This window comes from uncultured Roseovarius sp., from assembly GCF_947489715.1.
Classification (GTDB): domain Bacteria; phylum Pseudomonadota; class Alphaproteobacteria; order Rhodobacterales; family Rhodobacteraceae; genus Roseovarius.
The window spans coordinates 1-57671 of sequence record NZ_CANLER010000016.1 but is presented as its reverse complement, the minus strand read 5'-3'; the positions used below and the strand labels follow the sequence as shown (position 1 = coordinate 57671).

Here is a 57671-nt window from a genome sequence, read left to right as displayed (position 1 = left end):
TCTTTGCGAAGCTTGCCGGGATTGCACATGAGGCGGTTCCCGTCGATCTGGCCGCTGGCGCGCATAAATCACCTGAATTTCTGGCCATGAATCCCAACGGGCAAGTGCCAGTCCTTGAGGACGGAGAGGTTGTTGTGTCCGACTCGAACGCGATCCTTGTCTATCTTGCGCGGACCTATGCGCCTGACTGGTTTCCAAGCGACGCGGTTGGGGAAGCCAATGTGCAGCGTTGGCTCACTTTGGCGGCAGGTGAGATTGCTTTTGGGTCTTGTGCGGCGCGGTTGATCACGGTTTTTGGCGCGTCGCTGGATCCAAAGTTCGCCGCCGCGACTGCTGAAAAAGCGATGCAAAAACTTGAGCATGGGCTAATCGGCAACGACTGGCTTGTCGGCGGGCGGCCCACGATCGCTGACGTGGCCAGCTACTCCTATACGGCCCACGCGCCGGAGGGGAATGTCTCTCTCGAGCCATACCCGAATGTTCGTGCATGGCTCGCTCGGTTTGAGGCCTTGCCGGGTTTTGAAGCCATGCCGACAACGGCTGTTGGCCTTGTTGCTGAGTGAAAGGACAAACCCATGACAACCGAAGCGCAACGGCATCCTTTGCCCCCGTTTACCAAAGAAACCGCCATTCAAAAGGTACGTCTTGCAGAAGACGGCTGGAACGGCCGAGATCCGGCAAAGGTCGCACTGGCCTACACGCCCGATAGCAAGTGGCGCAACCGGGCCGAGTTTCCTGAAGGGCGCGATCAGATTGAGGCGTTCCTGACCCGTAAATGGGTCAAGGAGTTGAACTACCGCCTGATCAAAGAACTGTGGGCCTATGACGGCAACCGTATCGCCGTCCGTTACGCTTATGAGTATCACGACGACAGCGGAAACTGGTTCCGGGCCTATGGCAACGAGAATTGGGAGTTTGACAAGGATGGCTACATGGAACGCCGATTTGCCAGCATCAATGAACACCCCATCAAAGAGGCGGATAGAAAGTTCCGCTGGCCGTTGGGACGCCGCCCGTATGATCATCCCGGTTTGAGTGATTTAGGGCTCTGATGTAGCGAACGTGAAAGGATCAAACGATGGCACCGATACACAAATCGCACAGAGGTGAGTTGATGCTGCAAGAGCGGCGTCACACACCGAAGGAGCTGAGCGACGCGATTCCGCACTACATAGACAGTGATATGCCGCGGCAGTATGCGGATTTTTTTGCGGGGCTGTCCTATTTGCCGCTCGCAACGCTTGACCATCAGGGCCGCCCCTGGGTCAGCCTTCTTGTTACACAGTCAGATAACGACCCATCCGTCGGTATTCAGGTTGCAGACCGGAACACCACAAATGTGGTGGCAGAAACCAATCCGCATGACCCCTTTTTGCGTGCTGTGAGCCAGGATCCCGCATCGGACCTTGAGGCGCGACTCTTTGCCGGGGTTGGAGTTGATTTCAGTAACCGCCGGCGCAACAAAATTGCGGGTTCCATACGTTCCGCAGATGTCGAGGGCGCGGAAAAGATCAGGTTACAGCTCTTGTCTGATCAGCACCTGGGGAACTGTCCCAAGTACATTACGGTTCGCTCGTTGGAGCACACGCGACGCAGCTCTGAACTTATCCATGAAGGCTTCGACGTACATTCATCTGCGCTGCCGGATGAGGCAAAATCCGTCGTGGCCCGTGCAAGCACTGTGTTTCTGGCGACAAAACATACAAGCGATGGCACCACTGCAGGCGCTCGGACCGATATGGGCGTCAACCATCGCGGCGGCGCGCCCGGCTTTACCCGGCTCTACGAAGAAAACGAGGGCAGTCACGTCACGACCTATCTGGTCCTGCCTGATCATTCAGGCAATCGTTTCTACCAGTCGCTGGGCAATATAGAGACGGACCCGCAGGTTGGGCTGGTCTTTCCAGACTTTGCAACGGGCGAGATTCTCTACATCACGGGGGATGCTGAAAATCTGCTCGGGGATGACGCTGATGCGTTGATGCCGCGCGCGAGCCTGCTGACACGTATCAAAGTGACGGGCGCGGTATTCGTGCGCGGAGGCCTGAACCTCAAGCTGGCATCACAAGAGCAGCTCTCCCCCTACAATCCGCCGATCAAATATTTGCGCGCGGAGCTGGAACAGATGGGGCATGCGATCGAGACGCATGAAGCTGCAACCCCACTGGCAGCCACGCTCGTCGCAACAAAGCCCCTGTCCAGCACGATCAGCACTTTCGAATTCGCGCTGTCTGCGCCAATCAAAGCCCCGTTGCCCGGTGGGTTTGGCGTCTTTGACTTCTCCGACCTCGTGGATGCCGGATATAGCCACATGAACGAGACAAACCCTCAGCTTGTGAACGAGGACTACGTCCGCACATGGACGCTTTCCGGCGGGGCGAAGTATGACGAAGAAAACAACGCCTTTCGCACGACAAACCGGGTCAGTGTTACGGTCAAACGCAAGCCAGGCGGTCTGATGTCCAACGTCCTGCACACCAACGCGGAAAAGCTGATCACGCACAAACTTCCTGCTCAATTCAAGGGCACCGGAGCGGGTTTCTCCTGTTTTTCCGAAATGGCTGAGAGCAGCCGCCCAAAGCTCCAAGAAAAGATGCTTTGGATCGCGGGCGGCGTTGGCATCACCCCGTTCATGGCGATGTGGGACGGCATCAAACAAGTGGCAAAGGCTTACCCGCAGGACCTGTCCACCGATATCGTGCTTCTGTATTCCGGTCGGGACGATGACATCGCAGTTCTGCAGCATTTTGCGGAGCAAAACAGCTCTGTTTCGGATCAGGTGACACTACATATCGTCACGTTTCAAAGCGCAGGCGAAAACCCATTGGCTGCGAAATCCGCACGCGATGATTTGTACGCAACGTTCACCGATCAGCCGTTGAAGTTTGAGGAACGACGCATGCAGAGCGACGACATTCAATCGGTAGCGCATATTGAAATGCGAGATGTGTACATGTGCGGTCCTGAAGCTATGATGATCAGTACGGAAGCGGCGCTCAACAATTTGGGCATTGAGGAAGCAAGACGTCACCGCGAGACGTTTGTGTTTTGATAGGGGGACAAAAACGTGTTCATGACGTCTCACCGAACAATTGGCCTATTTGGTCCAATTTGGTTCGGACAAGATCAAAGCGATGGTCAAGATCGACACCGGCCCGGACGTATCAGGAGCCACGCGGGATGAATGGGTCTGGTATCTTGATGACGATTGTGATGGTTTTGCCCGTAGGTTTACGGAAGGGGTCATTGAAGGTCGACAAAACTTAATTACCGAATTCGCAACACTACAACGCCAAGAGACTACACAGTGCATTGGGCTATCGCCCACTGGCGCCCGAGACCATCATTCCGATAGAAACCAGGCCAATCATGCACTAACAATAAGACTGGAGCCGTTAAATAGGGCTGCTCAAGCCACAATAAATGCCTAAAGTTGTCTTCTCTGTAAACGCACCCGCGACAACGCTATTTAACCATTATGAGGCTTGGAACTGAAACTCTCGGACCGGTGCGTATTTTCCAACAACCAGGACTGAAGTGTAAACGCGGCCGAGTTTTTGGGCGTGTCTTTCGAGATTGTCATGGAATACCAAACGCAGCGGACACGGCGTTCATCCAACACCACCAATGTGCCTTCAGCCAAATGCCGTTCGCACAGAACCTCATCCGCAAGTATCAATCCTTCGCCATCTTTGGCTGCGTCGATTGCAAGCGAAAGATTTGAATATACATGGCCGCCCTGCCATGCGGTGCTGTCAGGTACATGTTTTGCAAACCACTTGCACCATATCCCGCGGCCATTGTCATGTACCAAGGGGACTTTATTCCAATCAAGACACCCATTCTGGTCAAACAAACGGCCTTTAAGCTGCGGAGCGCAGGCGGGAAAACCGTCAATTGGAAACAGTTCACGGCGAAGTACACCCGTTTTTGGCTGTCTTGTGTCAAAATGGATGATGATATCGGAATGTTCACTGGCCAGAGAGGGCGGAGACCAGGACGGTCTGAGGTCCACTTTGATTTTAGGATATTCGTTGCAAAAATACGTGAGCCTTGATCGCAACCAAAGTGAGGCAAGTGCAGGTTCTGCAACAACTGTCAGAGTGTCGTGCAGTCTTGACTCAAGCAATTCGATACAACCATCGCGCAGCGACTGAAACCCGGTCGAAATCTGCGGGATCAGACGATGACCATCTTCGCTCAGGACAACGCGATTTCCGGTGCGCACAAACAACTTCGTTCCGAACCAGTCTTCAAGGTTTTTGACATGCGTGCTGACAACGCTGGAACTGATATTCAATTCACGCCCGGCGCTTGCAAAACTGCCAAGCCTTGCAGCCGCCTCAAAGGCACGCAGTGCGTTTAGGTGACGAAGAGAAAACATGATCAATTCAGCATACGAAAAATAGATGCTGACGTCCAACTATTTGCACTCATAGGTTCTCAAGATTTCCGTTTAGCATCGGTTCGGGAAAACACTCTTGGCAACCAAGGCGCTGAGACCAATCGCACCCTCGGAGAAAGACCATGTCCCATGCAAAATCTTTAAACCGCCGCCGTTTTCTGAAGACCACAGCAATGGGCATTGCCGCAGGGTCGGGATTGCTGGCTACACCGGCTTTGGCCAAGGCAAGATCGGTAAAAATCGGGTCTTACGGTGGGTTTTTTGAAGACAGCTTTAAGGCCAGTATCTTTCCGGAGTTTGAAGCCGCCGCCGGTATCAAGGTTCAAAGCGTGACACAGCCTGATTCTTCGGGCTGGCTGTTGACGATGCATCAAGCAATTCAGGCGGGTTCCATCCCGACCGATCTTTCTCTGCACGTCCCAATGAGCGTAATCAAAGGGGACCGGATGGGAACTGTCTTTGAAAATCTCGATCCCCAAAAAATCCCTAACCTCGGAAATGTTTATTCTGGTTTCATTCAGGAAACCGATGAGGGTCTGAAAGGTGCTGGTGCATTTAGCTACTATTCCTCTTTGGTGATTAACACTGACGAAGTCGATGCCCCCCAGAGCTGGGCGGAGCTATGGAACGTAGACCTGTTCGAAGCCAGCCTAGGTTTCCCGAGTGAACTGGCTTCGCCTTTACTTGATATCACGGCAGTGGTGTTCTTCGAGGGGCCGGAAATCTTAAAAACGCGTGAAGGTATCCAGACAGTTGTCGACAAGATCGGTGAGATGAATCCGAATATTGCATTGTGGTACAGTTCGACCAGCCAGATGGAACAATCCTTGAAAAACAACGACGTCATTGGCGGGATGCTATACCACGATGTTGCTGGGTTGCTTGCCGCGGACGGACTGCCGCTCGCGTCGATATTCCCCAAGGAAGGGAACCCTGTCGATTTCAATTCCTGGACGTTGTCGCGGGGAAGTGAGAATGTTGATGAAGCTCACGAGTTTATTAGTTTCTGCTGCCAATCCGAAGTTCAGGCATTGCTTTCTCGCTCAATCGGTGTCGCGCCGGTGGTCGATGTGGCCAGTACGGATTTGACCGAAGACGAAATCAGCGCTGTCGCCGGTACACCTTCTTTTCCGATGAGCTATGACATCTTGCTTAGCGAAGAGACATTTATCGACGAAGCCTTCAAACGGATGCGCGCGAACATCTGATAGCGACCAATGAACCAGTTGCGCGCTGCCTCGTTTGGTACTTGTCAGAATGTATTACAACAAAAAAGCTGGAAAACAGTGTGGTTGAATATTCCTACGGCCAAGTCCGAACTAGCGATGGCGAAACCCTAGTCTTCAAAACGGCCGGTGACGGACCGTTGAACGTTATCTTTATGGGGGGGTGGGGCTGCACCAAGGACTACTACGATGAGACGCTTGCGCTGCTGTCATTGAACGGTATTCGTATCGTAGTTTTTGATCTGCGTGGCCAAGGAGATTCGAGCGAGGTTACCTCCAACTACACATCAGAACGACAGGCCCAAGATGTTTTGAACGTTGCAGATGCTGCGGGCATGTCCACGTTCGTTGTTATCGGTCAGTCGATGGGTGCAAAATATGTGCAGCATGTTCCTTTGCTGGCACCAGAGCGCGTTTTGGGGCTTGTTTTGATTGCAGGGTGCCCTGCTGGCGCAATCAATATTTCGGATGAGGAACTGGATGAGATCGCCGGCTATGCCGGCAGCCGCGACGCGATGCGCGAGACCCACCACGCGATGATCACACGACCCATCCCGCACAATACGTCAGAGCTGTGGATTAAACAGGCTGCAGAAATTAGCCACAATGTCTTGCTTAAGACTTTGTGGCACTGTTTCCGAGATGATTTCGAGAAGGCTGTGCAATCCTCCCCGATGCCCGCCACGCTCATTGTCGGTGCCATTCATGACAAGTTCTTCCCGGTCCCCATGATGCAAGCGCGGGTCACTGCCCTTATCCCGGGTGCGCGCGAGATCTACCTTGATTGCGGTCACGAAATTCCAAGCGAATGCCCACAAGAGCTCGCTTTCGTGATCGAAAGTTTTTTGGCCGGTCTTGCCATTCCGCGGAAAGGCCAACTTCTATCTCAGTAACGACCCAGCCCGTTCAATGATAAAGGACACATATGAAACTTTTCAAAACCTATAAACCCGTGGGCACAGCAGAGCCCTATGGAACCTATGTTCATGCTTTGGAAGTACCGGCGGGTGCGCGGACGATCTATATTGCGGGCCAAACCCCGGAAGCCCAGAATGGGACTGTTCCGGAAACAATGACGGAACAGGCCCGTATCTGCTGGGGGAATATTGAAAGCATTCTGCACGAAGCAGGTTTGACAACCGCAAATTTGGTGCGCGTGTCGATGTATCTCAAAGACCGCGCGCTATATCAGGAGGCCGATGCTGTAAGCGCGGAATTCCTTGGAAACCATCGCACCGCGGCCGTCTGCTTTGAGGTCTCCTCGCTGATCGAAGACAGTTGGTTGATCGAAGTTGAAGCGATCGCAGCTGTAGTGGACTAAAAATGGTGAAAAAAGGCGCGCTCACTACCGGTCCTAGAAAGTTTTGGACTTGCTTTTTTTCCTGGCCTCTTTGCGACCCAAACCGACCCGCTGTCTATCTGAGTGGTGGCAACTTCATCACATAACGTGGAACTATGCTGTCGCCAAAGTGTAAGTCAAGGAAGAGCCAATGCCTGATTTGATCATGAGCCAAATTTGCAAGAAATACGGCTCAGTCACCGCCGTCGAAAATGCCAACCTCACCTTTGAAACAGGTAAGCTTACCGCTTTGCTTGGCCCCTCTGGATGTGGCAAGACTACTCTGCTGCGGATGATTGCGGGGTTGGAGGTGCCCACATTTGGTGACATCATCCTTGCGGGAGAGAGCATCGTTTCGAAAAGCGCAGAACAGAGAAAATTTGGGATGGTTTTCCAGAGCTTTGCTTTGTTCCCGCATCTGAACGTTCAGCGCAACGTCTCGTACTCTTTGCGTATTTCCGGGGTTGATGCCGCGATGCGGCGCGCTAAGGCGCAAGAACTGTTGGATTTGGTTCAACTTGGTGACAAAGGTGAGCGAAAAATTGGACAATTGTCCGGTGGCCAACGTCAACGGGTTGCCATTGCACGTGCCCTGGCGCAAGAGCCAGAAGTATTTCTGCTAGATGAGCCGATGTCTGCACTTGACGCGCAGTTACGGGGTGATTTGCAGATGCAATTGCGCCTTTTGCAGCAAAAACTAGGGATCACCACGATCGTGGTCACCCATGACCAACGCGAAGCCATGACCATGGCTGATCAGATCGTGGTCATGTCTCACGGACGGATCGAGCAGATCGGTTCTCCGCAAGAAATCTACCACAAACCCGCAAATTCATTTGTGGCCAACTTTATTGGCAATGCTAACTTGCTTGACGGTGTTGCTACCGCGACCGGTATCCGAGTGGGGGAAACAGATATTGCGGTCAGCGATCGAGATGAATTTGGCGCGGGCCAACGGGTCACGTTGTTCTGTCGGCCTGAAGCCGTCACACTGCATGACACGCCAGCCAAAAATGCCTTGCCGGGTACCGTAACCTTTGTGCGCGACGAAGGCCCGATCCGGGAAATCCACTTGACAACACCGGCTGGCGACATCACGGCCGAAATCCCGGGTTCGTTCGAAGAAACGGTCAAGATCGATGATAAGTTACATGCCATCCTACCCGAAAATCTGCTGCATCTGCTGCCCGAACGCGCCCACGATCAGAACGAGGCTGCGCGATAATGGGCCGCGCCGAACCTGCAGCATTTGTGACAAGACTGGGACGATCGGCCTTTGTAGCTGTTATTCTCATCCTGTGTGTCACGCCATTCCTTTTGGTTTTTGCCATTTCCTTTGGAGAAAAAATCGAAGGAGCGGCCTGGGCTTGGGGGTTTGAGTTTACAAACTACAAACGTTTCTTTGTAGGTGCTGATTATCCCAATACCACATCACTACTTTATCTCAAATTCCTGTGGTTCTCGCTTTATTACGCCATGTTCGCATCGATCCTAGCTGTTGCGACAAGCTTTCCATTTGTTTGGTTGATGACACGTCAATCCCGGCGGGCACAAACCTGTTGGCTTGTGTTCTTTCTGGCCAGCCTGACATTGTCTGAGGTCTTCGTTGTCATGGGATGGGACATTTTGTTGTCCAACCGTTCTGGCCTGCCCGCGCTGTTCAAGGAAATCGGCATTACGACATGGTTGAAAGAAAGCGGTTGGCTCGATGTTTTGCGTACCTGGGGAATAGCCAGCCCGCGCAATGTGCGCTTCAAACCGACAGAATTTGCAACCATTCTAACGATGTCCTATCTGGTTTGGCCCTATGCGGTGATCCTGCTTTATCCGCCGCTATCAAAGATCAACAATGAGCTGATAGAGGCAGCTCGTACCATGGGGGCGGGACCGGTGACCGTGGTGAGAACGATTGTCCTCCCGATGGTGCGCAAACCGCTTGTGGGCACAACTTTGTTGCTGTTTGTTTTCTTATTGGGCACGTATGTGACAATCGCCGTTTTTGCTGCGCCGGACAAAAGTACATTGTCCATCTCGGTCTATGAGGCCGTGCGGGGCGCAACGCTGAACGCGCCGTTTGGTTCAGCGCAGGCAATCATTTTGTTGATCACAGCCGCAATTATTCTGGTCTTGGGCCGGATCGCATTTTTGCCTGACGAAGGACGAAGATGATGGGAATATTCGTTTCTCGTCTGTTTATGGGCATAATCGCCGTTTGGATTGCGTTTCCAATCCTGGTAGTTTGCGCAGCAGCATTGAACGGGGGCAGGACGATGTTCTTTCCCCCCGAAGACCCGACGCTTTTGCGGTTTGCCGAATTCTTTGTAACAGAAGAAGTCTGGATTAGATCGCTCCGCAATTCACTGATCATCGCCTTTGGCGGCGCTGCACTTGCCGTTATGGCCGCCTGGCCGATCGCTTACTGGTTGTGGCGCAAGGCTGATGGGTTCTCAAAAATACTGGCCGGACTTGCATCGATGCCCTTTGCATTGCCACCCATCGTCTTTGGTGTTGGGTTGGTGTTTTTCTGGGGCTACTCGGGATCACTAGGCCACATCTGGTCAGGTATCATAAGCCACGCGGCCCTGTTTGTTGCGCTGCCCCTGACGACCCTTTCTATCGGTCTCCAAGGTATTGACCGGTCGCATATGGATGCTGCCGCGACCATGGGGGCCAGTGAGGCGACCGCATTTCGAACAATCATTCTTCCACAAATGCTGCCGTTCACGGCATCTGGCTTCTTTTTCGCGATGGTACTCAGTTTCAATGAATTTATCGTAGTCTTCTTTGTTTCGGCGTCAGCTTATTCGACGGTCACAGTGCAGATATTTAACTCTTTGAGAAATGGATTCACGCCTACGATGGCGGTAGGTGCCATCACATTTATTGTCACCTCGATTTTAATTTTTTCAATGATCGCTCGGTTTGGAAACCTGCCTCAGTTGTTGGGGGCAGACAACGCAAAATAGAGAGCACACCAAACTTACAGCCGGTAACGATTTTGGGCCGCCCTTATCGCGACCTCAGGCGGAAAGGCGCAGGGCTTCTGCCATTTGTCACGTGTGAATCGAACTCTCAGAATGCGGTCTTCAAATGCAGCTCGTGACTGCGTCGCCCAACGGGTGAAATGGGCAGTCTGCGAGGCAGGTGGTCGCGGAATGATAACAAGCCGACTCGCAACAACCGCATTCCATTTCTGTAGGCGAGCGGCCCATCGAGGGCCTGTGAGGCGATGGCTTTTCCGACGCCCTGGACAACAGCATCGAGCGTCTGAATTGAGCTGCCGCGTGATCCTGCAGATCAAGGCGCCTAGGAAACCGACCAGCTGACCCCGCAGGCCCGGGCGGTCACACCGATGAACGACACGGTCGGTGCGGCCCAGCAGTTGGGGCTACGCACCTTCGTCGAGGCCGCGGGTTCGGTCACGTATCCGCAGGAGCGGCTGGACTGATTGTCGAAGAAGTCGGACGCTGGTCGCTGCATTTGGGCCTGCCCGGCGAAGCGGAGTTCCACCTATCCAACCTCAACCCGGTGAACTCGAAGGTGAATTGCGCGATTTGGTTCTTACCTAGCATAGCCATGGTCGAGGAGTTGTGCGTCCCAGTGGGTCGCGCCCCGCCTTGGATAGTCGTGACGATGTGAATGTGTTGTTCGACTTTGATCTGACCCGGACATTCACATCCGCTATGCGTACCGCTGACGCGAGCGGTCATCTACAGGATGTCACCTTTCTCGCCGATATCCCGAATGGTGCACGCGTTCCCGATCGGTCAGAGAAGACTACGATCCTCAGGATCACAGGCACGCCGATGCAAGTGTTGTGGTCCCGGATATGATAAACGAGCAAGTTAATTCAATGTAGGTGTAGATCTTTGCCACAGTGTGGGCAGTGCCCCCGGGCCGAAGCGCTCCGGGATTTTTGAACGTCAGCCCTGATTTCCTCAGCGATGCGTTTGCTAAGGCCGAGTTCACGGCGAATTTCTTCAAGTTCCTGCTCTTCGTCTGCATCAATCACATCATCTTCAAGCGCCGTGCGGAATTTGCTTGCCATTTCTTCCCGGGTGCGGCGCAGGCGATCGGCCAAGCCACTGGCTAAAATACCGGCAGGAAGGGCGGCCATACCGATGCCAACCACGGCAACGAGTGAACCAAAAATCTGCCCAGCGGGTGTGATGGGAGTAACATCGCCATATCCAACAGTTGTCAGTGTTGCCATGGCCCACCACATCGCTGCGGGGATTGAGCCAAACTTGTCTGGCTGTATTTGGTGTTCGGCCAGATAGGCACCGCTGGCGGCCAGGACCAGTAGAACAATGAGGATGAAAAATCCCGCAAAAAAGGCATTTGCCTCTTCCCGGAACACGTCAAGCAACATCGACATGGCGGAGGAATACCTGGTGAGCTTGAGGATACGTAACAACCGAAGTACGCGCAGGAACCGAAGATCCATTTTGATGAAGAAACCGAGGTAAAACGGCAGTATCGCCAGCAAATCAATCAACGCCATGGATGACAGCATGTAACTGAGCCGGGGATTGGAGCTATCTTGGAATCTTGGGTCTTCGAGACTGGCCCAAACACGCGTGACATACTCGACACTGAAGACCGCAACCGAGACAACTTCGATCAGCCAAAAGGCAGTCGAATAACGGGTTTCCATACTATCAACGGTTTCTAGAATTACGGCAGCGACATTGACAGCGATCAATGTGATAAGAAACAAATCTAGATATCGACTCATCCAGTCAGATTTTTCATCCGGGTCGAGTTTTTTGTAGACGGTCTTGCGAAACTGGCTCATCACTTAGCACCCTGATGCGGTCTGATAGGTATGCATTATACAATCCGACCAACCTAACAGCCACGCTATTTGCCATATCTATCAATTTGCCGATCAACTGAATTACCAGCTCTCTGTGTCTGAACGGCAGTCGCCGTCTGGTTTCGGAAAAACGATACATTGCTTCCGTCCTAAATTGTCACCAAAGCGATAGCGTGATGCAATATGTCGGTAGTGGTCAATTAGACGGGACGACATTGATGGTGCGGCATTCGGCGATTGTTGCTCTCAGCCGACTTCAGATGCAGAGCAACATCTACTCGATCTCGACTTCGGCTGATGACATCGAGCAACGCAATGCGGGCATTCTGCACCTTCCACATTTCAATTCTCAATTTCCTGAATGCCACCATTCTTTTAGAGCGCAGTTGTTTGAATAGTCGATTGAGCACGACACGGCTTTTGTACCGTTGCACCGTGCACGGTCTAAAGTCCATTATATATTTCTGTGCTTGTTGATTGAAGCGAATTCGATTGCTTTGTGTACCTGATCCTTCACCGGCCCAAGTCAAGTGCTTCAGATTAACCGCAGTTTGTACCGAAAGCCTTAGAAGATTGTTGAGGTGCACCTGATAACAACTCCGTTAAAGGTTTTTTCACGGTATGGACGAGATATGAGTATTCAAAGACGCGGCTTTCTTACACTGACCACCGCATTTGCGTGCTTGCAATTTGTTGGTAACGCACAAGCCGAAACATCCGAGATACGAACCGAATTACAGGTGGCTTTGCAACGACATCTCGAACGATCTCAAATCGACGGTGCAATTCACTTCGTCGATCAAGACACAGCGACGGTACAAAAACTGTATCCGATTAAGGCGCATCCGCTAATTTTCAAAGGCAACAATTTTTTTGTGATGTGCGCAGAGTTGCGTGATGAACAAGGCGAAAAATACGAAGTAGATTTCTATCTGGTGCAGGCGCGACGAGGCTACCGCGTCGTTATGACAGAGATCAAAAACCGAAAAAATCTACTCAAAATGATGCGTGCAGGTAATGTCAAAAAGTTCTGATTGCAATTTAACTAGCACTATCGACTGGGGCGGACCTTTTAGGCTCTATTTTAGGCTTTCGTTTTGGCTGGCGGTCAACTTTTTGCTCTGCGCCATCGTAGGGCTTACAGTTTTGTCACGCATACAAATCTCGGATGTCGACCAGAAGCTGTCCATGCGCGTCGGAAACTTTGCAGGTCGGGTCGCCGGTGGATTGGAACAGGTAAGCTTCGACAAAAACATCGATCAAGCAGTTTTTTCCGGTCGTCAGATCTTGCTGACTTTGATGTCCGATCCGGCGATCGAATGTGCCGAACTACGAGACCTGGATGGGCAGCCGATACTAAAAGCGCCTCTGGGATTAGGCTGTTATCCAGGAGTCAGTGCTAATTCATTGGTCGTTCCCGTCCAATTTATTGACGATATGGATCTGGTTTTACATTGGAGGCGGGACGAAGTCACGACCGCAGCGATCCGCCAGCGCAATCTCTCAGCGTTTGTTCTCGGCTCTGGCCTGATATTTGCAGTTCTATCCAATCTTTTAGCTTTTCGAAAAATCATCGGGAGCCCACTGAAGCTGCTGATTACCGGGATAGAACGGGCCAAAGTCACGGCAGAACATAATGCAATGCACGACAGCCTGACCGGGCTGGGAAATCGGAGAAAACTGGACCATGAGCTTTTTTATCGGGCTGAGCGGAAACGCATTCTGACTGTTCTGAACATCGACCTGGACGGTTTCAAATTGATCAATGACACTATGGGTCATGATGCGGGTGATGAAGTCTTGCGCATCTGCGCCAAACGGCTCAGCGCAAACTCATCGGAAGAAGAAGTACTGATACGCACCGGTGGAGATGAATTCGTTGTGCTATTGCCGCCCGGCGAAACAGTAGAGGCCGCACGAGAACGCGCCATGCAAATCATCAAACTGCTAAACCAATTTATTGATATAAATGGTGAGAAATGCCGAGTTGAAGCAAGTATCGGAATCGCATCAAGAAAGATGGAGGGATTTAAAGGCCAGGCGGTGCAAGTCATATCGAATGCCGACATCGCATTGATCCGTGCCAAAAACGAGAACAAAGGTGGATTTATTGAGTTCACGGAAGAAATGCGCGCTGCGACCGAAAAGCGAAGATCCCTTGGCGAGGAAATCAAACGGGGTTTGGAGCATGGTGAATTCATTCCTTACTATCAACCGCAAGTTTCAGCTCTTGACCATACGCCGGTTGGTTGCGAAGCCCTGGCGCGATGGCAACACCCAGAAAAGGGCATATTACGTCCTGGTGAATTTGTTGCCGTCGCAGAAGAAGTTGGTATCCTTCACAAGATTGATGAAACGATTTTCGAACGGGTCTTGGGCGATCTTCGGAGATGGGAAGATGCACAAGTTGACGTCCCTAGAGTCTCTGTAAACGTCTCGGGCCGGCGGCTGTTTAGCGCAAACCTTATTCCGCAATTAAGATCTCAATGGATCCCGAGTAAGAAGCTTACGTTTGAGTTGTTGGAGTCTGTTGTTTTCGATCAAACAAACGCAACTTTGGCATGGAATTTGGATTGTCTGCGCGAAATGGGTATCGAACTAGAAATCGACGATTTCGGAACGGACAGAGCCTCGGTTACAAGTATTCTTGCCGTCAAGCCAACGCGAATAAAGGTGGCGCGAGAACTCATTCAATTGGACAATCAAAACGGCTCATTGTCGAACACTCTTAAAGCGATGGTTGCTCTTGGACGGGCTCTACAGGTTGGTCTAGTAGCCGAAGGCGTTGAAACCCAGGAGCACCTGAAATTGGTTGAGCAGTTAGGGTTTGATCGCATTCAGGGATATCAAATCGCCCGACCGATGTCTGCAGATATGTTGCCCCAATGGCTTTCAAAACAAACCCAATCAAAAGCAGGTAGCGAAAAAAAACGGCATAGCCTTTGCACCCCGGGTCTATGCTGTGATTGATCCCAACGGAAACCTGCCAGCCTAATCGTCCCCCAGTTAAGCTAGGCGCGTTCAGAATCATCACCATTTGAACGCATATCCCCACGACAGTCTTTGGTTGCTGTAACTTCACGTAATTCTGACTGTCAATTTGGCGATCGTGTCGCCGTCTAGAAGACGGGATTCTGAAAAAAGCGCTACCTCCTATTGCACGAGCGGAATAGTGCAGTTGGGAGGAGAGCCCGACACAGGTTTGTCATTCTCGGCAGATGACGATGATCCGGAGTTCGCCTCGTTCGGTGTTCAACACGACGAAAGGAAAGCTCCGCTGCGAGTAGTCAGAACGGCACGCTGATAGATGGAAGCGGCAACACATTCCATCGGGGATTATCCTCAATTGAAGATGTGCTAACGATCATCGTTCCGAATACGGGAGTGCAAATCCTTGTTTGGTGGATTGCAATGCGTAAAGACACCGGATCCACCGGCGGTGTGTTTCAATCCTAGGACTTCTATATATTCAGCGCTCCAGTTGATTCCAGTATCACATGTAATGTTATGTAAATTGATTGCACGTCGGGGTCTGGCTCAGGATTAAGTAATCAGTACAGCGCTTTCGACAGTCAAAATTATACTTGCAGGAGACAATGTTAATGCCAAAGAATGATCAAAAAACTCCGATTCAATTGCTTGGTTTGCCGCAGGACAACAATGTCAGTTACTTGTCTGGACCGTGCATGGCGCCCACCCGCATCCGCGAGGCTTTATTCTGTGACTCGGCTAACCTTTGGACAGAAACCGGATTTGATTTGTCGGACAAAAAGCTATGGCAGGATGCAGGCGATGTATCTCTCTATGACAAAACAGGATTAGAAGCATTTGAGTTGATTCATACATCAATCACAAAATTGGTGAAGTCTGGCTACCAGGTTTTGAGCCTAGGTGGAGATCACTCTGTTTCGTTCCCTGCCATCAGCGCGCATGCCGAAAACCATGGAAGGCTGAGCATTTTGCACATTGATGCCCATCCCGACCTCTATGATGATATGCAGGGGAACTCGTATAGTCATGCCTCGCCGTTTGCGCGACTCATGGAAAGTGGACTAATCGATCGGCTTGTTCAGATTGGCATACGTACTTTGAATGGACATCAGCGCGAACAAGCCGCACGTTTTGGTGTCGAAATCCACGAAATGTGTGATCTGTCACAGGTTGGTAGCATCAGCTTTGATCGCCCTGTTTATCTGTCGCTTGATATGGATGCACTCGATCCGGCTTTCGCCCCAGGCGTGTCACATTATGAACCCGGCGGGCTTTCAACGCGCGCGGTTCTCGACGTCATTCACAATTTTAGCGGCCAGTTGATTGGCGCTGATGTTGTAGAACTCAATCCCCACCGAGATCCAGGAAACGTCACTGCAATGGTTGCGGCGAAATTTACCAAGGAAATTATGGGGCGAATTCTGATCGACAGGAAGTAGAAACAAAGTCCCTAGTTTTGTTAGGGGGTCCTCTGCGCGACAATTTTTAACAATACGGGCATCATCATTGAAAAAAGCTCTGCTTGAGACGAGATCCCACATTTACGATACAGTTGTTTTCGAAAAACTTTCACGGTTTGTTCGCTAATTTTGAGGCGTAGGCTTATTGAAACCGATGAATGTCCCCTCAAGATAAACAGCGCAACCTGGGCCTGACGTGGTGTAAGGCAGATTCCTAGTTCCGACTCCAGTCTTTCACGAAACGCATCTGGCTCGGATGTCTTGTCGTTGTTATCGTTTGAGTGCAGATTCGCCCAGTGCAGTTCGCTTATGGCGCGAAGGACTGGCTCCAGCTCGCGCGCGCGCGCCAACTCGCGTTTTGAAAACCGTTGGCCGGAAGCGGCATCTCGACCCACGCTGAGATGTACGGAAACGTGCGGTGACGGGTAGGCCACATATACCATCTCATCCACAACAGTAGTTCGTCGGTAGTAAGTTGAAAAATATTCGGTTCGTTTGAATTGGTCTGGAGCGACCTGGCTCAATGTGTAGATGCCTGCAGGTGCCTGTTCGACATGCAAGTTGTAGAACGGATCGAGCAGATAAGCGCCGAGCACGTAGTCAGATTCCAGTCTTTCGTGAACCTGCATTACAGTGGCACGTCTATGTATAATACGTGGGCGCTTATTTCCTGTGTAGATAAGGATAGTTTCATTGTCGATGTCGAGAAAATATCTAACAAACTGAAAAATGGACTCTTCAAAACCTTGCGTGTGCAAATGAAAGATCATTTGCCCAAGGTGTTCCATCCCTGCTTGCAGTGGTTTCGCCAAAATACCCCCTTAGGGTTATACCCCGTTTCGAAGCCGGGGGTAATCTAGACTCCATTTTTGAGGGTTACAACGTTTTCGGATTTCGACCGATACAGCGGACCTGAAAGCCAACGACGATGAGGGCTAGCAATATGCAATTAGATACGACTTCCGATTCTGTTTTGACTGCAGACAATCACCTCATTCAGTCATTCGCGGATCTCGACGCCCTGAAACAGAACAGTGCGCGAACGATCATCCAACGTGGCAAAGGGGCGTTCGTATATGATAACGAAGGCCGCGAGCTGATTGACGGTATCGCCGGGCTTTGGTGTGTAAATGTCGGGCATGGGCGGAGAGAGCTGATCGATGCAGTCACCAAGCAGTTGGAAGAGCTTGACTACTACTCGACTTTCTACAACTTCACCCATCCGGCGGCGGCACTACTAGCCGAAAAGATCACCAGCCTCGCACCTGGCAATCTAAACCATGTTTATTTCGCCAACTCAGGTTCGGCCGCCAACGACACTGCAGTGCGCATATTACATCACTACTATGCTCGGCGTGGGAAACCGAACAAACGGCAAGTGCTTAGCCGGTTGGGCGGCTATCACGGCTCGACTTATTTGGCTATGGCAATGACCACACCGGCCTATTCGGCAGGCTGGAGCTGCGCTACAGATCTCGTGCACCATTTGCGTTCGCCCCATCACTGGCGAGAGGGTGAAGGAAAATCGGAGGCGGAATTCTTAGACGATCTAATGCTCGACTTGGAGCAGACTATAGCGCGGATCGGGGACGACAACATTGCTGCCTTCATAGCAGAGCCGATCATGGGCGCAGGTGGCGTGATTGTGGCGCCAGCGGGCTATCACAAGCGCGCCTTGGAAATCTGCAAGGCGTATGACATCAAGTACATCTCCGACGAGGTGGTCACGGCTTTCGGAAGGCTGGGTCACTTCTTCGCGTCGAAAGACCTCTTCGATATCGAACCAGACATCATCACTTCGGCCAAGGGAATGACGTCAGGCTATCAGCCACTTTCAGCCACGATTATATCGGACGAGATTTTCGATGTAATCTCTGAGCCGGGCGAAAAATTCCTTCATGGATTTACCTATTCGGGCCATCCGGCTGCGGCTGCAGTTGGTCTTGCCAATATCGACTTGATGCAACGTGAGAGGTTGCCGGAGAAGGTTCGAACTACTGGCAAGATGTTCGAAAACGCACTTAAGGACCTGATCGATATAGACATCGTTGGCGAAGTGCGCGGCAGCCATTTCATGATCGGTATTGAATTCGTACAGGACAAGCAGAGCAAAAAATCTTTCGAAGACTCCGTGGAAATCGGAAACAAAGTCGCGGCGGCTGCACAAGAGCGCAGTCTCATTGTGCGTCCGCTTGGCAACAGCTTGATTTTGTCACCGACGTTGGTGATGACGCCTGAACTGATCGACAGGACAGCCGGAATCCTGCGGGAAAGTATCGAAGCAGTTGCAGGCATTGGCTGAACTGCCAACTTCGGATCCGCAAGACTGGGCGTGAATTAAAGAATGCCTATTTGCCACAATGATCAGGTCTTCGAAGAGATCGAGGACGCTCTAGCACAACTGCAAATACCAAACCCTGTCTCGCGGCCAAAGCTTAACAATTTTAGAAGGAGAGAAACCATGAATGGCATTGATCTGAAGGCACTGGATGGCGCGAAAGCCGCGGTAGAATTCAGCCCCAACGCAATGACTGTCAACAAGGGCATCCCAGTTTAGGGCGGCCAGAAGGTCGCGGCCTAAAGACAGCCAGATCCGCCTGGCCGATAAGGTCGGGTGGATCTTCAACCGGGGAACGGAAATGAGCATCCAAAGCACAATGCAGCATGGCAATCTAGGCGTTGCGCAGCTTTTGCGTCACGCGCTGCGGTTTGGCGGCGGTGCGGACGTCATTTGGCATTGCAACGGTGTCAGGAGCCGGGCAACCCTGCAGGATTGTGCGGTGCGAGCCGCACGGCTCGGGGCTTCCCTGACAGCGCGGGGCGTCGGCCCTGGGGACGTCGTGGCCACGTTCGGCAATGCAGACGTAGAACACTTTGAAGCTTATCTTGGCGTACCGGCACGTGGCATGATCCTGCACCCTCTGAATATCCGGATGCATGATACTGACCTTGCGAACAGTTTGCAGGAGACCGGCGACTGCGTCATAATCGTCAGCCGCGGGTATTTTGAACGGTTCGAGCAACTTGCACCGATGCTCGCAGGGACCAGGCTTCGACTTGTTCTGGTGACGGGGCAAGAGCCAGTTGTGTCCGCCAAAGGCCTGCCGGTTGAAACGTTGTCTTACGGGAATTTTCTGGCGGATGCGCCCGCGATGAGGGCGGATGCGCTGACTGACCCAGAAGAAACCGCAGCGGCGACGATCTGCCATACCGGCGGAACGACCGGACGGCCGAAATCGGTTGTCTATTCGCACCGTTCGATCTGGCTGCAGGCGCAGAGTCTGACCAGCGCTAACTCGCTGGGACTCTCGCGCCGAGATACATTGCTTCCAGCGGTTCCGTTCTACCATGTGAACGGCTGGGGAATGCCATTTGCCGCTGTCATGGCTGGTACCGACCTCGTTCTGCCGGGCGCCGAGTTCCGGCCCGATGCGCTCGATGCGTTGATTGAGGATTGCGGCGTGACCATTGCCGCCGGCGTTCCGACCATTTGGAGCGACCTTTTACGGATGCGGGATGCAACCGGAGCGACAGGGTTCAAGACTCTCTCGCGCCTGGCTACAGGGGGGTCGGTAGTCCCAAAATCGCTGATCGATGCCATGGCCGAAAAGAAGGTCGAGATTATTCAGGCTTGGGGCATGACGGAAACCTCGTCGATGTCGGTTCTGGGCCGTGTCACCCATGATGAAACTGATGTTGGGCCAAATGCGCAACAGCCGATCGGTTATCCCATGCCCGGGCTTGAACTGCGAGTTGTGGCTGCGGATGGCGAAACCGTCGAACCGGGCAGCGGAACAGCAGGCGAAATTCAGATCCGTGGTCCCTGTGTGACGCGATCCTATCTCGGTACCGACGCCGATGATGCGTTTGACGGAGGTTGGCTCAGGACTGGCGATATCGGAACCATCGACGCGCTGGGGCGGCTGACCCTTACCGATCGGCTGAAGGATGCCATCAAGTCTGGCGGGGAATGGATTGCAGCACCGGTGCTTGAAGATGCGCTACGGGGCTTGCCGGGTATTCTCGACGCCGCAGTGATCGCAATGCCGCACCCGCGCTTTCAGGAACGGCCGCTGGCAGTAGTAGTCTGCGAGGCAGACAAGCCGGCTGATATTGCGGCCCATCGAGACCGTCTGCGGGCGCTTGTCCCCTCGTGGTGGTTACCCGATGGCTGGGCAGTGGTGCCTTCGCTTCCGCGCACGGGACTTGGCAAACCGGACAAAGCCGCCCTCCGATGCTTGCACGTTGCTGGCGCGCTGAACGTTGTCCGAGATTCTGCAAAGACAATACCCTCTCACGCCAAAAAACAACCGGAGAAGACCAATGAAAACTGATACCGCCACCAATGAAGTCATCCTTGCCGAAATCTGTGATGGCATCGGCTGGATCAGGTTGAATCGACCAACAAAAATCAATGCACTTTCTGCCGAAGTGGTAAGCCGCTCTCGCGCGCAGGTAGAGGCGTTCGAAAGGAATGATGAAGTGAAGGTCATCGTCATTACCGGAAGCAATCGGAATTTCTCGGTCGGGTATGACATCGCGCAGGAGGTCGAAATGGGTCTCGCGCGCCCTGAGGACTGGCACGCGGCGCTGACTAACAACGTCGGGCTGTCGATGGCAGTCTGGTCGTCGACCAAGCCGACGATTGCGGCTGTGGATGGTTGGTGCCTAGCTGGCGCATGTGAGCTTGCCATGGCGTGCGACATGATCGTGGCGACGGACCGGGCGAAATTCGGTGAACCCGAAATCCGCTTCGGATCAGGGCCGGTCACCCTGTTGATGCCGTTCATCCTGGGTCAGAAGAAAACGATGGAGCTATTGCTGACGGGCGACACGATTGACGCTGTCGAGGCGGAGCGCGTCGGGATGATCAACCGTGTCGTGAGGCCGGAAGAACTGGAGGTGGCCGTGCAGAAATTGGCGCAGAAGATTGCGTTGACCCCGCTGGTCACGTTGCGTCTTACCAAGACCGCGCTAACCCGCGCCTACGAGGCGATGGGATTGCGTAATGCGGTGAACGTCAACCTCGATCTGGCCGCGACGCTTAACGCGGCTGAGGCCCCCGAGAAAGCCCAGTTTGTGAAACTGGTGCGCGATGAAGGTCTGCGCAAGGCGCTTGATTTTCGTGACAAGCGCTATGGTGCGCTGACCGATTGACGAAATGTGTCAGGGGAGGGAATGCAGATGCACCTGAGAAAGTTCTTCATAGATGGTCAATGGGTTGACCCTAAATGCAGAAAGACGCTGCCAGTGATCAATCCGGCAACCGAAGAGGCATTCACCGAGATTGCGATGGGCGGCGCCAAGGATGTTGACGCGGCAGTAGCTGCCGCGCGCCGGGCATTCCCGGCCTTTGCCGCCACCCTCGTGGCGGAGCGCCGCGCCTTACTTGAGAGGATCCTCGAAGAATACGAGCGTCGCACCGACGACCTGGCCGCCACGATTTCGCAGGAAATCGGTGCGCCCGCCGATTTCGCCAAGGCTCCGCAGGCTCTGATGGGAACGCTGCACCTGAAGCAGATGCTAAAAACGATGGATAGCTACGAGTGGGCCCATGACCGGGAAGAAACGCGCGTCGTGCGTGAACCCGTAGGGGTTGTAGCGCTTATCACCCCATGGAACTGGCCGTTGAACCAGATTGTCTGCAAGGTCGCGCCTGCGATTGCCGCGGGGTGTACCATGATTCTAAAACCGAGCGAGATCGCGCCTCTTTCAGGCCTCGTGTTTGCCGAGATTATGGAAGCGGCCGGTACACCAAAGGGCGTTTTCAATCTTGTCAACGGCGACGGGCCGGACGTGGGTGCTCCGCTGTCGGCGCATCCCGACGTCGATATGGTCAGCTTTACCGGCTCGACCCGTGCCGGGGTACTTGTTGCCCAAGCGGCCGCGCCCACCATCAAGCGGGTTCACCAGGAACTCGGGGGAAAGTCCGCAAATATCCTGCTGCCGGACGCCGATTTCCCAACCGCAGTAGCCGAAGGGGTCACCGCGTGTTTCGGAAACTCCGGGCAATCGTGCAACGCTCCCTCTCGTATGTTCGTACCGCAAGAAAGGAAAAACGACGTAGCCAAACTGGCATCGGCTGCTGCACAGAGCTTCAAGGTTGGTTCACCTAATGATCCAAACACAAAGCTAGGACCGGTCGTCAGCGACTTGCAGTTCAATAAGATTCAGGCGTTGATCGAAACCGGGATCTCCGAAGGCGCGACACTACTTTGTGGTGGCCTCGGTCGGCCAGAAGATCTCAAGCATGGTTATTATGTGCGTCCGACCGTCTTTTCCGATGTTCAACCGCAGATGACAATCGCGCGCGAAGAGGTCTTTGGACCGGTGTTATCCATCATCACTTACGAAACAGTCGAAAACGCCGTCGCAATGGCCAATGACACGCCTTATGGACTGGCCGGTTATGTCCAATCGACAAATCTAGACAATGCCCGGCATGTCGCTCAGCTCCTTCGTGCTGGCACAATATATGTCAACTACCCTGATTGGGACAGCTCCGCTCCCTTCGGTGGTTACAAACAATCTGGCAACGGTCGCGAATACGCGGATTTCGCTTTGGATGATTTCACGGAAATCAAGGGAATCGTCGGGTGGGCGGCTTGAAGTGTGGATTGATTCTGAAAATGACCCTTTAGGGGTATTCTGAATTGTTTTGCACGGTGGCTAAAATATCCGGACGCAGGCCGGCAGTTTAAAAGAGAATTAAAAAACCGGCTCGAAAGGGAGAGATATGAATACAGAATCGCCAATTGCAATCGACGTCCGCGACGCGGTGAAGCGTTATGGCGAATTCACCGCTCTGAAAAAGATTTCGCTTTCGATTAAAGATAACGAATTCTTCACGCTGCTTGGACCTTCGGGCTGTGGCAAAACCACACTCTTGCGCATGATAGCAGGTTTCGAAGATGTAACTGAAGGACAGATTTACCTGTATGGCGACGAGATTGAAGGACTTCCACCGAACAAGCGACCGGTGAATACAGTCTTTCAAAATTACGCCTTGTTTCCGCATATGAGCGTGCTCGATAACGTGGGTTTTGGACTCGAGATGCGCGGAGCATCAAAATCGGACGCCCGCCGCCGAGGCGGTGAAGTTCTTGAGTTAGTGCAGCTATCGCAGTTTGCAAAGCGAAAACCATCACAGCTCTCAGGAGGCCAACAGCAGCGTGTGGCATTGGCGCGCGCCCTTGCACCGCAACCAAAAGTGCTGCTCCTCGACGAGCCGCTTTCCGCGCTTGATCTCAAACTTCGAAAGGCGATGCAGATTGAATTGAAACACCTCCAGAGAGAAACAGGCATCACCTTCATTTTTGTCACACACGACCAAGAAGAAGCGCTAACCATGTCAGACAGGATTGCGGTGATGTCGGCGGGTGAGCTTCAGCAACTAGGCAAGGCCCGGGATATTTATGAACGCCCTCATAACAAGTTTGTGGCCGACTTCATTGGTGAGACTAACCTTTTGGAGGTCTCGGTCGACAAAATCGATAACGGGCATGCCATTTGCCATTTGGGTGGTGGACACTCATTGACGTGCAATGCGGTCGACGGGATCGATGTAGGTACACGCGTGCATATATCAGTTCGTCCAGAAAAGCTGTTTACTTCAGATGCACCCTCTGGAGTAGAAAGCCTCAAGGGTATCGTCAAGGAAAACATATACTTAGGCACGGATTTGTCTACTATTATTAACCTTGACGAGGGGCCAGATTTTACTGTGCGTACGTCCAATTCAGAGCGTGGTAACAAGCGGATTTTTGAACCAGGCGCACAGGTTTTCGTCAATATGGAGATGGGGGCCGCGCGCCTCCTCGTCGACTGATGGCAGGCGGGTCCACAAGCGGCGGCAGCGTCAAAGCCGATACCTATGCTGGTGTGCGTCACTGGTTACTTGCTCCGTCCTGGTTGGTACTACTGACCGTTGTCGTCGGGCCGCTGTGCATCATGCTAATCTACTCATTCCTCACAAAGGAGTTTCGTGGCGGTGTGGTTTGGGAATTCAATCTGGCCGCCTATGATAAGTTCTTTTTTGACCGCGGGTTGTTCGGTGACGAAGCACCCCGTATCGAATGGACTTACATTTCCATCTATTGGCGTTCAATCTTACAAGCGGCGATCGCGACGCTAGTTAGCTTGCTGATCGGTTTTCCGACCGCATATTTCATTGCTACGCGACCTACAACGAGTCGTGCACTTTGGGTTTTTCTGATTACTATCCCATATTGGGTGAATTTGCTCATCCGAACGGTGTCGATGAAGTTTCTGCTGCGCGACCAAGGGCCGCTCAACGCGTTTTTGCTATCAACCGGAATTATAGACCAGCCGCTGACCATCGTTAATACCGATGTCGCTGTGCAATTGGGCCTGTTTTATAGCTATCTACCTTTCATGGTGTTGCCGATATATGCGGCGGTCGAACAATACGACCACCGTCTGTCCGAAGCTGCGGCCGATCTTTATGCCAGTCGCTGGATCGCGCTGCGGCGCGTAATCTTACCGGCGGTGAAGCCAGGCGTGATTGCCGGCTGCATCCTTGTCTTCGTGCCATCACTGGGATCGTTTCTGGCGCCTGATCTACTGGGAGGCGCAAGAAATTTCATGATTGGTTCACTTATCGAGGACCAATTCAAGGGTCAGGCTGGTGATTGGCCATTCGGTGCGGCGGCGTCGATGATTCTGCTTAGCATGGTTTTGATCGTTTTAATCGTTGCTGCTCGCCGCCAGGCTCGGGCCAAGGCCGCAGGAGGTGAAGTATGAGTTCCTCAAAAACCGATGTTCGGCGTTATCCGGGGTTTCTTAGCGTCACATTGCTATGCCTTCTGGTTCTTTATGCTCCGCTTGTGATCGTTGGTATCTATTCCTTCAATGCCTCGAATTCAATCACAAGCTGGGATGGTTTCAGCCTGCGCTGGTATGCAGAAGTTTTCACAGGTTCGGAATCCGAAAAATTCAAGATTGCTGCGTGGAATTCGCTTTTTATTGCCATCATCGCTGCAAGCTGCGCCACGATACTCGCCGTCCTGGCGGCCATGGCGATTATCCGAGGTGGACAATTTCGTACGCGCCAGATCTCGCAAGGTTTGGTTAGTTTGCCGTTGATGGTGCCCGAGATCGTTACTGCTGTCGCAACGCTCATTTTCTTCAATGCGATTGGATTCAGCCGGGGTCACATGACGATAATCATAGCGCATATCGCGTTTTGTGTACCATTCGCTTACATGCCGATCGCCGCCCGGATGCAAGGCGTCGAAGATAGCTACGAGATGGCGGCGATGGATCTATATGCGTCACGTTTCCAGGCGTTTTGCCGAATCCTTTTACCACTGATGATACCTGGTATCATTTCGGGTTTCCTGCTCGCCTTCATCATCTCAATGGATGACTTCCTGATTACAAATTTCGTCAAGGGTGCCGGAGTAGAGACCTTGCCCACCGCAATTTTCGGTGCGGTGAAACAGGGGATCAAGCCGAACATCATGGCGATCTCGACGATGCTGCTCGGCCTGTCGATCATCATCGTTTCGCTTTCGTACATCGTGAGCAAATTCGACAACACCAAGTAATCCAACGAGGAGAAAAGAATGAAACAGAAAATCAAGAAAAGTGTCGCGGCAGCGGCTCTGGTGTGCGTTGTCACTTCAGCGGCCAAAGCGGAGGAGCAAGTCGTTCTGTATCATTGGTTTGAGTACATTCCCCAAGAGCTGCTGGAGAAATTTACCAGCGAATCCGGAATTGAAGTCGTAATGGACACTTATGATTCGAACGAGGCGCTTCTGGCTTCGCTCAAGGCTGGAGCCATTGGAACTTACGACCTCGCGGTTCCGGGCGATTATATGGTCGAGATTTTGGCAAATCAGGGTCTATTGGGCGAGTTCAAACCGGACGAGCTAAAAAATTTCGAGAATATCGCAGATCAGTGGCTGAATGTCGACTTCGACCCAGGGCGTCAATATTCGATTCCCTACCAATGGGGCACGACTAGTTTTTCGGTCAATCGAGACGTTTATCAAGGTGAAATCGACCAGCTTTCAGTCCTCTTTAATCCGCCGGAGGAGCTCAGCGGAAAGATCAATATGCTCGACGCGCAAAACGACGTTTTAGCGCTTGCGTCACTTTACTTGAACATACCTCAATGCACTAATGACCGTGAGCAACTGAAAGCGATCAATGGGCTGGTTCAAGAAGCGAAACAGCATTGGGTTTCGTTCAACTCGGACACTACTAAAGATATCCTAGTTTCGGGGGATGTTGCCGCCAGCATGATTTGGAATGGGTTCGGTGCGCGGGCGCGGGTCGAAGGTGCAAATATCGAGTATGCGTTTCCAACCGATGGTTACATCGTCTGGATGGACAACGTGGTTTTATTGAAAGATGCGCCGAATCGCGAAAATGCATTGAAATTCATGGATTTTCTGCTGGTACCTGAAAACATCGCAGCGGTAAGTGATTATGCGCGTTACGAATCTGGAATAACTGGAGCCAAAGAGCACGTCTCAGACGAGTTGCGCGAAATGCCAGAACTCAATGCGCCGACAGGCGGCAAGGGTCACTTCGTTGAGGTCTGTGACGCCGAAACACAAGCGGTCTATGACCAGATATGGACCAACCTCCGGAAGTGAGTTTTTGAAACTGGGGCATGCGCACGCAGTTGATCGCGTGCCCTGACACTTGTTACAGTCAGGTCAAGATTTGAGCTGTTGCGACGACGACGGAAGCCAACTAAAACTCGAATTCTGCTGAAGTACAACTTGTCTTGTAAAGGTAAATTATCCACATCACTTCTCTGACCAAATTTTTGTCGCTATAACAAGGCTGTCCTAGTAACGTGGTTCGTTAATCAGCGGAGACAAGGAGAAATAGCTCTGTCCTGAGGCGTATAGAAATGAATGCGGCGTTGAATACTACTAAAATTCTTGAGCTGGCGCGCAGCTTTTCGGCGTGCCCCGCAACGAGTGCGAACCTTGACGAATGCCTTAGTGACCTTGCAGATTTCTTGCGGTTTGACGCTTCGATGTTGACGAGTTGGTCGCCTTCGATGGAAAGTGCGGTTCCGTTAACGAGTTCGTATTCGAACGAAGTTGCCAGTTATCTAACCAGTACTTACTTAGTAGATTGCCCGGGTTTTGCTCTCGCAAAAACGCAAAAACATCCCGTTGGAATGAGTGATACACCGTTCAGTTTTTACGACACGGTCACATACGGTGATTGCTTGGGACCCGCAGGATTTCGCGAAGGTGTCACATACGTAATAAGAGGCGCTGAACAGAAGGCTACAGGAGTACTTTACTTGAGTTCCGGTCACGATCGACCGCTCTCAGACGAAGGCCGTCTAATCTTGTCGATGCTGACCCCCTCACTTTCGAAAATCACGCAGCAAATTTCGGATTCGGCAACAACAACCCACATCGTAAGAACTGCTCATGGGACCGTAGATTCCGCAAACTGTTTGAATAATGTCGAGAGGGGCATTCTCGAAGACGAGGAGATGTTGCGCATTGCTGCTCAGCTGGCTTCGTCAAACAACGGCCAGGTGAGATTTTATCACATAACTCCTGATCGCATTTGGTGGAAAATAGTTTTCCGACAAGAGTATTCCCACAGAGGTTCACACGTTGTCGTTGAGCAAAAACCGGAAGAGCCGCCGATGGAGCTTACTTTCCGCGAGTTGGAGGTCGCCAATCTAACTTGTTTTGGACTAACAAACACCGAGATCGCCGACCAATTGGGCGTAACACTGTCGACAGTAAAAACTCACTTGGAAAAACTGTATGATAAATTGGGCGTTTCTCGACGTTCAGAAGTACCGATGAAAGTTTTTCAACATGGTCTTTACGTACGCCAGTTTCGAATCTCAATGCAGCACAAAGACTGGGCGTCGGTCGTCTGACCGATAGGCGGCTCCAGGCATTTTAGTTATGCTACACTTGTCTTAACCCAAGTTGCGAAAAAGCTTTTGTTGATGACGAAATTGATAGGAGCTCCGCAGACAATCGCACACGAAACTTAACTGCTTTTTCTCCCTGTCTAGTGAGAGCTTACTCTTCCTGATCTCTCCTAGCCACTATGCCGATGCTGGATAAGCTCGTCTTTCCGGCGTCGGCCTTTTTTAAATGCAAAAGCTTCGTCTATCTCGCATAGCTGACTTCAATCGAACTGTGTTTGTAGAACCTGCGTGTTTCAGGATTTTTTTTACACTTTTGTAGGACCTAGAAGGCCGGAAAAGTCACATAGAGAGATTGATGGGCAGGGATCGGTCATTTGACCGATATGCGGTCTCGTTTGTGCACTCTACGCTATTCCCTCAAAATGGAAGGAATTTGACGTGGTGACAGGTTGGCTTTGGAACGAGCTTTTTGCATGGCACGACACAGGAACGGCGGCTGGATTCTTGAATGGCCCAGCGATTCAACCTTTGCGGCATCTGGAATCAGCTGAGTCGAAGGCAAGGTTGGCATCATTGGTCGCCGTTTCAGGCATGGCTGACATAATGACGCCGGTTGAGCACCAAGCTGCGGCAGAAGAAGATTTGCTACGTGTCCACACCCCAGAGCATGTCAAGAATATGAAAGAACTGTCGATTGACCCAAGAGGTGGCGATATGGGTGACGGCTTCTCTCCATTTGCAACGGGTGGTTTCGATATTGCTCGTTTGGCTGCGGGCGGGACGATTTCTGCTGTGCAGGCAGTGTTGGAGGGATCGGTCCAGAATGCCTACGCGCTTGTTCGTCCGCCTGGCCATCATGCCCGACCGGAAATGGGTATGGGGTTTTGCATGTTCTCCAACATCCCCATTGCGGTCGAAAACGCCAGGGCAGTGAACGGGATTGGGCGGGTTGCCGTCGTCGATTTCGACGTACATCACGGTAATGGGACGGAAGCCTGTTTCGAAGAAGACCCCAACACACTTACGATTTCATTGCACCAGGATCGGAATTTTCCACCTGATACAGGGTTTGTTGACCATCGTGGGACAGGAAAAGGATTTGGTACGGCGATAAATATACCATTGCCTTCGGGATGCGGCATTGGAGGATATGCACATGCGTTCGACCAGATTGTTTTGCCCGCTCTCGACCGTTTTCGACCAGAACTGATTCTCGTTGCATGCGGATTTGACGCATCCTTTGTTGATCCACTTGGTCGAATGATGCTGCTCTCTGAGGATTATGCAACGTTGACAAGCAAACTGATGGGCGCCGCTGAAAGGCTCTGCAATGGTCGGCTCGTCTTCAGTCATGAAGGCGGGTACTCGCCATTTTACGTGCCATTTTGTGGGCTCGCAGTTGTAGAAACATTGACTGGTCAAAAGAGTGGGGTCGATGACCCGTATCTAGAGTATTGGAAAGATGCCCCAGGAAGGCAGTTGATGGAAGCTCAGATTGAGCTGGTCACGGAGGTTCAGCGCTTTGTTTGTGAAGTTCCTGAGCCCGAAGAAACAGCAACAGAAACTTAAGCAACTACTAGGGAGAAGAATATGAAAAGTTCGATGACTCGGCGAGGCTTTTTTGGAAGAACTGCGGCAGCAGGTGTTGGTGGCGCTGCGCTGCTGGCGAGTATGAACAGCCAAGCAAGTGCGGCTGACGGTGAACCCATCATAGTTGGTTGTCCGTCACCGCTAACTGGCATCGTCGCAGCTGACGGTATTGAATTCCGGCGTGGATTAGAACTGGCGGCGGAAGAGATAAATACAATTGGGGGAATTTTGGGGCGCCCGATCCAGTTGGAATTTGTTGATACTGAGAGCAAAGGTGACGATGTCGTTTCTCAAGCGGCACAGCGCTTGGTTGACCGAAACAACGCGAGCGCACTCATCACTGGCTATAACCTTGAAACCGGTACTGTACTTCCGGAAATTTCTGCGGACGCCGGCGTGATCTGCATGCATGCGCAGACCCAGGTAACCCATGAAGAGGTTATAAAATCTGATCCAGACCGCTATTGGGGATCGTTTATGATCGACCCGCCTGAGACGTTTTACGCTGATGGCTTGTTAGAGTTTATCAAAGAGCTTGAAACAAAAGGAAAATTTGATCGCCCCAACGATAAACTCGCGATTATCACCGGTCCGGGAAACTACTCAGTCAACATTGCAGATACGCTGAACGAAAAGGCGAAAGAATACGGCTTTGAGGTATCGCTCTTTGAGACTGTAAAAGTCCCGATCTCGGAATGGGGCCCCACTCTCTCGAAGCTTCGCGCCGATCCGCCGGCGGTGATTGCGATGACCCACTATTTCCCGCAGGATCAGGCCCAGTTCATGCTCCAGTTCATGGATGATCCGACCGACTCCCTTGTGTACATGCAGTATGGTGCCTCGCTCGCAGCGTTTCGAGATGTGGCGGGCGATGCTTCTGAAGGTGTTCTTTATGCTACAGTAATTGGTGCACTTCAGGATGAAATCGGTATCGCGTTCCGCGAAGCATATGCTGCGAAATTCGGAGCGGACGCTTCACCTAATTCAGGTGGGCAAACTTATCAGGCGCTTTATATGTACGCGATCGCCGCGAGCCTCGCGGGTGGTGTAGGGGCGGCATACGAAGAAGAGCAAAACCGCAAGGTAGCCGAAAGACTTCGGGGGTTAATCTTCCGCGGCCCGATGGGTACCTATCGCTGCGTGCAGGAAACCCAATCGGCGTATGCCTATCCAGCGCAAACCAATGACCCTTCGCTTGGAATGCCTCACATTTTCAGCCAAATTCAAAGCAAGGCTGAGGACGGGAAGCTGGTTGCCCCTTGGCCGTATATCGTTGCGGACTTCCAGTTGCCTAATTGGATGAAGAGCTAAGCTGAGGAAATCGTTTGTGAGTTTTCTCATTTGTACATCGGCCACAGCGACCTTTGGATCGCTCGTGGCGGTGGACCACATCGACCTAATCATCGAGAGACACTCGGTGGTCGGAATCGGTGGTCCTAATGGCGCCGGAAAGACGACGTTTCTGGATCTGATTTCCGGGCTTGTGCCCCTTCGCGAAGGGGGAATCGAACTGGACGGGGTCGTGTTGGATGGGATGCCCGCCCACAAGCGTGCGCGATTGGGCGTCGCGCGCACATTCCAACTTAATGCTGGTTTTGACTCTATGACGGTTTATGAAAATGTCTTAACCGCTGTCGTTTTTGGCAACCAAACAGCGTCGCGTCGTAAGCCGCTTTGGTCGCGGGCGGATCATCACCGAACCTGCGCGTACCTTGAAGAGTTCGGTCTGACGGAAAAAACCGATGTCGAAGTTTCAAGGCTTGCTGCGCTGGATCGCAAGAAACTGATGGTTGTGACTGCTCTTGCATCGGATCCCAAGGTGCTGCTGCTCGATGAGCCGGTAGGTGGATTGACACCAACAGAGATTGACGAGTTTGCGGACCTTATCATTCGTCTTAAGGAGCAGGGCCATACAATCGTTTTCATTGAGCATGTCATGTCTTTCTTAACCAAGGTCGCTGACCGCGCAGTGATCATGCATCATGGGTCCCTTATCTTTGACGGTGTGCCCTCAGAGATAGCTCACAATGAAACTGTCGCTGAGGTTTACTTGGGGTCTGCTGCTGCGCAGATGCGTGGGGACCTGTCATGAGTTTGGACACGACACCACTGTTGCAGATTGAACAGGCCAAAGCGGGCTATGCTGGGTCCGTGGTTCTGCATGGCATTAACCTGGACATCAACGCGTCGGAGGTCGTCGCTCTTATTGGGCCCAATGGTCACGGAAAGACTACGTTATTGCGGCTTTTGTCCGGGTTGATTCCATTGATATCTGGCAAGATTACCTTTGCTGGGAAGCCCATCGAAGCTACGGACACGTCTGAAAGGGTGAGGGCCGGATTGGTTCATGTTCCGCAGGGGGATCAACTATTTCCTGAGATGTCTGTCGAAGAGAACCTTCTGATGGGCGCTTACCTGTGTGACGACCCAGCGGAAACCCACAACCGGCTTGAGGAGGTGTACACTCTCTTTCCGAAGCTGAAGGACCGCCGCACCCAATACTGCAATGGTTTGTCTGGTGGTGAGCGTCGAATGGTGGGTATAGGCCGAGGTTTGATGGCTAACGGACGATTAATCATGCTTGATGAGCCATCACTTGGTCTCGCCCCTTTGATCATCGAGCAAATTTACCAGGCTTTGAACGAACTTACGAAGTCTGGCCGAACCTTCCTTGTAGTTGAAGAAAATCCCGTGCGCATCAGTGAAATCGCCCAAAAAATTTCTTTGGTACAAGGCGGCAAGGTGCATTGGAGTGGAACGCGCGAGGCTTTGCAAAGTAGTCCCGAACTCTCACAGGTTTATTTCGGTGGCCACTAACTTGCTCGAACTGAGGAAACGCAGGTAATGGATATCTTTCTTCAAGTTATGGTTACAGGCCTCACATTGGGTGCTCTTTATGCATTGGCTGCGACCGGCCTTGCACTTGTTTGGGGTACGTTGGGTATGTTCAACATGGCCCATGGGATTTTCATGACCGTAGGAGCTTACGGAGCGTTTGTTGCGGTTGATATGTTTGGCTTTCCGCGCCCGTTTGCTTTTGTGTTTGGTTTAGCTGCTGGCGGAATAATTGGAGCCGCGACCTATCTTTTTGTGGCTCGGTTCATGATCGGAAGACGAAACTTCGAGACGAACATTATTGTGGCCACAGCCGGGATCGCAATTCTCGCCCAAGATATCATCTTGAAGATCTTTGGCGCCTATCCATTCTCTCAGCCAGTTGTTATTGATGGAAAATTTTCGATTGGTGATGTGATTGTACCTACTCAGAGGGTTCTCATATTAGTAGGAGCCGCGCTGCTTCTGTTAGGAGTGAACATCCTGCTTACACGCACCAAGTTGGGAAGAGCCATCAGGGCGACAGCAATGAGTATTGATGCGGCACGCCTAATGGGTGTTCGAACAAGTCGAACCTACCTTCAAGTCATTGTTATCGCTGGAGTTCTTGCAGGCGCGGCCGGGATCATGGTTTCTTCGCTTTCAACACTTTCACCTCAGATGGGTGGTAATCCCATGCTCATGGCATTTGTGGTTTGTGTCGTTGCTGGTCTGGGTCATATCGGTGGCACAGGACTAGCAGCTATCGGTCTTGGAATTCTAGAAGCGACGATCCAGTACTTTCTTGGCGTACAATACGGCTTTCCAGTGATGCTGTTACTGGTCATCCTCTTCCTGATTTGGCGCCCGAATGGACTTTTCGGCAAACAACTGGTTGTGCGGCTATGATCCTCTCTAAAGCGCTTAGTCGCGATCTGTTGATTTCAGTGGGTTTTGTAGCGGCGCTGGCACTGGTGCCCATCGTGTTTCCAGAACGATACTTTGTAGGCCAGATTATTACTTTTCTAATCTGGTCTATGGTAGCCAGCCAGTGGAATTTGCTTATGGGACATGCTGGGGTGTTTTCCTTGGCGCAAATGGCATTTTTCGCAATTGGAGCGTATACGACGGCCATGGCGTCACGGCATCTAGACCTTTCAATCTGGATGAGTTTACCGCTGGCCGTTTTGGTTGCGATGGTTTCTGCTCTGATTGTTGGAGCGGCTTGCCTGAGGTTGCATGGAGCATATGTTGCGTTGCTCACGTTCGCGATCGCGGAGGTGATACACGTTCTCATCATTACGGACACCTACTGTTACACACGCGAGGGCGGAGGCTGTCTGCAATTTTTTGGCGGAGCGACCGGTTTTTCTCGAATCAGTGATTTTGGCTTTCGTCCTTTCCTTAAAGGGGATTGGATCCTTGGCAACTACTATGTCGTTCTCTTAGCTTTTGCTTTCGTAACTTTGGTGACGATGTTTGTGATGCACGGTCGATTGGGCCTCGCTTTCCGCGCGATCCGTGACAATTTAGGTTATGCATCATCCAGAGGTATTAGCCGCTTTTATACTCAGATGACTGTATTTGCGATCTCAGCAGCGTTAACTGGATTGGCAGGTTGGGCATATGCGGGGCATTTTCGGTTTGCTGGGCCGAGTCTTTTCGATTTCTCGACTCTGATCTTGGTTCTTTCGATGGTGATCGTCGGTGGCCTCGGTTCGATATGGGGCCCGTACATTGGGGCTGCGACGATCCTGATAGGGCTCGAATGGCTAAAAGAATTTGGCGATGCAAAAAACATTGGCCTGGGTTTAATTCTCGTTTTGGTCGTTTTGTTCGCACCAAATGGGTTAGCGGCGCTATTTGCACGACTCTTTAAACATATAAGGCCGGGAAAAAACAACACGCCAAAATCAAGGACATGAGCAATCAAAAACTCGATCCAACTAGGGGCGTAAGATCCGTTTCGAACAGAATTTTGCTCGATTTATGGCCACGCACTCTGGAAACTCACTACATAATCGTGATTCGTGCACCTCGATCGCAAGCAAGGAATTTGACAACCTGTCCGATGGCTGAATTTGGGGAAAGGGCAATGTTGTAAGCAACGTTGTTCATCATCCATAGTCAAGCTGATATTGGAGAGAAAGAATCAGCAATTCTTGTCCTGCTGAGCAAATATTAGAATGGAACTTGCAGTTCAGCTTTGCGACCGGCAGCTGAGGCGCATATGGTCGATAACATGACCAAGGCTAAGGCATATGCTGGCGGATGCCACTGTGGGAATGTTCAGCTTGAATTTTCAAGCGTTATTTCTCCCGAAAATACTGAAATTCGAGAATGCCAATGTAGTTTCTGCCGAAAGCATGGGACACAAGCGATTGCAGATCCAAGGGGCTCCCTACTTGTGAAAATTACAGCCGCTGACAATGTAAACCGATACTCATTTGGAATGAGTACGGCAAAGTACATTATCTGCAGCAATTGCGGCGTCTATGTAGCGGCAGTCACCAACGACAAAGATGATCTGCGAGGTATTGCTGCTCTCAACGTATTGGATGATAGGTCTTCGTTTACAGCGACGCCTATTTCGGCTGACTACAGCGACGAAAGCCGGTTCTTGCGACAAGCTCGAAGGCGCCAAAAGTGGACCCCTGCCAGAATTGAATTTCCGAAATAACAATTCTTGAATTTTACCAAACGACCCAACGCTGGGCATCACACCAACTGGAGTCGTGATCCCGAAGATCGAAAGCCAGGAGACATTGAAACCGCTTGGTGCGTCCTCAAAGCTAAATGCCGAATAGGCATTCTTATGTCACCTTAGAGATTTAGGACTGGAAACGGCAAAAACTTTGACCAACTAAGCAAGCAGCCCACTGTCGATCTTCGTGAAATGTTTCAAGGAATAGGCCGCGCGCACCAAGGTTGATGGCGGGAGCTTATCAGGTATCATAAGCCACGCGGCCCTGTTTGTTGCGCTGCCCCTGACGACCCTTTCTATCGGTCTCCAAGGTATTGACCGGTCGCATATGGATGCTGCCGCGACCATGGGGGCCAGTGAGGCGACCGCATTTCGAACAATCATTCTTCCGCAAATGCTGCCGTTCACGGCATCTGGCTTCTTTTTCGCGATGGTACTCAGTTTCAATGAATTTATCGTAGTCTTCTTTGTTTCGGCGTCAGCTTATTCGACGGTCACAGTGCAGATATTTAACTCTTTGAGAAATGGATTCACGCCTACGATGGCGGTAGGTGCCATCACATTTATTGTCACCTCGATTTTAATTTTTTCAATGATCGCTCGGTTTGGAAACCTGCCTCAGTTGTTGGGGGCAGACAACGCAAAATAGAGAGCACACCAAACTTACAGCCGGTAACGATTTTGGGCCAGCTTGTCGTTACCGGAACTGTTGATAGTCATGGCTTGAGCGAAAATAGGTGCTTGCGCAACTGCGGTTTTTTGCTGTCGGGGAGTGCAGAAATTTCACTCCCCGACATGTTCCAGTTCCCAAAGAAATGGTCACCACTCACGGAACAATGAATAGTTTCTGCCGCTTGTCTCATTGAGTCAACAAGCTCGACGCGCGTGCGACTGGAGCTAGAGAGATGATCATTCATCTAATCGCAAAAGTCTTCCGTCGATCTGCGCGGACCCTGGCGGGTCCCTGCTCTAAGGACCTTCGGTCCTCGCGCCCGCAACAGAAATAGACAGGGCCCGTGTCCTCGGGCCTTTGGCCCTGCGGGCCGCACCAGCCCCATCGATTTCTATTGCAGTTGCTACCCCCGACACTTCGCCAGTGGGTCAGGTTTTAGAGACGACGCCCCAGAGGGGCTCTTCTCAAAACCAGACACCAATTGGGGCAACCCTATAGCCCCCGCGAGCAAGGAGACGTCGGATGACAGAAGAACAGAAAACTCAAGAAGAAAGAGATGAAACTGCAGCCATCGTCGCGGAGCAGAATGACCGGTTTCGTAGTACTTGGGGCGCGGATTTCTCCGTGCCAGGACAGATCGTCTTTACGCGCGGCGTGGCCGATCTGTCACCCGCCGCAAAGGCCATCATCATGCAGCGGGTCCAGCAGTTTTCCGAGTTTACCGAGGCCAATGATCCTTACGGTGATCACACTTTTGGCGCGTTCGAGTTTGAGATCGCGGGCAATTCCTACAAGATTTTCTGGAAGGTCGATCTTTACGATACCGCCTACTGCATGGGCAGTGACAATCCTGCTGACGTCAATGTCACGCGGCGCGTTCTGACCGTCATGCACGCCTCTGAATATTAGCTTTGGGCCGCCCTCAATTTGGGCGGCTTCCAAAGGCGCAACCCGCGCCGGAAAGGAGGTGATGAAATGAACCAGAAACGACTGTTCCAGCTACGGCAAGAAGCCGTGGCACTGATCAATAAGGGAGGCCTTTCCGCCAAGATCGGCCTCGCCTTCCTGAAGTCTAACGCCGGGGCCTAAGCCCCAAGCGCCTCAGCCCCCTCACGGGCTGAGGTGATCATAAAGCCAACCAAACTTTCAATCAACTAGAAGGATCACTCAAATGACCAATCAAACGAATACCACCCCTGAGACTGCGATCATTTACGCCACTCTGGACCAGCTTTATCTGCATGATCTCAATCCACGTCAGGATGTGACCGAGGAGGAAATCACTATATTGGCCGAGAGCATCAAGGTCTGCGGACTGATGCAGAACCTTGGCGGGCTGCAAGACGAAACCGGTAAGATCGGTATTGTCGCCGGTGGCCGACGCCTGCGGGCGCTCACGCATCTTGCGGGCAGTGACGGGGATCACGTAGCACTCAACGCCATCCCGGTCCGTCTGGCCAAGGACGAAACACAGGCCGAAATGTGGGCCAATGCCGAAAACACCGCGCGGGCTGATCTCGACCCCGCTGACGAAATTCGCGCCTATGGCCGGATGGCAGAACGCGATGCATCGGCCGAGACCATTGCAAGCGCCTTTGGCGTAACCGTGCCCCATGTCAAAGGTCGGCTGAAACTCGCAGGCCTGCCGGAGGCAGCACTGGACGCACTCAAAGCCAGACAGATCAATCTGACCACGGCCCAGAAGATGACCACCGTCAATGATGAGAAGCTGATCTTTGAAGCCATCCGGCTGATTGAAGACGGGCAGATCGACACGACGCGTCAACTGGACCAGTTCCTGCATCCCAAAGCGGTCACCGACACCGATCGCCGCGCGGTCTTTGTGGGGGTTGAGGCCTATGAGGCGGCGGGTGGCAAAATCACCCGTGATCTCTTCTCCGAAGATGTCTTCTTTGAGGACAGCGAAATTCTGGCCGAGGCTTTTGCGGCTAAACTGGACGCGCTGGCCAAGACAATCCAAGGCGATCAGGGCTGGGCATGGGTCGAGACCCATAGTGAGAGTTATCTCGGGTGGCATTTCATGGAGGAGCGCAAGGTCGCGCGTGTCTATCCGGTCGACGGGGTTCTGTCCGAAGAACAGGCAGCACGTTATGACGAACTGGCGGAGCTTGCTGAGGGCGATGTGCTTGATGCGGCGGGCGAGGCAGACCTTGAGGCGCTTCAGATCGCTCTGGACGGCGAGTACACGCCGGAACAGAAAGCGCTTGCCGGTTGTGTGGTCTACGTCAGCAATGGCGGTGACGTGCAGACCTGTGCCGGGCTGATCAGGCCGGAGGACAAGAAGGCGGCAATGGAGGCGGGTGTTCTGGCCAAGTCCAACCACGGGTCTGCCGCACCCAAGAACCCATATTCACAAAAGCTGCGGGATGATCTGGACGCGATCAAGCTGGCGGCATTGCAAAATGCCATGCTGGATCAGCCGGACCTGTTGCTTGATCTGCTGGGTTTCCAACTCTGTGGCATGACCGGTTATGAGAAGGTCTTTGACGTAAGCCTTGGTGGGCCAACCAACACGCCATCGACTGGGACCGGTTTTGCCGTGGACAAACGGTTGAGTAAGCCGGGCTCTGCGCCGCAGGATGCGTGGAACGTTGATCTGACCAAAGCCTTTGCGGGGTTCAAGAAGAAGGGCAAGAAATTCCGTGATGCCGAGATTACGCGCCAGCTTGCAATCCTACTGACTGGTGGGGATGAAGATTTTGCAAAGGGTCTTGTCGGCAAATCCGGGGCTGAAATTCGCAAGGTCTGGACGCCGACAGCGGAGAATTTCTTCAAACGCATCTCCGGCCCGATGCTGGAAGACATCTACAATTCCCTGCTGGAGATTGCGCCTGCTGAGGATCGCGCCAAAAGTTTCGCGAAGCTCAAGAAGGGCGAAAAGGCGGAGGCGTTGGAGAACCTGATTTCAGATCCGATGCGTCAAAAGGTTCTGGGTGTCACCGATGCGCAGAAGTCCCGGATTGAGACTTGGGTGCCTGACTACTACGTTTGAGAGAAAGCCGGGGGCGGCCCTGAGCCGCCCCTGACATCTGCCAGCCGGGTCAAAGGGGCCGTTGGTTTTATGGGGCGACATCGCTTCCAATCAATCAGTTTTTTCACCGATCACTCGGTGCAAGAAACAAGATCACATGAACGGAGGCCATCATGAGCCGCATCGCATCATCCACCCGCCGCGTCTGGAAATCCGCCCAGCTCTATATCGGGTTCCATCGTGATCCCGAGGGCAGACGGCGGCGCGAGCCGCATGTCTGGCCGCCGAAGAATGGCAACGCCACGATCCACCGTGATCCCGCCGAACAGGAGGCCTTTGTCGTTGTGAAAAGCGCTGAGGGGGACACCGATCAGGACATCCAGATAAAGCTGCGCCCCGACATGATCGTGCTGCGCCGGGACGACAGAACGGCCTGGGAAGGGGTGAAGATCGACCGGTTCACCGTGTCGGTGAAGGTTGGCGATGTGTCCATCCGCATCAATCCGGACGGGTCTGTCACGCGCGAGGACAGCGACAGCACGACCTGGATTGAAGCTGATGGCGGTGTTCTCAAGAAAACCGAATTTGTCGAAGCGGTGATGTCCGGCGACGGGACTGAGCTGAAACGCAGGACGCCCAGCAATGTCGCCGCAATCACGCAAGACGGGGTGCTGTCAAAGGATCGGTGACATGTATTCGGAGGTTATTTGATAGCGTCTGTTGAGCTTTGCGTTTCGAAGATATTACAGCTGCACCTCTTAAGATCGCCCTTTGGGCGGTCTCATTTTTTGCTTGGTGTTTGGTCTGCTGATCAAATTGAAACAAGGACAATTCCTGTGGGTCGCTGGTTATCGACATCGGTGTGAATCGCGGGAGTGATTGGGCGTGTTAATATCGCTGCACGCATCGGCAATATCTCGCAATATTACGAAACACGCAAAAAGACATATTGAGCAAAATGCTGATTTGATGTATCCCTGAGGATGAAAAGAAGGACGTTGGCAGGATATGCCAAATGTTTACACATTTTGTCTGAGGGGTCTGAAGAGTGCCAAGGCCAGCCGAAAACCTGAAGCTAGAGCAGCGCATTGAGATCGCGCGACGCTTCGCGGCGGGTGAAAGCGCGAAGGCATTGTCAGAGATTTATGGTGTGTCACCCCGGCATGTGAACCGGCTTGCCAAAGAGGAGATCGGCGAGGGTGTCGCTGTGCGAGATCCGTCAGAGATCGTAGCGTTTCGGGCGTCACAATCCGAACTTACGGCCTTCGATAAGGAGTGGCAGTCACGTGGGTTTTCTAATCGCAGCCAAGCACTGAATGCGCTGCTGCGGGGGCGCTGCGGGTTCCTCGATGTGCCGCGCGATCTGGTTGTGGAATTTTGTGAGATCTGGCGTCAGGCACAAGATGTGAGTGATGCCGGACGGGTGCTGGCGAAGGCCGTGCATCGCGGCAAACTGGTGTTGTCGGAGGGTAATCTTTCCACGCTGACCAGCCTTTTGGACGTGGCGCAAAAGATGAGCCGGGAGCTTGGGTCGATGAAGGAGGCCGCGCGCAATCAGAGAGGGCAGGGGTGGAATGCGGTGGATGAGCCGTTATCGGAGTCGCCCGAGGAAACCCGCGATCAGCAATCCGACTTGAAATTGCATCCCCAATCGCTGCCTCTCGCGGGTGCCCGAACGCAATTGGCGACGCATGATTCAGCTGACGAACGTCGGAGCGCTGTCCATGGCTGATCCTCTTGCTCTTTATACCGCCGTCATGGGCAAGCTCTGGGAAGAGGGGCGCATTCAGGGGCAACGTCACGCCCGGATCGAGGCGCGGATTGCAGGCCGCCGTCAAGGTCGGAGTTATCAACGCACAGGGCGACTGTCGGCCCGCAACATGCTCAAGGCGGCGTTGCCCGAGAGCCGGGCCGCCGTCTTCAAACGCATAAGGGCAGGGGGGTGCAAAACAAGGAGTAGCCTCGGTAACCAGTTGGCGTATGTCAACGACAAGGCGGTCTACAGCTATTCCACCATGACCAATGTTCTGACCGATGGCGCGGTGCTGTCCGAAGATCAGAAAACAGAGGTCATTGAGGCGTGGTCCGAGACCTGGCGCGGCACAACCAAGCTCGGGTTCACGTCGCACATGCTGCTCTCGTTTCCGAAGGATGTTTCGGTCGATCAGGTCAAAGAGATCACGCTCGACTGGGCCGAGCACTTCTTTGAGAGCGGCAACTATGGCGACCAGTGGGACTATGTGCTCTCGGTGCATGACGACCGCGCGCACAAGCATGCGCATATCATCCTGAACAACCGCGGCATTGAAAACGGCACCTGGTTCTCGTGCTGGGCCGAGGGCGTGATGTCGCCGCAGCTGATGCGCGAAAAACAGGCCGAGATAGCGGAAACGTACGGCGTGGTGCTTGAGGCCACAACACGGCTCGAGCGTGGCATTTTCGCAAAGGCCCCGGGTATCGATGAGATTTACCGCGCCAAAGAAGAGGCCCGTCTGCCGCGCGACATTGCGATGACACCGCAAGAGCGGGACATCGCCAAAGCGCAGGTCGTGGGCTTTGCCAAAGACTATGCCGATCTGGCTGACATGCTGGACCACATGGATCAGGCGCATCTGGCGCGGGCCATGCGTGGCATGGCCAAAGCCCTGGGAACGGGAACACCATACAAATTCAACGCAGGAGACATCGATATGGAGACCATCCGGGCAGATATCAAAACGGTGGGTGATGCCATCGACTATGCCGAGAAAACCATTGAGGCCTTGCGACTCAAGGCGGAGGAACTGGACGTCACTGACCGACCAGCGTTTGAAGCCAAGGCCGCGCCGGTGATCCGCGATCTGTCAAAAATGGTGCCGGACCCGGATCTGCGCGCGCGGTTTGCGCGGGATCTGGTTGATCCCTACCCGCCAGGGGCAGGGGATGAGACAGTGATTGCAGCACTTGCTTCTGGCCAGGAAGAGGCATTGGAAGGCCTCAAAGCCTACGCGGAGAAAATTGGTCTGGATGGCGATGAGATAACGGCCCGGATCGAGACGGGTGGAACCACCAACTACGGCCTCGCGCAGGATTGGGTGGAACGTGACATGACGGCCGTACTGGCAAAGGACGGCATTGACCTCAGCAGAGCCAGCGACGCGCAACAGGAGGAAGCCTTGGAAAAGGTCGACACCTTCATGGACGGGTTGAGGGAACGGGCCGAGGAGTTGGGAGTGGCTATTGGTTTAGGCAGAGAGGCCGATGCGGAACAATCATTCGTCGACGAGTCAGATCGCGGTCCCAACCCCTATCTGCAGGAGCTTGCGGACATGTTGCGTGACGGTGATTTGTCGGAAGCCCAGGAAGTGACAGTCGAGCGCACGCTTAAGGCGGAGCTCATGAGGGAACTGGGGGAGACAGGCCTCGCGGAACTCAGACGCGGCAACTACGAGGTGCTGTGTGAGGCGCTGCCCAACCGGATCGACCAGATCACCGTCACGCAGGAATTTCTGGAACTCACCCATGAAGAAACCGGTGACACCGTCTTCACAGAACGCGCCTCTGCTCTGCAGCAAGACAAGGTGAATGAGGTTACAAAACAAACCAATCTCGAGATGCAGCGGGGCAGCGGATCGGAACGTCAGCTCGAATTCCGCGATCTCGATGATGACATGGGGCTCTGATGGAACGCCCTCTCCCTGTCTGGGCCGCTGTGCCCTTCGGAACGCTTTGCGGTGCGGCCCTGGGTACAATCGTCGCCAGTTTTTATCTGGCTCTGGCGCTCAAGACGGGGTTCGGCAATTTCGACATGCTGATTGTCTGGAAGGCAACGCCGGGCATCAGAGCGGCGCACCCTGAAGCGTTCAAAGTGGCTTTTGGTGTTATCGGATTTGGGGCAATCGGATTAGCGACTCTGGCCTTTGCCTGGACCTGGGCGAGAGAACGCGATGATTATGGCTCGGCCCATTGGCAAACCAAGGTTGAGCTCCGCAAGAACGGCATGCTGCAGGACGTGGGGCGGGGCTTTGTTTGTGGCAAACTGGGCAAGCCCAACTCGAAAGCACCCTATATCTCTGCGAGTGATATCCCGCATGTGATGATGGTGGCCCCGACGCGTGCCGGCAAAGGCGTAGGCTTTGTCATCCCGAACCTTTTGTCCTTTGCCGGGTCCGTTGTTGTCCTCGACGTTAAAGGAGAAAACTTCGAGAAAACCTCTCGCTTGCGGGCTCTGAATGGCGACGAGGTATTCCGCTTCAGCCCGTTTGACTGGGCCAACAGCACCCATCGCTACAATCCGCTGGCGCGTATTGCCAAGGCGCCAAGTTTTGCGCAGCAGTTCACCGAAGTCAGCATCCTGGCGGATCTCTTTCTCGACAAGGACAACAAGACGCTGGATACATTCTCTGAAGCTGGCAAATCGATCTTTGTCGCGGCCTGTCTGCTGGCGATCCAGAGAGGCAATCCCACGCTGGGAGAGGTCAACCGGATTGTTACTGGCGGGGATTACAAGAACGCGCAATATGGCATCTATGCGGACGAATCCAAAGAAGCGGTTGTGCGCGAGCTTTGGACCAATGCGGCGAGTGCTTCGTCACGACTCCTGACCTCGAACATCCAGGCGCTGATGACGGCGGGTCTTAAACAGTGGGACAATCCGGCAGTGCGTTCAGCCACAAATGGCAGTGATTTTGATTTTGCCATGTTCCGCAAAAAGCCGCATTCGCTCTACATTGTTGTCTCCGAGGATCACATCGCAACGCTGGCTCCGCTTCTGCGCCTGATGTTTGCTGATCTGATTGCCAACCTGCGTCTGAATGAGCCTGGCTCGGATGAGCCCTGGCCGGTCATGATGATGATCGATGAATTCCAGCAGATGGGCGCAATGCCATATCTCGAGCGCGCGATCCACTCGCTGGCTGCCTACGGTGGGCGTGTGGCGATGATCGCGCAATCTCTTGCCTCGCTTGATCGTATCTATGGCCCCGAAGGGCGAGAGAGCCTGGAAAATGGGGCAGGGTTGAAGCTCTACATCACTCCGCGCGATCAACGCACCGTGCGCGAGGTGTCGTCGGCGGTCGGCAGCACGACACGCGAAGCCGTGACGCGTATGTACGGACGCAACAAAGGCATCCTCGGGGCGACCTCGACAACCGCGCGTTTGGAAGAACGTCCACTCTTATCGGAGACTGAGGCCCGGACGATGGACCCGGATGAGGTGATCATACTAGCCTCACCGCAACACCCGATCAGAGCACAGCGTATCAAGTACTTTGACGACCCGAAGTTTGAGGTATTGGTGGAAAAGCAGGCCGGTCGCGATTTCCCATATCCCCCACGCGTTGACGGCACTGGACCTTGGGTCGAGACGCCGGTGGAATCGGAGCCGGACGGTCAGAGCCTGGGGGATCCGAAAGTTAAAGCAGAACCCCCGAAGAGCGAACGGACCCAACGCCGTCAATCCCGCTCGATGCAAGTGAAGATCGGTGGCGACGAGGGCGATGGAGTCCATGCGGAAAATCTTGAACGGGGCGATCCGGTGCCCGAAGAGTGGGAACAGAGGCTTGGGGAGCAGGGTGATTTTATTGAGGAGCTGCTCGGCGAGATCTGAAGCAATGGGTGAGAAAGCGGTTGTTCACCGTAGCGGGTAAAACTGACGAAGTGCGGACTTTTCCGACATTCAGTTTTTGTGCTTCGCTGACGCAGCATTTTTTTGCAGTGCAGCACTTCAATTGTCGCGATGCAGCGCAAGTCACCAAAGTGGCCCTTCAAACTCGCCACGAAGCGCGAAAAGCAAACCGTCCTTTAGCTGCAGTCAGGATCGACTATCGAGGCGCGGAAAAAGCGGTAATTTGTTGAATTGATTGCATGTCAGCTTTGAGGCGCAACTCAATTTATCGAAATTCCAGACATGCCGACTTGATCAGACGCCTCAACCATTGGTGTGCTGGGTCCTGCGTATAGCGTTCGTGCCAAATCTGCGAGACAGTAAAGGAAGGGGTTTGGAGCTCTTTGGGCAAGGGCGCCATACGCAGCGCATCTGTCATCACTTGCCTGGCGAGGAGTTCGGGCACTGTGATGATCAAATCTGTTGGCGCAATTGCTGCGCTAATGGTCATAAACTGAGTAAGTCTTAGGGCAATCCTACGCGTCAGACCCAGCTCTTTCAAAACGTCGTCTATCCGGCCACCGCCTCTTCCAGTGATGCTCAGTAAGGCATGCGAAGCGGCCGCATAGTTCTCGAGCGTGATACCGTTATCGAGGAGTGGATGTCCCTTGCGTACAAGACAAACCTGGCGATCATCAAACAGCGCCTGAGCTGCAACATTGTACAGAGTCGGTCCGTCATCCACCACGCCGAAGCCGAGTGACATTTCTCCGTCACACAACTCCGAGATACCGGTGGCCGAAAGGTTCTCCATGTCGATCTGAATACCTGGCGCCAGTTTGAAGACCTGACCAAGCACATTTGGCATGATCATTTGAGCTACATAATCAGGGGCCATAATACGAAACCGTTCTTGTGCCCTGGACGGATCAAAAACCTGCGGCTTGAATACAATCGATACTTGAGCCAATGCATCGCGGACCGGATTGCGAAGAGCTTCTCCACGTGGTGTCAAGACCATTCCCCGGCCGGAACGAACAAGCAGCGGATCCCTTACAACATGTTGGAGGCGATTTAGCGCCCGGCTCATGGCGGGTTGCGAGAGGTTAGAGAGCTCTGCAGCTTTGGTCACACTCTCCGTTTCCAACAAGGCATCGAGTGCTTTCAGGAGATTGAGATCAATGCTGGATACATTCACTTTATGCATGCATTAGATATTAAACATGCATTATATTTATTCAACTCTTCCTTCTAGGTTTGGTTCATCGAATGCAAATCAACCAAGGAGAAGTCATCATGTTTGTCGTTTCAGGAGCAACCGGAAACACAGGGTCCATTGTCGCTCAAACTCTCATCGACCAGGGTCAACCGGTTCGGGTCATCGTACGCTCTGAAGAAAAGGGCGACCCATGGAAAGCAAGGGGAGCTGAGGTAGCTGTCGCAGAGATCATGGACACGGATGCCATGGCCCAAGCATTGCAAGGCGCCATTGGAGCGTACTTCTTGCTCCCACCCGACCTCACGAATGACGACTTTCTCGGCGACAGTCTGAAGCGCGCTGATGCCATTGTGGCCGCCGCACAGGCAGCGCGCCTGCCTCATGCTGTCATCCTGTCGTCGGTCGGCGCACAGCATAGTGACAGGGTTGGCCCTATTTCCACAATCGGACATATGGAGAGGCTGTTCGTTGCAGCGGGTATTCCCCTCAGTGCCGTTCGGCCCGCCTACTTCCTTGAGAATATCAAGGACTTGATGCCCGCAGTGCTTCAGGATGGCGTCTATCCCAGCATGATCCAACCGCTCGACTTCAAGATCGACATGGTTTCAACAAAGGATATTGGATTGACGGTGGCTGATGCACTGATCAACCCACCTTTCATTCAACACCGTGTGATAGAGCTCAAAGGTGCAGAACAGTATTCCGCCGAAGACATTGCTGCGGCGCTTTCAAAATCGCTGGGCCGTCACATCACCCCGGTTCCAGTACCACAGGAAGCCTGGGTCGACACGTTCAAGCAAAGCGGACTTTCTCTGCAATCGGCCGAAACCATGGCGGAAATGCATGAGAACATAAACAATGGACGCATCGAATTTTTGGATCCGAATGCCAGAAAAGCCAGCGTCGATTTGGCAAGCTTTGTCGAGAAACTGGTCGCATAGGCTAGCGAGAACGGGAGGCTCCGCTGGCATCGCCCAGCGGGGTCGTTTCGCCCGTTTATCCAAGCCAATAAATCGTCAATAAAGTCGGCTAGAGTTATGTCCGAGTCCGGATCTACGCCTTCGTATCGTTCACGACGCAGTCAGGTGGATCTTCTAATGGTTTCAGCAACATACTGATTATTGCCGAAACCGCTAGACCGAGTTCATTGGATCGGAACCGGCTGCTTGCAGTTTCGAGCTCCGCGCAACGTTTGTGTGAGCAAAACGAACATCATCACGTGAGTCACAAGCAATACTGGCACGATGAATGTCGGAATGTACCATGTCACACCAAGTTGCGGGATTACCTCTGCCTGTCGCAAAGCGTTCAACAGATCAAAGAAGCCTACCAGATTGAGAACCCAAACTAGCGCGATGGCAACGGTTACTCGCGCGCGCAAAAGAAGAAATGCAATGACTGCCAATGCTGCGCTTGCCAGGTCTCCATAGGCAGCGGCCGCTGCGAAATCCCCAGGGATGTCGGCGCCAACGAGCCCTGGAACCTGAAAACTCATCCCGATGTGTCTGAACATGTGCGGGATCACAAGCACAGCCAGAGCCGAGTGAAGTGGAAGCGTTGACAGCCAAGGTGCGACATAGGCGCGGGCAATCAGGGCCAGGACCAGTAGGCTGAACCCAAGCTGAAGGCCAAAGATGGCTTCGATAGTCATAGTGTTTCCTTTCGTTTGAGCGGACGAGAGCGTGACCCTTGTCGGAACAGGATCACGCAATTCGATTTTGGTCAGAGATCTTCAACTGGTGTCGTGCGGATACCTGGCCAATTGCCAAAAGCACCAGCGATCACCGTCTCCTTATCCTCGAGGTATTTCTCGAATATGGTCGCGTTGACGAAGAGATAGAGTTTGCCATCCGCGATATCCGCATAGCGAACATCACCATCGAGCTTTTTGCCGACATACACGCCGAAAGCACAGAAGCCACCGAACTGGGGCAGAAAGGCCTCGGGCGACGCCTCGAAACGGGCCTTGGCTTCGGCAGAGGCAAAGTAGTAGTCCACGCCGTCACGTGTTGAGGTATGAGTCGCATCGCCGATTTCGGGCGCGTCTCCTTCGAACATCGACACCGGGTCGATACCGTGCATGCCCAGTGAATTGCCGTTCAAGGTGAGGCCGTTGACGACGTTATACTCGTCTGCGGCAAAAACCTGAGATGCGTGGTGAAGGATTGCCGCTGAGGACAGTACGAGAATGGTGGTCCAGGTGCGGACGGTTTTGATAAATGTTGCGTTCATTGGAAACTCCATAATTGAGGGTTGTTGGGTTGGGCGTCTAGGCACCCGCTGCGATCCGCTTGACGGCATCATCCGTCCACCAGACGCCATTCGCGACCATTCGGAAATTGATGATGGCGGCGAGATAGCCATCGCCCTCGGGCACTTTCGCCCCGGCAGTGGCGTCCCGCACGACGGCAACTTCGTAGCCAAGCTCGAGCAGGTCATAGAGATGCGCCTGGGTGCACAGGTTCGCGGACATACCGGCTAGGATCACCTTGTCGATCCCGCGCTTCCTGAGCTGCAGGTTCAGGTCGTTCTGCGCCGGGCTGTAGACCTTGTGGGGAGAGCAGACGATGGTTTCGCCATCCTCGATGTACTTCTTGTATTGCGGCATCCAGTCGGCGCCGGAGCCGTCGAAATTGTCGAGGTTCAGCGGCCCGGGGCGGTCGAACATGCCAATACCGTGCATCGTGGCCTCGAGCGTGCCCTCGAAGTTCCACTTGTGGTCATGCGGGTAGTAGTAGTGCGGCGAAATGAAGACCGGCATGCCGGCCGCCTTGGCGGCGACGAAGAGCCGCTCGATATTGTCGACCGTGCCTTGTTCCGTCACGCTTTCGCCGACCACGCCCCAGGTCACGCCGTCTTCCGACAAGAAGTCAATTTGCGGGTCGGTGACCACAAGGGCGGTGCGTTCCGGATCAATCGTCATGTCGATCTGTGGCAAACCCGGATTTTCCGGATCAGCGTAGAGCGCGCGGGCTTCGTCGGTGGCGGCCACGGCACTCTGTCCGGTAATTGCTACGGCTCCTGCGGCGGCAGCACCTGCTGCGCCCGCCAGGACGCGACGACGGGCTTGATCGACATATTCGTGGTCAATGCCGCAGCTACAATCATGATCGTGTTTGGTTTTCATTTCTGGTCTCCTTTGTTTTGGTTTAGACGGCGCAGTCCAGTGTGCGCAGCCAGGTCGGTGGTCTGTTCCCTGCACCTGTTGGCACGTCTGTCCTGTTCACGGCGAACAGGGCGCCGTGTGGGGACTGGGAACATCCACTTTCCTCGGGGACCGGCGCAGCACATGCCGCACCGGAATTCGGTTTTCGATCCGGTGCCTTACAGCCCCAGTTCGGTCAGGCCTGGGTGATCCGCGGGCCTTGGCCCGTCAGGCCAGTGCATCAGCCGGTCCGCTTCGGTGATCGGCAAATCATTTATCGACGCGATACGCCGCTGCATCAGGCCGTCTTCGGCAAACTCCCAGTTTTCGTTCCCGTAGGAGCGGAACCAGTTTCCGTCTTTGTTGTGCCATTCGTAGGCAAAGCGCACGGCGATGCGGTTGCCTTCAAAGGCCCAAAGCTCCTTGATGAGCCTGTAGTCAAATTCGCGGGCCCATTTCGCGGTGAGAAATTTGACGACTGCCTCACGTCCGGTGAGGAACTCGGCGCGGTTCCGCCAGATGCTGTCGGGCGTGTAGGCCAAAGCAACCTTTTCCGGTGCCTTGGAATTCCAGCCATCTTCGGCCATGCGAACTTTCTGGGTTGCGGTTTCCTGAGTGAATGGGGGGAGCGGGGGTCGGGAGATGTCTGCTCTTTCTCTTTGGGGTAAGGCGCCCCGGCCAACGTGGCAGGGAGGAGGACAGGGCCGGGGCGCGGTTTTAACCGGACGGTCGTCGTTTCCGATCTCTGCCCGCGCATGCACGAAAGCCCCAGCAGTCAGGGAAATGGCTGCAGCTGAGGTGGGAGGAGCCTCTGCATCAGGAGCCATGGGGCTTCGGGGATGTGTCATGCGGGCAATCCTTGAAAGGTGGATCTAGAGTTAACCGTTCGGTCAATACCCAAAGGGTGTACAAATCTGTTAACCCTGTCAACCGTGTTTTTTGTTCGAGTGAAACGGACCATAACGGACGGTAAATTTTACGTGTGTTATTAGGTGCATGGCCGAATTTTCTTGAGGTATTCGCCAGCAAAGGCTAAAACCGATCAGTCAACCATTGAGGCGAATCATGCAGCAGACAAAACGGGACGAACTCGTTCGCAAAGCGCTCGGCACATTCTATCGCAATGGCTTTCACGCCACTGGAATGGATATGATCGCCAAGGAAACCGGCGTCTCAAAAACATCGATCTACAAGCACTTCCGCACCAAAGAGGATTTGATCCTCGCCGTACTCAGGCTGCGCGACGAGAATTTCCGCAACTGGTTTTTTCGACGTATCGACGAGTTGTCCGATGCGCCCGAAAAAAAACTGCTGGCGATCTTCGATGCACTGGAAGAGTGGTTTTCTATGCGTGAATTCCGCGGCTGCATGTTCATCAAGGCAAGCGCCGAATTCCAGGAACATGACGACCCCATTCACGCCCAGTCGACGGAACATAAACGCCTTTTGGCTGAGCATTTCACTGGACTATGTAAGGCGGCTGGCGCGTTGCAGCCCGAGCAACTCGCCCAGCAGATCCTTGTTCTGAAAGAGGGGGCGATCGTGATGGCAGTATTGGGTCGCGGCCTAGAGGCGGCGAGAGACGCTAAGAAGACCGCGCGTGTCCTGATCAATGCGCATATGCCAGCGGCGGAATAGCCGAAAACCAAAACCGACCGGCCGACGCGACCACACTGCGCCGAACCATGTCGCCGAACGCGTTCATCGCCAGAGTTTACGCGTCCCCTGTAACGATGGTGGCACGCTGCCCCCGGATATCAGTGACGGTCATCGCACAATCCGGCGCCAGGTCCTGCACAAGTAACTGGCAGTCAAGTATTTTCCAGCAGAGTATTGACCGATCGGTAAACCTACCTAAGTAACGTGGACCAATCGCTCAAATCCAATGGAGACCTGACATGACCGATTTCACCACGCACAGCATCGACACGGCACCTGCAGCCGCCAAACCGCTTCTTGAAGGAGCAGAGAGCGCTTACGGTTTCGTTCCCAACCTTCTGGGCAATATGGCCGAAGCGCCCGCCCTGCTTGAGGGGTACATGTCGCTGGCTGGAATTCTAGGCAAAACGGAACTGACCGAGACCGAACGTCAGATCATTCTCATGACCAATAACCGCCTGAATGGCTGCACCTACTGCATGGCCGCGCATACGACGATTTCGCAGATGGCGAACGTACCCGCTGATGTGATCGAAGCGTTGCGCACCGATACGCCGATTGCCGATGCCAAACTCGAGGCACTGCGCAAGTTTTCCATCGCGGTAACCGAAAGCCGCGGCTGGCCGACCGAAGCACAACTCGACGCCTTCCTGACAGCCGGCTACACGCAGCAGACCGTGCTGGAAGTGATCCTAGGTACTGCGCTGAAGGTCATGTCCAATTACACCAACCATATTGCAGGCACACCGCTCGATGACGCATTCGCGCCAAATGACTGGGCGCCCGATATGGCGAAAGCCGCCTGAGTAAGGTCAGAATTGGCGGCCTCGTACCGCGTCGAAACGAGGCCGCCGTTAACTAAGTGATGACCAAGTATCTATTCGAGATGCGCATCCTGTTTCAGGCGCTTTGCCGCAGAATCGACAAAGGCCCGGACCTTGGCCGACACCATTTGCCCTTCCTGATGTACGAGATGTATGGGGCTTGGGGGTGGTTCAAAAGATGTCAGCACCGTTCTTAGGCTGCCCGCCGCCACATGTGGCGCCACCTGGTAAGAGAGCAGCCGGGCCAGTCCCTGGCCCTGAAGCGCCATTTCGATAACCGCATCATTGGTGTTCATGCTGACACGCGGCTCAACACGGATTTCCTGCGGCTTGCCTTGAGTATGAAAGTCCCAATGCCCTGATGGACAAAGAGCTGTGGAGTTGATGATCGTATGCGCCTCAAGGTCTTTCGGTGTTTCGGGTTCACCCTCTTTTTCCAGATAATCAGGGGATGCGAAAACGATCTGCCGGATACTGCCGCACCGAACCGCCATCAGGCTGGAATCCTGAAGGTGACCAATCCTGATGCCGACATCCACGCCTTCGTCAATGAGGTTGACGATACGATCCACATAAAGTGTTCGGGCCCGAAGTTGCGGGTATTGGTTAAGGAATTCAGCCAGTAAAGGAGTAATGAACATCCGACCAAACAGCACCGACGCGGTAATGTTGAGCATGCCCTTGGGCTCCGCATAAGATCCGACAGCCGCTCGTTCGGCTTCCTCCAGATCAAGGAGAATGCGTTTGGCGTCCTCCAGAAATCTGCGACCGCTATCCGTCAGCATGACCGACCGCGTGGTGCGGACAAACAATCGCACGCCAAGTTGATCTTCCAGCATCGAGATCGTTCGCGTCACCGCTGGCGGTGACATGTTGAGATTGCGCGCCGCCCTCGGCGGCCCTGCCATTTTGCGTCTGCAGTGATTGTCGGCAACGCTGGCTGCAATTGCAGCATCGGAACATCGCGACCAATGTCGGCTGTGGGCCGCGAGATAGGCAGCTACCAGAAGGCTGGATCGTTGAAGGCCTGAACGCAGCGTGATGGCCCCTTTAGCGGCGTCAGCGGCGTATTGTTCAGCGACTGACCCAACCAGCCTTCAGGATGCTGCAAGGAAAAAGGTGCAGGCACGTCGTCTTCGGTGATAACCGAGAAGCCAACGCGTCTGTAGAAGCTCGGATTGCCGTAAGTCACCGCGAGATCGACGCCTTCCTGCCGAAGCCCCTGGAGGCCATGGGCAATCAATCTCTGCCCAATGTGTTGGCGCTGATGCTCGGTTGCCACCGCTACGGGGCCGAGGACGAACACCGAGCTGCTGTCACCCTTGAATGTGAGCCGCGAAAAGATGATTGCGCCACCCAACTCGTTATCGTTCCAGACGGTGAAAACCCGGATATCCTGCAACGGTGTCTCCGCCATCAGGCGGCGTGCCAGTTCACCGATCAGCGCGCCTTCCTCTGAGCCCTCCGAGTTGGTGAAGGTCGCCGTGAAAAGGTCGGCGATCGCCTCGACGTGTGCCTCGTATTCTGCCGAAAAGTCCAAATTCTTCTCTCCCGCGACGGGCGCGCTCTGCTTCCATCGATTCTAAAGCATCTGACTGACTTCTCACATGCAGCGGAAGTCCGAAATAGATGGGAAGCATCGCAGTGTGAAGAGGCCACGGCAGATGGCCGCATTGAGCCTCTGGCGCTCGGCGTGAAGAATTGTTTATCAAATCCTTAGCGCCAGACAATTTTTCAATCCATCACGGAGAAACGTCTGCGAGATGTTTGACGAACAATGAGCTCAATCCCTCTTTGGGAGCATTGGGAGGCCAGACCGCAAATACGCCCACGGAATCGACGTTCCAATCGGGTAGGACGTACCGCATAAAACCAGCGTCGGCGTCTTGCTGAGCAAGAAACTCCGGAACAATCGCCAATCCAGCTCCTGAGCGCGCCAAATGATAAAGCGCATGTGCATCATTCACACTGAGGCGCGGAGATGGCTTCAGAGTGATCGGACGCTTTTCCTGTCGTCTGAATTCCATCGCCGACTTTACTTGCGCGAGTTCCAACCAGTCCCAGTCTTCAATGTCCTTGGGCGATATCGGGTTCGGTCGTGTATTCAGGTAAGACTGCGTCGCGACGAGCCGGCGTTCGACATCAAATAGTTTTCTTGCCTTGAGTGCGCTGTCCTCAAGCCACCCCATGCGAAGTGCAACATCAATGCCACCCCCGATGACTTCTCGCCGTAGGTCCGAGAAATCTAGACTTAGTCGCACACCGGGATAGGCAATCGAGAATTCTGCGATCCGTTCAACGATGATCGATTGTGCCAAGACAGCAGGCGCCGTGACACGAAGTTCACCAGAGGGTTGCGGTGCTAAGTTTGAGACAGCGTTCAGACCGGTTTCTGCGGCGTCAATCATTGACCGCGCTGCGCCAATCAACCTTTCACCATCACGTGTCAGAGACAGCTTGCGGGTCGACCGATAGAGAAGCGCAACACCGAGTTGCTCCTCAAGCTGAGTGATGTGATGGCTAACGACAGATGGAGAAAGGCGAAGCGCTTTTGCTGCCGCACGAAAAGATCCGTGATCAACCGTCTTAGCAAATATCGCGATCTGGCGAAGTTGCTCCAGCATAATTCAATTTTCCAGAACAGTGAAACTGATTTGTACCACCTTATTGATTTATCTGCTTGGGTCTAGTTTCTCCGTAAGGGTCACTCGCCGTGGCCTGCAATCGAAAGGAGACCCAAAATGAAGATATTCAAAGTACTGGCCCTAGGACTTACAATTCTTGCCTGGCCGTTGTCGGGAGCTGCCTTGGCAGATGACAAAACGACGGTACAGGTTTTCTATGATTTCTTGAGCAATCCGGCGTCCGAAAGTCATGCTGCTGCGTTCAATGAAGTGATCGCGGATGATTGGCAAAGCATCGGCGACTATTCTGGCAAAACCAAATCGGGTTCTGAGTTGATTGGCCAAATGGGTGGCTTTGCACAGCTGATCCCGGATCTGAACTGGGCCGTCGAAGAAATGATCCAGGGCGAAGACCGCGTGATTGTAAGAGGTCGGGCGACGGGCACCCCTGCAGGCCCCTTGTTTGGTGTCGATGGCAACGGTAAGGGCTTCGAAATCATGAGTATCGACATTCACACCCTAGAGGACGGAAAGGTTGTCCGGACGTATCACGTCGAAGATTGGGCAGGCGCTCTGCGCCAATTGAGCGCGCAGTAGTAGCTCCAGAGGTCAGTCAGGAGAAACCAATCCTGACTGGCCATTCTGTCAAACAACAACAAAATGCTGCGTCGAGCGCCAAGGGCGGCTTTCGAGAAAGGCAAGCTACTTGTCTGCCATCAGCACCCATGGAACAGAATAGGTTGATTGCGTAGCGGAGGATTTCAGGCTCATCGTAACCATCCGCGTCCCGGTCATCGCAAAGACCATTCAGCTGACTCTGCACGCCAATGTCCGCATTGCGGGCTGCGGCCGTAGCATTCAACAACCATGCGGTCGGCTTTGGGCCGTCCTCAGTCAACAATTCCCGCGTGTTGTCCAAATCTGATGTTGTACCCATTCAGATCGACGGCGTTGAATTCCCGCATACCCCAAGAATAAGTCTCGGGTCCCCGTGTGATTGTTACCCCATTCGCCTTTGCGCGGTTGTGCATTTCATCCAAGTTTCCGATATCGAAATAGAACCAATTCGCTCCAAGTTGCGGCTCACCCTGCCAAAAGTGAACGCAAGCCTCGCCAAGCATTATAGCGCCGTGCGCAGGTGGGTCGCCCCAGAGAAACCTTATTTTGAAACCCAAGCGTTCTACATACCAATTGCACGCTTCTGGAACACTGGGTACCGCGAGGGTTGGGTAAACGGCCGAGCATTCGAGTGGCTTCGCCATGTGTATCCTCCTAGTAGCTTGAGCTTCGCGTTTAAAGCTCGCCGATGTCAACACTGCCTCACGGAACGCAATTCAAATGCTGAAGACCAAACCGAGATATTCATGTGTGCGGTGAATGTCCGGAATGACGGGGGGACCGCGACGTCGTAAGTGCTTATTCAGAGTCTCTTATGGGCCGCGCCCAGCCTTTTGGCTCAAACGCGAGGCAAAGCCAAATCTCTACTTCGGCGCCATCCCTTCAGCGAAACACGCTGAATACCACAGGGCAGAGGAAGCCCCTGACTTCCATCGCACTAGCCCGCTAATGGCGGTGTTGAACGTTTTTTCATCTAACAAGTCGCCAGACAGCATTGCATCCTTGGCCCCGAGAAACGCCGCGATCAGATTGTTGGCGGTGGCGTCAAACCTGTCATCGCCGGCACAGCCTCCAAAAAACACGCCACCGTTTCGAACAGGGGTCAGCCCGGCCTCCACGAGCAAGGAAACAAGCTTGCGGCCGACATATGGATCATTACCAAGCGTCTCGAACGTCCCAACATAGGCCTGCCAGATAGCTGGGAATCCCGGGGGTTCTGGCCAGGGGCGAAAATCTCCATGGTCATCGTCGCAAATAAAAACCCGACCGCCTGCTCGCACCGAGCGCGCCATCTGTTTCACGACCAACTCAGGTTGAGACACATGCTCCAACAGAAACCGCGCATGGGCTACGTCGAATGATCCCCATTCTGAACTACGCAGCGGCACCTCCGCGGCATCACCCTCACGGAACTCAACAAGGCCAGCCTCACCCGAACGTTCCGCCAGTTTGCGCGCCTGCGTAATTTGACCTGAATCTCGCTCGATCCCGACGACATCCGCCTGACCCCCAACAGCCTGCGCCATCAGGCGCGTGAACTGACCAAGCCCGCTGCCAATATCCAAGACTTTCTCTCCAGGCTGGAGGTTGAGCTCCCTCAGACATGACTCATTCAGGATCTCATTGAGCAAGGACAACCTATGCTGTTCTTCAAGCGAACTGCCATGGATGTATTCGGACGTGTCTGACATTTCATCATTCATGAGTTTCATTCTCCAGCATTGCTAAGCGATGGCGCGCAACCACCACAGATTCCATTACACTTGTAGAAGGCACGCTGGCTTTTCCCGAAGAACCTGCGCATTTCGGTCGCGGTTCGTGGAATATTCAGATCCTAACCTTCAGCTTTCAATCGTTGCCTTCACCGCGCCTGTCGCCGCGACGATGGCACCGGTAAAGTAAAGACAAAGCCCAAACAGGGTTATGCCCGACTGCGCAACGCGTCCCTCTGCGATCTGGAGTGCGAAAATCACAAATGGACCCGTTGCCGTAATGGCGCTCAACGTCATTGTCGGGATCAGCGCGACCGCTCTTTGCAAGGCATAAAGTGGAGGTACGATCAGGGCGGTCCCCACCACAATCGCAGTTATCAATGTTGGCGCTGTCGGCAGGTCGGCTGGCGTCATAGTGGCGAAGGCAAACAAGCCAGCCGTCAGGACATAAAGTGGAAACCTGAGACCAAACACCGCGCCGGGCCCTACGCCGGAACGATCCATTCGCTGACAATAGGCGAGCAACATCGTAAACAACACGCCATCCGCAATTGCAAACGCTACGCCCAGGATGGCCGTTCCAGCGCCACCTCTCACAAAGCCTGAAAGGTCCGCCAGAGTTATCACGCACAGAAGAAGAATGGCGCAGGCCACGATAACGTTTCCATAGAGCTCTGTCTTGTTGCGCATCGCTTCGCCCTCCGGCCAGCCAAAGCGATGCAGGAGGAAAGCAGTTATCGGCATGACGCCTGCGCCAATCGTGTATGCGATGGCCGGTTCAATCAATTGTACCGAGCCCAGAAATGCAATCCATGCGAAAGCCGCCGTGGCATTGACCTTGAGCAGCAGGCCCAGGTTTTGAAATGCCAATCGGACCTGCTCTGGCGTTCGCAACCAAGCCATGCCGATAAAGAAAGCAGAGGTCAATCCGAGCACGCAAAAACCGAATAGAAAGGAGTTCACATGCTGAAACAATCCGCCGAAATAGACGAACTGAACGGACTCCAAAACTACGAAAGCGATGGCCCAGATGAGGCCAATTACGACTGACGGCATTCACTTCTCCGATTGCAATCTGCCAGTCGATTTCAATTTTCGTATGGGCTTTTCCGTCATGACCAGTCGGAAATCCGCAAATGTAACCGCAAACCCTAGGGTTTAAAAATGCTGCACAAAGCACGAATGACCGCTCTGAGGAGCCTCTAATGCTGCATCGAATTGCTTGGCGGATGTCGGCTCTGGGCCGTCTTCATAGAAGCTTTTGGGACTAAAGATTAGATGCTGCGCCCGCTCCGGTGACGGCACCGAGCCCACTTTGACAAATGCTGCATACTGCACGAATGTCCGTCAAAGCCTGGGTGAACGACAGAAAGGCCCAATCGA

The 57671-nt window shown here is 53.4% G+C and carries 52 protein-coding genes (1 of these 52 running past the window's edge); 38 read left to right on the top strand and 14 right to left on the bottom strand.

Going from position 1 to position 57671, the window contains the following annotated elements; genetic code table 11:
* The 3 genes from Q1B27_RS23605 to Q1B27_RS23595 form a co-directional block, all read left to right on the top strand.
* A protein-coding gene (locus tag Q1B27_RS23605; protein ID WP_299852319.1) for a glutathione S-transferase family protein crosses the window boundary here: on the top strand, positions 1-563 show its 3' portion. Its footprint begins 61 nt before the window's first position; the window shows 563 of its 624 coding nt (coding positions 62-624); its start codon lies off the left edge, out of view; it ends in the stop codon at positions 561-563.
* Positions 564-575: 12 nt separating this feature from the next.
* On the top strand, positions 576-1052 hold the full coding sequence (locus Q1B27_RS23600; protein ID WP_299852316.1) for a nuclear transport factor 2 family protein: 477 nt from the start codon (positions 576-578) through the stop codon (positions 1050-1052).
* A 62-nt stretch (positions 1053-1114) separates the two neighbouring features.
* Positions 1115-3052 (top strand): pyridoxamine 5'-phosphate oxidase family protein, encoded by a 1938-nt coding sequence (locus Q1B27_RS23595; RefSeq protein ID WP_299852313.1) that lies wholly within the window; start codon positions 1115-1117, stop codon positions 3050-3052.
* A 417-nt stretch (positions 3053-3469) separates the two neighbouring features.
* On the opposite strand, the gene Q1B27_RS23590 is transcribed toward Q1B27_RS23595, so the two are convergent.
* Positions 3470-4423 carry a LysR family transcriptional regulator gene (locus Q1B27_RS23590; protein WP_299852310.1) on the bottom strand — a complete coding sequence of 318 codons (954 nt, stop codon included), beginning with the start codon at positions 4421-4423 and terminating at the stop codon, positions 3470-3472.
* A gap of 104 nt (positions 4424-4527) precedes the next feature.
* Between Q1B27_RS23590 and Q1B27_RS23585 the strand changes: the two genes are divergently transcribed.
* The 6 genes from Q1B27_RS23585 to Q1B27_RS23560 all read left to right on the top strand — a co-directional run bounded on the left by Q1B27_RS23585 (position 4528) and on the right by Q1B27_RS23560 (position 9936).
* Positions 4528-5613 carry an extracellular solute-binding protein gene (locus Q1B27_RS23585; protein WP_299852307.1) on the top strand — a complete coding sequence of 362 codons (1086 nt, stop codon included), beginning with the start codon at positions 4528-4530 and terminating at the stop codon, positions 5611-5613.
* A gap of 80 nt (positions 5614-5693) precedes the next feature.
* Positions 5694-6524, top strand: coding sequence for an alpha/beta hydrolase (locus Q1B27_RS23580; protein ID WP_299852304.1), 831 nt, complete (start codon positions 5694-5696; stop codon positions 6522-6524).
* 32 nt (positions 6525-6556) lie between these two features.
* Positions 6557-6952, top strand: a complete 396-nt coding sequence (locus Q1B27_RS23575) for a RidA family protein (protein WP_299852301.1) — start codon at positions 6557-6559, stop codon at positions 6950-6952.
* A 169-nt stretch (positions 6953-7121) separates the two neighbouring features.
* On the top strand, positions 7122-8195 hold the full coding sequence (locus tag Q1B27_RS23570; protein WP_299852298.1) for an ABC transporter ATP-binding protein: 1074 nt from the start codon (positions 7122-7124) through the stop codon (positions 8193-8195).
* Positions 8195-9139 (top strand): ABC transporter permease, encoded by a 945-nt coding sequence (locus tag Q1B27_RS23565; RefSeq protein ID WP_299852295.1) that lies wholly within the window; start codon positions 8195-8197, stop codon positions 9137-9139. Before Q1B27_RS23570 ends, Q1B27_RS23565 begins: the two co-directional genes overlap by 1 nt.
* Positions 9139-9936, top strand: a complete 798-nt coding sequence (locus tag Q1B27_RS23560) for an ABC transporter permease (protein ID WP_299852292.1) — start codon at positions 9139-9141, stop codon at positions 9934-9936. The genes Q1B27_RS23565 and Q1B27_RS23560 overlap by 1 nt, the downstream gene beginning before the upstream one ends.
* 884 nt (positions 9937-10820) lie before the next feature.
* On the opposite strand, the gene Q1B27_RS23555 is transcribed toward Q1B27_RS23560, so the two are convergent.
* Positions 10821-11768, bottom strand: coding sequence for an ion transporter (locus Q1B27_RS23555; protein WP_299852289.1), 948 nt, complete (start codon positions 11766-11768; stop codon positions 10821-10823).
* A 653-nt stretch (positions 11769-12421) separates the two neighbouring features.
* On the opposite strand from Q1B27_RS23555, the gene Q1B27_RS23550 reads away from it, so the two are divergent.
* The 3 genes from Q1B27_RS23550 (at position 12422) to speB (ending at position 16219) form a co-directional block, all read left to right on the top strand.
* Positions 12422-12823: a hypothetical protein gene (locus tag Q1B27_RS23550; RefSeq protein WP_299852285.1), complete on the top strand. Its 402-nt coding sequence runs from the start codon at positions 12422-12424 to the stop codon at positions 12821-12823.
* Entirely contained in the window at positions 12807-14759 is a 1953-nt protein-coding gene (locus Q1B27_RS23545; RefSeq protein ID WP_299852282.1) for an EAL domain-containing protein, read from the top strand. The genes Q1B27_RS23550 and Q1B27_RS23545 overlap by 17 nt, the downstream gene beginning before the upstream one ends.
* Before the next feature lie 632 nt (positions 14760-15391).
* Entirely contained in the window at positions 15392-16219 is an 828-nt protein-coding gene (gene speB / locus Q1B27_RS23540) for an agmatinase (protein WP_299852279.1), read from the top strand.
* Between the two features lie 20 nt (positions 16220-16239).
* Here speB and Q1B27_RS23535 read toward each other — a convergent pair whose 3' ends face one another.
* Positions 16240-17052, bottom strand: a complete 813-nt coding sequence (locus Q1B27_RS23535; protein ID WP_299852276.1) for a helix-turn-helix transcriptional regulator — start codon at positions 17050-17052, stop codon at positions 16240-16242.
* Between the two features lie 131 nt (positions 17053-17183).
* On the opposite strand from Q1B27_RS23535, the gene Q1B27_RS23530 reads away from it, so the two are divergent.
* The 22 genes from Q1B27_RS23530 (at position 17184) to Q1B27_RS23425 (ending at position 44490) form a co-directional block, all read left to right on the top strand.
* Positions 17184-18542 carry an aminotransferase class III-fold pyridoxal phosphate-dependent enzyme gene (locus Q1B27_RS23530; protein ID WP_299852273.1) on the top strand — a complete coding sequence of 453 codons (1359 nt, stop codon included), beginning with the start codon at positions 17184-17186 and terminating at the stop codon, positions 18540-18542.
* Between the two features lie 337 nt (positions 18543-18879).
* Positions 18880-20574, top strand: a complete 1695-nt coding sequence (locus tag Q1B27_RS23525; protein ID WP_299852271.1) for an AMP-binding protein — start codon at positions 18880-18882, stop codon at positions 20572-20574.
* The gene (locus Q1B27_RS23520) at positions 20564-21397 is read left to right on the top strand and encodes an enoyl-CoA hydratase/isomerase family protein (protein ID WP_299852268.1); all 834 of its coding nucleotides are present in this window, start codon (positions 20564-20566) and stop codon (positions 21395-21397) included. The genes Q1B27_RS23525 and Q1B27_RS23520 overlap by 11 nt, the downstream gene beginning before the upstream one ends.
* 21 nt (positions 21398-21418) lie before the next feature.
* Positions 21419-22849, top strand: a complete 1431-nt coding sequence (locus Q1B27_RS23515; RefSeq protein ID WP_299852265.1) for an aldehyde dehydrogenase family protein — start codon at positions 21419-21421, stop codon at positions 22847-22849.
* A 127-nt stretch (positions 22850-22976) separates the two neighbouring features.
* A complete protein-coding gene (locus Q1B27_RS23510) occupies positions 22977-24068 on the top strand; it encodes an ABC transporter ATP-binding protein (protein ID WP_299852262.1) in 1092 nt (363 codons plus the stop codon).
* Complete coding sequence (locus Q1B27_RS23505; protein ID WP_299852259.1) at positions 24068-25003, top strand: ABC transporter permease; 936 nt, start codon at positions 24068-24070, stop codon at positions 25001-25003. Before Q1B27_RS23510 ends, Q1B27_RS23505 begins: the two co-directional genes overlap by 1 nt.
* Entirely contained in the window at positions 25000-25809 is an 810-nt protein-coding gene (locus Q1B27_RS23500) for an ABC transporter permease (RefSeq protein WP_299852256.1), read from the top strand. The genes Q1B27_RS23505 and Q1B27_RS23500 overlap by 4 nt, the downstream gene beginning before the upstream one ends.
* Before the next feature lie 18 nt (positions 25810-25827).
* Positions 25828-26865, top strand: coding sequence for an extracellular solute-binding protein (locus Q1B27_RS23495; protein WP_299852252.1), 1038 nt, complete (start codon positions 25828-25830; stop codon positions 26863-26865).
* A gap of 263 nt (positions 26866-27128) precedes the next feature.
* Positions 27129-28133: a LuxR C-terminal-related transcriptional regulator gene (locus Q1B27_RS23490; RefSeq protein WP_299852249.1), complete on the top strand. Its 1005-nt coding sequence runs from the start codon at positions 27129-27131 to the stop codon at positions 28131-28133.
* A gap of 438 nt (positions 28134-28571) precedes the next feature.
* Positions 28572-29699 (top strand): class II histone deacetylase, encoded by a 1128-nt coding sequence (locus Q1B27_RS23485; protein WP_299852246.1) that lies wholly within the window; start codon positions 28572-28574, stop codon positions 29697-29699.
* 21 nt (positions 29700-29720) lie between these two features.
* Entirely contained in the window at positions 29721-31031 is a 1311-nt protein-coding gene (locus Q1B27_RS23480) for an ABC transporter substrate-binding protein (RefSeq protein WP_299852243.1), read from the top strand.
* A gap of 16 nt (positions 31032-31047) precedes the next feature.
* On the top strand, positions 31048-31812 hold the full coding sequence (locus Q1B27_RS23475) for an ABC transporter ATP-binding protein (RefSeq protein WP_299852241.1): 765 nt from the start codon (positions 31048-31050) through the stop codon (positions 31810-31812).
* Positions 31809-32537, top strand: a complete 729-nt coding sequence (locus tag Q1B27_RS23470; RefSeq protein ID WP_299852239.1) for an ABC transporter ATP-binding protein — start codon at positions 31809-31811, stop codon at positions 32535-32537. The genes Q1B27_RS23475 and Q1B27_RS23470 overlap by 4 nt, the downstream gene beginning before the upstream one ends.
* A 27-nt stretch (positions 32538-32564) precedes the next feature.
* On the top strand, positions 32565-33443 hold the full coding sequence (locus Q1B27_RS23465) for a branched-chain amino acid ABC transporter permease (protein WP_299852236.1): 879 nt from the start codon (positions 32565-32567) through the stop codon (positions 33441-33443).
* Positions 33440-34459 carry a branched-chain amino acid ABC transporter permease gene (locus Q1B27_RS23460; RefSeq protein WP_299852233.1) on the top strand — a complete coding sequence of 340 codons (1020 nt, stop codon included), beginning with the start codon at positions 33440-33442 and terminating at the stop codon, positions 34457-34459. Before Q1B27_RS23465 ends, Q1B27_RS23460 begins: the two co-directional genes overlap by 4 nt.
* Before the next feature lie 1026 nt (positions 34460-35485).
* Positions 35486-35887, top strand: coding sequence for an ABC transporter permease (locus tag Q1B27_RS23455; RefSeq protein ID WP_367181390.1), 402 nt, complete (start codon positions 35486-35488; stop codon positions 35885-35887).
* Between the two features lie 546 nt (positions 35888-36433).
* On the top strand, positions 36434-36820 hold the full coding sequence (locus Q1B27_RS23450) for a DUF3768 domain-containing protein (RefSeq protein ID WP_299852229.1): 387 nt from the start codon (positions 36434-36436) through the stop codon (positions 36818-36820).
* A gap of 262 nt (positions 36821-37082) precedes the next feature.
* Entirely contained in the window at positions 37083-38924 is a 1842-nt protein-coding gene (locus Q1B27_RS23445) for a ParB/Srx family N-terminal domain-containing protein (RefSeq protein WP_299852226.1), read from the top strand.
* A gap of 152 nt (positions 38925-39076) precedes the next feature.
* Positions 39077-39592: a hypothetical protein gene (locus Q1B27_RS23440; protein WP_299852223.1), complete on the top strand. Its 516-nt coding sequence runs from the start codon at positions 39077-39079 to the stop codon at positions 39590-39592.
* 359 nt (positions 39593-39951) lie between these two features.
* The gene (locus tag Q1B27_RS23435; protein ID WP_299852218.1) at positions 39952-40635 is read left to right on the top strand and encodes a helix-turn-helix domain-containing protein; all 684 of its coding nucleotides are present in this window, start codon (positions 39952-39954) and stop codon (positions 40633-40635) included.
* On the top strand, positions 40628-42565 hold the full coding sequence (locus tag Q1B27_RS23430) for a relaxase/mobilization nuclease domain-containing protein (protein ID WP_299852215.1): 1938 nt from the start codon (positions 40628-40630) through the stop codon (positions 42563-42565). The genes Q1B27_RS23435 and Q1B27_RS23430 overlap by 8 nt, the downstream gene beginning before the upstream one ends.
* Positions 42565-44490 carry a type IV secretory system conjugative DNA transfer family protein gene (locus tag Q1B27_RS23425; RefSeq protein WP_299852212.1) on the top strand — a complete coding sequence of 642 codons (1926 nt, stop codon included), beginning with the start codon at positions 42565-42567 and terminating at the stop codon, positions 44488-44490. Before Q1B27_RS23430 ends, Q1B27_RS23425 begins: the two co-directional genes overlap by 1 nt.
* A gap of 283 nt (positions 44491-44773) precedes the next feature.
* Here Q1B27_RS23425 and Q1B27_RS23420 read toward each other — a convergent pair whose 3' ends face one another.
* A complete protein-coding gene (locus tag Q1B27_RS23420; RefSeq protein WP_299852209.1) occupies positions 44774-45694 on the bottom strand; it encodes a LysR family transcriptional regulator in 921 nt (306 codons plus the stop codon).
* An 89-nt stretch (positions 45695-45783) separates the two neighbouring features.
* Here Q1B27_RS23420 and Q1B27_RS23415 point away from each other — a divergent pair, with 89 nt between their 5' ends.
* Positions 45784-46647, top strand: a complete 864-nt coding sequence (locus tag Q1B27_RS23415) for an NmrA family NAD(P)-binding protein (protein WP_299852206.1) — start codon at positions 45784-45786, stop codon at positions 46645-46647.
* A 203-nt stretch (positions 46648-46850) separates the two neighbouring features.
* Here Q1B27_RS23415 and Q1B27_RS23410 read toward each other — a convergent pair whose 3' ends face one another.
* The 4 genes from Q1B27_RS23410 to Q1B27_RS23395 all read right to left on the bottom strand — a co-directional run bounded on the left by Q1B27_RS23410 (position 46851) and on the right by Q1B27_RS23395 (position 49495).
* Positions 46851-47357: a hypothetical protein gene (locus Q1B27_RS23410; protein WP_299852203.1), complete on the bottom strand. Its 507-nt coding sequence runs from the start codon at positions 47355-47357 to the stop codon at positions 46851-46853.
* Positions 47358-47428: 71 nt separating this feature from the next.
* Entirely contained in the window at positions 47429-47938 is a 510-nt protein-coding gene (locus Q1B27_RS23405) for a YHS domain-containing (seleno)protein (RefSeq protein WP_299852200.1), read from the bottom strand.
* A gap of 37 nt (positions 47939-47975) precedes the next feature.
* Positions 47976-48833: a cysteine hydrolase gene (locus Q1B27_RS23400; RefSeq protein WP_299852197.1), complete on the bottom strand. Its 858-nt coding sequence runs from the start codon at positions 48831-48833 to the stop codon at positions 47976-47978.
* 197 nt (positions 48834-49030) lie between these two features.
* The gene (locus tag Q1B27_RS23395) at positions 49031-49495 is read right to left on the bottom strand and encodes a nuclear transport factor 2 family protein (protein WP_299852325.1); all 465 of its coding nucleotides are present in this window, start codon (positions 49493-49495) and stop codon (positions 49031-49033) included.
* 421 nt (positions 49496-49916) lie between these two features.
* Between Q1B27_RS23395 and Q1B27_RS23390 the strand changes: the two genes are divergently transcribed.
* A complete protein-coding gene (locus Q1B27_RS23390) occupies positions 49917-50489 on the top strand; it encodes a TetR/AcrR family transcriptional regulator (protein ID WP_299852194.1) in 573 nt (190 codons plus the stop codon).
* 260 nt (positions 50490-50749) lie between these two features.
* Positions 50750-51316 (top strand): carboxymuconolactone decarboxylase family protein, encoded by a 567-nt coding sequence (locus Q1B27_RS23385; RefSeq protein ID WP_299852192.1) that lies wholly within the window; start codon positions 50750-50752, stop codon positions 51314-51316.
* 71 nt (positions 51317-51387) lie between these two features.
* Here Q1B27_RS23385 and Q1B27_RS23380 read toward each other — a convergent pair whose 3' ends face one another.
* The 3 genes from Q1B27_RS23380 to Q1B27_RS23370 form a co-directional block, all read right to left on the bottom strand.
* Entirely contained in the window at positions 51388-52242 is an 855-nt protein-coding gene (locus tag Q1B27_RS23380; protein ID WP_299852190.1) for a LysR substrate-binding domain-containing protein, read from the bottom strand.
* A gap of 92 nt (positions 52243-52334) precedes the next feature.
* Positions 52335-52874 (bottom strand): GNAT family N-acetyltransferase, encoded by a 540-nt coding sequence (locus Q1B27_RS23375; protein ID WP_299852187.1) that lies wholly within the window; start codon positions 52872-52874, stop codon positions 52335-52337.
* 202 nt (positions 52875-53076) lie between these two features.
* A complete protein-coding gene (locus Q1B27_RS23370) occupies positions 53077-53958 on the bottom strand; it encodes a LysR family transcriptional regulator (protein ID WP_299852184.1) in 882 nt (293 codons plus the stop codon).
* Between the two features lie 117 nt (positions 53959-54075).
* On the opposite strand from Q1B27_RS23370, the gene Q1B27_RS23365 reads away from it, so the two are divergent.
* The gene (locus Q1B27_RS23365) at positions 54076-54555 is read left to right on the top strand and encodes an ester cyclase (RefSeq protein ID WP_299852181.1); all 480 of its coding nucleotides are present in this window, start codon (positions 54076-54078) and stop codon (positions 54553-54555) included.
* A gap of 293 nt (positions 54556-54848) precedes the next feature.
* On the opposite strand, the gene Q1B27_RS24580 is transcribed toward Q1B27_RS23365, so the two are convergent.
* From Q1B27_RS24580 to Q1B27_RS23355, 3 genes are all read right to left on the bottom strand, one after another.
* Complete coding sequence (locus Q1B27_RS24580; protein WP_367181387.1) at positions 54849-55220, bottom strand: VOC family protein; 372 nt, start codon at positions 55218-55220, stop codon at positions 54849-54851.
* A 219-nt stretch (positions 55221-55439) separates the two neighbouring features.
* Positions 55440-56279: a methyltransferase domain-containing protein gene (locus tag Q1B27_RS23360; protein WP_299852178.1), complete on the bottom strand. Its 840-nt coding sequence runs from the start codon at positions 56277-56279 to the stop codon at positions 55440-55442.
* A 138-nt stretch (positions 56280-56417) separates the two neighbouring features.
* A complete protein-coding gene (locus Q1B27_RS23355) occupies positions 56418-57344 on the bottom strand; it encodes a hypothetical protein (protein WP_299852175.1) in 927 nt (308 codons plus the stop codon).
* Positions 57345-57671 lie beyond the last annotated feature (327 nt).

Coding starts and splice junctions, on each gene's coding strand:
- speB (WP_299852279.1), top strand. CDS start 15,392: ATGCCAAAGAATGATCAAAAAACTCCGATTCAATTGCTTGGTTTGCCG.
- Q1B27_RS23415 (WP_299852206.1), top strand. CDS start 45,784: ATGTTTGTCGTTTCAGGAGCAACCGGAAACACAGGGTCCATTGTCGCT.
- Q1B27_RS23445 (WP_299852226.1), top strand. CDS start 37,083: ATGACCAATCAAACGAATACCACCCCTGAGACTGCGATCATTTACGCC.
- Q1B27_RS23530 (WP_299852273.1), top strand. CDS start 17,184: ATGCAATTAGATACGACTTCCGATTCTGTTTTGACTGCAGACAATCAC.
- Q1B27_RS23385 (WP_299852192.1), top strand. CDS start 50,750: ATGACCGATTTCACCACGCACAGCATCGACACGGCACCTGCAGCCGCC.
- Q1B27_RS23545 (WP_299852282.1), top strand. CDS start 12,807: ATGTCAAAAAGTTCTGATTGCAATTTAACTAGCACTATCGACTGGGGC.
- Q1B27_RS23480 (WP_299852243.1), top strand. CDS start 29,721: ATGAAAAGTTCGATGACTCGGCGAGGCTTTTTTGGAAGAACTGCGGCA.
- Q1B27_RS23505 (WP_299852259.1), top strand. CDS start 24,068: ATGGCAGGCGGGTCCACAAGCGGCGGCAGCGTCAAAGCCGATACCTAT.
- Q1B27_RS24580 (WP_367181387.1), bottom strand. CDS start 55,220: ATGGCGAAGCCACTCGAATGCTCGGCCGTTTACCCAACCCTCGCGGTA.
- Q1B27_RS23430 (WP_299852215.1), top strand. CDS start 40,628: ATGGCTGATCCTCTTGCTCTTTATACCGCCGTCATGGGCAAGCTCTGG.
- Q1B27_RS23365 (WP_299852181.1), top strand. CDS start 54,076: ATGAAGATATTCAAAGTACTGGCCCTAGGACTTACAATTCTTGCCTGG.
- Q1B27_RS23575 (WP_299852301.1), top strand. CDS start 6,557: ATGAAACTTTTCAAAACCTATAAACCCGTGGGCACAGCAGAGCCCTAT.
- Q1B27_RS23380 (WP_299852190.1), bottom strand. CDS start 52,242: ATGGCAGGGCCGCCGAGGGCGGCGCGCAATCTCAACATGTCACCGCCA.
- Q1B27_RS23510 (WP_299852262.1), top strand. CDS start 22,977: ATGAATACAGAATCGCCAATTGCAATCGACGTCCGCGACGCGGTGAAG.
- Q1B27_RS23405 (WP_299852200.1), bottom strand. CDS start 47,938: ATGAACGCAACATTTATCAAAACCGTCCGCACCTGGACCACCATTCTC.
- Q1B27_RS23525 (WP_299852271.1), top strand. CDS start 18,880: ATGAGCATCCAAAGCACAATGCAGCATGGCAATCTAGGCGTTGCGCAG.
- Q1B27_RS23425 (WP_299852212.1), top strand. CDS start 42,565: ATGGAACGCCCTCTCCCTGTCTGGGCCGCTGTGCCCTTCGGAACGCTT.
- Q1B27_RS23520 (WP_299852268.1), top strand. CDS start 20,564: ATGAAAACTGATACCGCCACCAATGAAGTCATCCTTGCCGAAATCTGT.
- Q1B27_RS23420 (WP_299852209.1), bottom strand. CDS start 45,694: ATGCATAAAGTGAATGTATCCAGCATTGATCTCAATCTCCTGAAAGCA.
- Q1B27_RS23560 (WP_299852292.1), top strand. CDS start 9,139: ATGGGAATATTCGTTTCTCGTCTGTTTATGGGCATAATCGCCGTTTGG.
- Q1B27_RS23490 (WP_299852249.1), top strand. CDS start 27,129: ATGAATGCGGCGTTGAATACTACTAAAATTCTTGAGCTGGCGCGCAGC.
- Q1B27_RS23600 (WP_299852316.1), top strand. CDS start 576: ATGACAACCGAAGCGCAACGGCATCCTTTGCCCCCGTTTACCAAAGAA.
- Q1B27_RS23440 (WP_299852223.1), top strand. CDS start 39,077: ATGAGCCGCATCGCATCATCCACCCGCCGCGTCTGGAAATCCGCCCAG.
- Q1B27_RS23400 (WP_299852197.1), bottom strand. CDS start 48,833: ATGAAAACCAAACACGATCATGATTGTAGCTGCGGCATTGACCACGAA.
- Q1B27_RS23595 (WP_299852313.1), top strand. CDS start 1,115: ATGCTGCAAGAGCGGCGTCACACACCGAAGGAGCTGAGCGACGCGATT.
- Q1B27_RS23495 (WP_299852252.1), top strand. CDS start 25,828: ATGAAACAGAAAATCAAGAAAAGTGTCGCGGCAGCGGCTCTGGTGTGC.
- Q1B27_RS23370 (WP_299852184.1), bottom strand. CDS start 53,958: ATGCTGGAGCAACTTCGCCAGATCGCGATATTTGCTAAGACGGTTGAT.
- Q1B27_RS23355 (WP_299852175.1), bottom strand. CDS start 57,344: ATGCCGTCAGTCGTAATTGGCCTCATCTGGGCCATCGCTTTCGTAGTT.
- Q1B27_RS23585 (WP_299852307.1), top strand. CDS start 4,528: ATGTCCCATGCAAAATCTTTAAACCGCCGCCGTTTTCTGAAGACCACA.
- Q1B27_RS23515 (WP_299852265.1), top strand. CDS start 21,419: ATGCAGATGCACCTGAGAAAGTTCTTCATAGATGGTCAATGGGTTGAC.
- Q1B27_RS23360 (WP_299852178.1), bottom strand. CDS start 56,279: ATGAATGATGAAATGTCAGACACGTCCGAATACATCCATGGCAGTTCG.
- Q1B27_RS23565 (WP_299852295.1), top strand. CDS start 8,195: ATGGGCCGCGCCGAACCTGCAGCATTTGTGACAAGACTGGGACGATCG.
- Q1B27_RS23500 (WP_299852256.1), top strand. CDS start 25,000: ATGAGTTCCTCAAAAACCGATGTTCGGCGTTATCCGGGGTTTCTTAGC.
- Q1B27_RS23570 (WP_299852298.1), top strand. CDS start 7,122: ATGCCTGATTTGATCATGAGCCAAATTTGCAAGAAATACGGCTCAGTC.
- Q1B27_RS23550 (WP_299852285.1), top strand. CDS start 12,422: ATGAGTATTCAAAGACGCGGCTTTCTTACACTGACCACCGCATTTGCG.
- Q1B27_RS23410 (WP_299852203.1), bottom strand. CDS start 47,357: ATGACTATCGAAGCCATCTTTGGCCTTCAGCTTGGGTTCAGCCTACTG.
- Q1B27_RS23465 (WP_299852236.1), top strand. CDS start 32,565: ATGGATATCTTTCTTCAAGTTATGGTTACAGGCCTCACATTGGGTGCT.
- Q1B27_RS23460 (WP_299852233.1), top strand. CDS start 33,440: ATGATCCTCTCTAAAGCGCTTAGTCGCGATCTGTTGATTTCAGTGGGT.
- Q1B27_RS23555 (WP_299852289.1), bottom strand. CDS start 11,768: ATGAGCCAGTTTCGCAAGACCGTCTACAAAAAACTCGACCCGGATGAA.
- Q1B27_RS23470 (WP_299852239.1), top strand. CDS start 31,809: ATGAGTTTGGACACGACACCACTGTTGCAGATTGAACAGGCCAAAGCG.
- Q1B27_RS23390 (WP_299852194.1), top strand. CDS start 49,917: ATGCAGCAGACAAAACGGGACGAACTCGTTCGCAAAGCGCTCGGCACA.
- Q1B27_RS23450 (WP_299852229.1), top strand. CDS start 36,434: ATGACAGAAGAACAGAAAACTCAAGAAGAAAGAGATGAAACTGCAGCC.